This is a genomic window from Pseudomonas juntendi (assembly GCF_021560075.1).
GTDB classification, from domain to species: domain Bacteria; phylum Pseudomonadota; class Gammaproteobacteria; order Pseudomonadales; family Pseudomonadaceae; genus Aquipseudomonas; species Aquipseudomonas juntendi.
Genome location: NZ_CP091088.1, coordinates 4255748 through 4313418 on the forward strand (window position 1 = coordinate 4255748; position 57671 = coordinate 4313418).

Genomic DNA, 57671 nt, shown 5'->3' on the forward strand with positions numbered 1-57671 from the left:
AGGGGTGCGGCGCTACGCCCAGTCGACAGCGTTGCCAACATGAGCGAAACTCAACTCATTGCTTCGTTCACCCCATTCACACCCCGGAGTCAGCAGTGCTGGAGATCCGCCACCTGAAAACCCTTCATGCCTTGCGCGAGGCCGACAGCCTTGTGGAAGCCGCCGAGCGCCTGCATCTGACCCAGTCGGCGCTGTCTCACCAGTTCAAGGAGCTGGAAGAACGCCTGGGCCTGCCGCTGTTCGTACGCAAGAGCAAGCCGATACGCTTTACCAGCGCCGGGCTGCGCCTGCTGCAACTGGCCGATGCCACCCTGCCGTTGCTACGGGGTGCCGAACGCGACATCGCACGCCTGGCCGGCGGTACGGCCGGGCGCCTGCACATGGCAATCGAATGCCACAGCTGTTTCCAGTGGCTGATGCCGACCATCGACCAGTTCCGCGATGCCTGGCCGGAAGTCGAGCTGGACCTGGCCTCCGGCTTCGCCTTTGCACCCTTGCCAGCCCTGGCCCGTGGTGACCTTGACCTGGTGGTGACCTCCGACCCGGTGGACCTGGCCGGCATCACCTACGTGCCGCTGTTCACCTACGAAGCCATGCTGGCGGTCGCCAACCAGCATGCGCTGGCCAGCAAGCCGTATATCGTGCCCCAGGACCTGCTCGACCAGACCCTGATCACCTACCCGGTGGAGCGCGACCGCCTGGACATCTTCACCCGCTTCCTGGAGCCGGCCGACGTCGAGCCCGCCGCCGTGCGCACCTCGGAGCTGACCGTGATGATGATGCAGCTGGTCGCCAGCGGCCGGGGGGTGTGCGGCATGCCGCACTGGGCTTTGCATGAGTACAGCGCGCGGGGTTATGTGAAAGGCAAGCGCCTGGGCGAGAAAGGCCTGTTTGCCACGCTTTATGCCGCTGTGCGCACCGACATGCTCGATGCGCCGTACATGCGCGACTTTCTGCTGACCGCCAAGGACACCTCCTTCGCCACCCTCGACGGCGTCAGCGCGGTGCGTTGAGCAACTGGCGGTACAGCGGCAGGATCAGGTCGCGGGTCAAGGGCGCCAGTGGCTGGTCTGGCGCCTGATCTGCAGCCAGCCATACCACCTCCTCGATTTCTGCCGCCGGGACCACGGCAGCGGCGCTGTCGACTCGAAACAGCTCGGCTTGCACCTCGAAGCCGGGCTCATTGGCGGCCGTGGCACTGAACTGGCCCAGGTACACGGCCTGGGCCGGGTCGATGTGCAGGCCCAATTCCTCGTGCAGTTCGCGCACCAGTGCCTGCAGCGCCGTTTCACCCGCATCGATCTTGCCCCCCGGCTGCATGAAGGCTTCGGTGCCACGCTTGCGCACCAGCAAGGTGCGCCCCTGCGGGTCGAGCAACAGGGCGGCGGCGATGCGAATGGTATTGGGCATGGGCTGAACTCGCTGGCAACAATGGCCGGGGAGGATCCCACGGGCTCGCTTGGGCTGACAAGGCCATTGTCGGGTGTGCCGGCCAGACGAACGGCCCCTTGCCAAAGCGCCCGTGCCCCTCCATAACCAACCCATGAACCTGCCCGCCCAACAGCACCCGGTGCTCGAACTGTTCCACCCCGCCGTACGCACCTGGTTCGGCCGCCACTTCGCAACCGTTACCGATGCCCAGGCCCAGGCCTGGCCCTTGGTCCATGGCGGCCAGTCGATGCTGTTGGCCGCCCCCACCGGCTCGGGCAAGACCCTGAGCGCGTTCCTGGCCGTGCTCGATGAACTGTTCTGCCAGGGCCTGGCGCAGCAGGGTCAGCTGCCGGCGCAGACCCAGGTGGTCTATGTTTCGCCGCTCAAGGCGCTGTCCAATGACATCCGCGTCAACCTGCAAGCCCCGCTTGAGGGTATCAGCCAGGCCCTGGCAGAACAGGGCCTGGCTGCACCCCGCATCACTACCGCCGTGCGCACCGGCGATACCCCGCAAAAAGAACGCGCCGCCATGCGCAAGCTGGCACCGCACATTCTGGTCACGACCCCTGAATCCCTGTATGTACTGATGGGTTCGGCGTCTGGTCGTGAAGGCCTGCGCAACGTGCATACGGTAATCGTCGACGAGATCCACGCCTTGGCCGGCAACAAGCGCGGGGCGCATCTGGCACTGACCCTGGAACGTCTGCAGGCCTTGGCAGGCCGGCCCTTGCGCCGTATTGGCCTGTCTGCCACACAGCGCCCGGTGGCGCGGGTGGCGCAGTTTCTGGTCGGGAGCGGCCGGCCCTGCGCGGTTGTCGATGTTGGCCATGCCCGGCCACGCGACTTGGCCATCGAGCTGCCGCCGGTACCGTTGGCGGCGGTCATGGCCACCGATGTCTGGGGCTTGGTCTACGACCGCCTGGCAGCCCTGGCCCGCGAGCATCGCACCACCCTGGTATTCGTCAACACCCGGCGCCTGGCTGAGCGCATCACCCGCCACCTCAGCGACCGCCTGGGCAAGGATGCCGTGGCCGCGCACCATGGCAGCCTGGCCAAGGAGCTGCGCCTGAGCGCCGAGCAACGGCTCAAGCACGGCCAGTTGCAGGTACTGGTGGCCACCGCTTCACTGGAGCTGGGCATCGACATTGGCGACATCGACCTGGTCTGCCAGGTGGCCTCGCCGGGTTCGATTGCCGCCTTCCTGCAACGGGTTGGCCGCGCCAGCCACCAGGTCGATGGCGTGCCGAAAGGGCGCTTGTTCCCGACATCGCGTGACGACCTGATCGAGTGCGTGGCCCTGCTCGACTGCGTACGCCGGGGGGAACTTGAGGCGCTGCACATACCCCGGGCGCCCCTGGACGTGCTGGCCCAGCAGATCGTCGCCGAAGCCTGCAACCAGCCGTGGCACGAACAGGCGTTGTTCGACTGCCTGCGCCAGGCCACACCTTATGCCCACCTCGACCAGCAGCACTACCAGGCCCTGCTGCGCATGCTTGCCGAGGGCTACAACGGCCGCCAGGGCGTACGCAGTGCCTACCTGCACCGCGATGCGGTAAGCGGCACATTGCGGGGCCGCCGCGGCAGCCAGCTGACCGCGCTGACCAGCGGTGGCACCCTTCCGGACAACGCCGACTACAGCGTATTGCTGGAGCCGCAGGCGCTGAACATTGGCAGCGTCAATGAAGACTTCGCGGTGGAGAGCATCGCAGGCGACATCTTCCAGCTGGGCAATGCCTCGTACCGCATCCTGCGCGTCGAGTCGGGCCGGGTTCGGGTGGAGGATGCCCAAGGGCTGCCGCCCACCATTCCGTTCTGGCTCGGCGAGGCGCCTGGCCGCAGCGACGAACTGTCCGCGGCCGTGGCCAGGCTGCAGGCACAGCTTGACCAGCAGCTGACGCTGGCCGACGGCGATACCCGCGCGGTGTCGGCATGGTTGCAGGGTACGTTCGAGCTGGGCGAAGACTGCGCCGAGCAGTTGCTCGACTACCTGGCCCGTACCCGCGATGTGCTCGGTGCCCTGCCCTCGCAGGAAACGTTGGTGATGGAGCGCTTCTTCGATGCCTCCGGCGGCACCCAGCTGATCATCCATTCGCCCTACGGCAGCCGCATCAATCGAGCCTGGGGCCTGGCCTTGCGCAAACGCTTCTGTCGCACCTTCAATTTCGAACTGCAGGCGGCCGCCAGCGAGGACGCCATCGTGCTGTCGCTGTCCACCAGCCACAGTTTCGACCTCGACGAGGTCTGGCGTTACCTGAAAAGCGGCACCGCAGAAGCCCTCCTCATACAGGCCGTGCTCGAAGCGCCACTGTTCGGTGTGCGCTGGCGCTGGAACGCCAGTGTCGCCATGGCCCTGCCGCGCTTCGTGGGCGGGCGCAAAGTAGCGCCGCAAATCCAGCGCATGAAAAGCGAAGACCTGGTTGCCGCGGTATTTCCCGACCAGATCGCCTGCCTGGAAAATATCGCCGGCGAGCGGCAGATACCCGAGCACCCGCTGGTCGAGCAGACCCTCGACGACTGCCTGCACGAGGCCCTGGATTGCACGGGCTGGCTGGCCCTGTTGAGGCGCATGGAAAGCGGGGCAGTACGCCTGCTGTGCCGCGATCTGCCTGCGCCATCGCCGCTGGCGTCGGCCATTCTCAATGCCCGCCCTTATACATTCCTCGACGACGCACCGCTGGAAGAGCGGCGCACCCAGGCGGTGCTCAACCGGCGCTGGAACGAGGTGCACAGCAGTGACGACCTGGGCGCACTGGACGCCGACGCCATCGCTGCCGTGGCCGCCGAGGCCTGGCCGCAGCCGCGCAATAGCGACGAAATGCACGAAACCTTGATGAGCCTGGGCGCCATCAGCCAGGCGCAGGTCAGCGCCAACCCTGGTTGGAACCTGTTCCTCAGGCAACTGGCCAAGGCCGGCCGTGCCTTGCGCCTGCCCCGTGAGCAGTTGTGGCTGGCCCGCGAGCGCCTGAACCTGCTGCAGGCGATCTACCCGGCGACGCCCCTCGAACCGGCGCTGGAACAGTTGCCTGGCTTCGACCAGCCCATCGAGCCCGACAATGCCCTGGGTGAACTGCTGCGTGGCCGCCTGAGCGCCCATGGCCCGCAGACGCTGGTACAGATCGCCGCGCCGTTGGGCATGCCGCCACAGGCAGTCGAACAGGCCCTGGCCCGCCTGGAAGCCGAAGGTTATGTGCTGCGCGGCTACTTCAGCCCGGCCGCCAACGAGCTGCAATGGTGCGAACGCCATTTGCTGGCGCGCATCCACCGCTACACGGTCAAGCGCTTGCGTCGCGAAATCGAGCCGGTCAGCCTGCAGGACTTCATGCGTTTTCTGTTCGACTGGCAGCACCTGGCACCTGACACGCGGCTGCGTGGCCCGCAGGCTGTAGCCGAAGTGCTTGGGCAGTTGCAGGGCTTCCCCAGTGCAGCCGCAGCCTGGGAGGCCGAACTGCTGCCCGCACGCATCCACGACTACAGCCCCCACTGGCTCGATGATGCGTGCCGCAGCGGGCAATTCGCCTGGAGCCGGCTGGCCGCGAGCCGCTCAGGCAGCACCTTGTCGAGCACCCCGCTGGTGTTGCTGCCTCGGGAGCACCTAGGGCTGTGGCGCAGCCTGGCGCCCGCGCCTGCCGTACAGAGCCTTGGCGCACGGGCGCAGCGGGTACATGAGGTGCTGCAGGCTCAGGGGGCGTTGTTCTTCGACGAACTGACCCACGATGCCCGCCTGCTGCCCAGCGAACTGGAAACAGCGTTGCAGGAACTGGTGGGTGCCGGCCTGGTAGGTGCCGACAGCTTCACTGGCCTGCGCAGCCTGATCGCCCCGGCGGCGAAACGCGCTTCACGCACCCGCCGGCGCGGCCATGCACCGTTGTCCAGCAGCATGTCCCATGCCGGGCGCTGGGCATTGCTGCGCCAAGGCACGGCGGATGACAGCCAGCGCCTGGAGCACATCGCCCACGCCCTGCTAAGGCGCTATGGCGTGGTGTGCTGGCGGCTGCTGGAGCGCGAGAGCGATGTACTGCCACCGTGGCGGGAACTGCTGCGCTGCTACCACAGGCTGGAGGCACGCGGCGAGATCCGCGGGGGGCGCTTCATTGCCGGGTTGGCCGGTGAACAATTTGCCTTGCCGGAGGCGGTCGGGTTACTGCGCCAGGTACGCCGGCGCGAGGCGGACGGCGCACTGCAGGTGGTCAGTGCCAGTGACCCGCTGAACCTGATCGGCTCGTTGCTGCCGGGGGTGAAGGTGCCGGCGGTGAGCGGCAACCGCCTGCTGTACCGCGACGGCGTGCCAGTGGCCAAGCGCGTGGCCGGGCGCCCTGTGTACCTGAGCGAGGCGCCCGCGCACGAGCAGGAAAGCTGGCGACAGAAGCTGCTGCGCGGGGCACCGTAAACAGCCTGCCTTGCCGAGCATGGGCCAGGGCTGCTGAGGCTTGGCGTGGCGAGAATGATTTTCGCTACCCCGATTTTAATTTGCAGCGCCCGGCAACTTGGCTATGGTCGGGGTTTGCCCCCAGGCCCTGAGCCTGACCGCGCCATCGCAAGGACCCCGTATGAGCCTGTCACTTCTCAGCCGCTATGCCTTCTTCGCCGCCTGTGTCCTGTTCACCTTGGCGAGCCTGCCCTTCAGTCAGCATGAATGGCTGTGGCCCTTCACCCTGACCGCCGGCGTTCTCAGCCTGATCGGGCTGTTCGACCTGCTGCAGCAGCGCCACGCCGTGCGCCGCAACTACCCCATCCTGGGCAACATCCGCTACCTGGTAGAGGCCATCCGCCCGGAGATCCGCCAGTACCTGCTGGAGTCCGACAGCGACGCACTGCCGTTCTCCCGTGCGCAGCGCTCGCTGGTGTATGCCCGGGCCAAGAACGAAGCTTCCGACAAACCGTTCGGCACCTTGATCGATGTGTACCAGTCCGGATTCGAGTTCATTGGCCACTCCATGCGCCCGGCGCCGTTGGCCGACCCGGCCAGCTTCCGCATCATCATTGGTGGGCCGCAGTGCAGCCAGCCGTATTCGGCCTCGATTTTCAACATCTCGGCCATGAGCTTCGGCTCGCTCAGCGCCAACGCTATCCGCGCGCTCAACCAGGGCGCCAAACTGGGCAACTTCCACCATGACACTGGCGAAGGCAGCATCAGCCCGTACCACCGTGAACACGGTGGTGACCTGGTATGGGAACTGGGCAGCGGCTACTTTGGCTGCCGCACCGCGGACGGGCGTTTCGACCCTGAGCGCTTCGCCGCACAAGCCCGTAGCCCGCAGGTGCGCATGATCGAAGTGAAGATGAGCCAGGGCGCCAAGCCTGGCCATGGCGGCATCCTGCCCAAGCACAAGGTCACCCAGGAAATTGCCGAGACCCGTGGCGTGCTGATGGGCGAAGACTGCATTTCGCCGTCACGGCACAGCGCCTTTTCCACCCCCATCGAGATGATGCAGTTCATCGCCCAGCTACGCGAACTGTCCGGCGGCAAGCCGGTGGGTTTCAAGTTTTGCCTGGGCCACCCGTGGGAGTTCATGGGCATCGCCAAGGCCATGCTGGAGACCGGTATCCTGCCGGATTTCATCGTCGTCGATGGCAAGGAAGGCGGCACCGGCGCGGCGCCGGTGGAATTCACCGATCACATTGGCGTGCCCCTGCGTGAGGGGTTGCTGTTCGTGCACAACACCTTGGTCGGGCTGAACCTGCGCGACAAGATCAAGCTGGGCGCCAGCGGCAAGATCGTCAGCGCCTTCGACATCGCCAGTGTACTGGCCATTGGTGCCGACTGGGCCAATTCGGCGCGCGGCTTCATGTTCGCCATTGGCTGCATCCAGTCGCAAAGCTGCCACACCAACAAATGCCCCACTGGCGTGGCCACGCAAGACCCGCTGCGCCAACGCGCACTGGTAGTGCCGGACAAGGCCCAGCGGGTGTTGAACTTCCACCACAACACCCTGCGCGCGCTGGCAGAAATGCTGGCGGCGGCTGGCCTGGAACACCCTGCACAGCTGGAGGCCAAGCACTTGGTGCGCCGCATCTCGGCCACCGAGATCAAGCTGTTCTCGCAGATGCATGTGTTCCTCAAGCCGGGCGAGCTGCTCACCGGCGAGGTGGATGGCCAGTTCTACTCGCGCATGTGGCAGCTGGCCAGGGCCGACAGCTTCGAGCCGCACAGTGAGGTCGCGGCCTGACGCGCCGAGCGCCGCCCGCGCGGCGCATCGCGAGCTGCGCTCGCTCCTACGTTTGTTTCGGGCCAGTAACGCCTGTGACAGGCGCGCGCGGCCGCCTTGTTTGTACGGCGCGATATTGAGGCATGCACCAAGGCGTTCGCGCGCGAATCCCACAGGAATAATTGGCCCGAAACAAACGTAGGAGCGAGCGCAGCTCGCGATGCGCCGCGCGGGCGGCGCTCGCTCTAACAGGCGCTGCCATACCTTGTGGCAAACACCTGTCAGCCCTAAGGCGATCCCTGTGGGAGATTCTATGGTTTTAGGGAAGTTTTTTAAGCGGCTTTTGACCGATACTCGTCTCCGCTTTTCAGTAGGGCAAATACTACTCGCGCCAGTTTGCGTGCGAGCATGACAAGCGATGCTGTCGTGCTAAAACCACGCGCCAGGCGCTCTTCGTAGTACGACTTCCATGCTGCTGTGCGGGATGCTGACATAGCCGCGTTGTGAAGGAGGCGTCGAGCTTCGGGGTCTCCTCGCTTCGTGAGCTTGGATTGCCCTTTTTTCTGCCCCGACTGCGCAATCCTCAGATCCATACCCAAAAAGGCGATAAACGCATCACCCCCGCTGAAGTTGCCACGCTGAAACGTCGCTGTCAGGCGAGCAGCAGTTAGAAAACCCACCCCTTCGACCTTCATGCAGCGCTTTACCTGAGGCATCAGCCCGGCCTTTTCCAGCAGGCCCTTGATCATCTTCTCCACCAGCAGCTCAAGCCGCTGCATCGCACGCAGATGCGTCTTGAAGGCGGCTTTGAGTAGCGGTTCATTGGCCCACCCCTGAGTCAGGCTGGTTCGTGCCTGAACCAGTCCTGCACGTCGCCGGAACAAGCTCAGAAGCTGTCGATAGATAGCCGGTGGCGGTGCCCAAGGCGTTAGGTCCTGCCCTTCGTTCTTCAGATAGCGGGCCAACAGCTGGGCATCAATTGCATCAGTCTTAGCGCGTACGTTGACACCTTTACGGTAATGGCTCAGGGCGTACCCATCTACCACGTAAATCGTATGCCCGAACTCAAAGGCCAGATCCGTAAACAGGACGTGATAGATGTTGGTCGCTTCGATAGCGACGGACATCGCACCCGAGAGGCCTTTGAGCCATTTCTTGATAGCTGCTTTAGTATTGGGGATTGCTATGAGTTCTGCTGATTCATCGTCCCAAATGACCAATTCTGTTTTGGCCACATCCACGCCAATCAGCCGCTTTGAATCAGCAACCACCATTGCCATGAGCAACTCTCCTCGATAGTGTTGGAGTACTTGAAGGGTCACCCAGAGGCGCTGGCTTGTGTCTTTCGTCGGTCCGAGCCCGGAAGCATTCTTTATCGGCGCTTGGGTGAAAAGGGAGGAGGGGCGAGGTCTCCCACGGTCTGTACTGCGCTAACAGTCAGAAGCTGGCTTTGTCCCTCCTCCTCCCTTCAAGTCTAACCATACAAGCTGGCTTGCCGGCGATGGGCCGCAGCGCGGCCCCGGCCAACTCAGGTCAGGAAGCGGTACTGGCCGTACCCTGCACGTTTTTGGGTGCCAACCGGAACACGTGGTACAGCACGGTCAGCAGCACCAGAAATGCCGGGCCGATGTACAGCGCCACCCGGGTGTCCTCGAAGTACGCCATCAGGCCCACCACCAGCACCAGGAACGCCAATGCCAGGTAAGAGCTCAGCGGCCACAACCACATGCGGTACTTCAGCCCCTGGCGCTCGACAGGGGTAAGGCCGGCACGGAATTTCAACTGCGCCAGCAGGATCATCACCCAGGTCCAGATCGCGCCAAAGGTGGCAATCGACGTCACCCAGACGAAGACCTTCTCCGGCACCAGGTAGTTGGCCAGCACACCCAGCAGCAGCGCGCCGATGGACAGCAGCAGCGCATTGCGCGGTACCCCGTTGTTCGAGGTACGGGCGAAGGCAGCCGGGGCCTGGCCGTTCTGCGCCAGGCTATAGAGCATGCGCCCGGTGCTGAAGATGCCGCCATTGCATGAGGACAGCGCCGCAGTGATGACCACGAAGTTGATGATGCCCGCGGCGGTCTTGATGCCCAGGCGCTCGAAGGTCATGACGAACGGGCTGCCCTGGCTGCCAATTTCGTTCCACGGGTAGATCGACAGAATCACGAACAACGCACCGACATAGAACAGCAGAATGCGCCAGAACACCGAGCCGATGGCCTGCGGAATGGTTCTTTGCGGGTTACGGGCTTCACCGGCAGTCAAACCGATCATTTCCACGCCCAGGTAGGCGAACATCACCATCTGCAGCGACATCAGCACGCCGGTCACGCCATTGGGCATGAAGCCGCCGTTGCTCCACAGGTTGGCGATGCCCACTGCCACACCGTCATTGCCCAGGCCGAAGGCAATGATGCCGACGCCGCCCAGCACCATGGCGATGATGGTGACGATCTTGATCAGGGCGAACCAGAACTCGAATTCGCCGAAGGCCTTGACCGCTACCAGATTGACCGCCCCCATGCTGCCCAGCGCCGCCAGGGCCCAGATCCAGCGGGGCACGTCGGGGAACCAGATTCCCATGTAGATGGCTACCGCGGTAATTTCCGCAACACAGGTCACCAGCCACAGGAACCAGTAGTTCCAGCCAGTGAGAAAGCCCGCCAGCGGGCCGAGGTAGTCCTGTGCATAGCGGCTGAACGAGCCGGCGACAGGGTTGTGCACGGCCATTTCACCAAGGGCGCGCATGATCACCAGAATGGCCAGGCCACCGATGATGTAGGACAGCATGATGGCCGGGCCGGCCATTTCGATGGCCTTGGCCGAGCCTAGGAAAAGACCGACACCGATACAGGCGCCCAGCGCCATCAGACGGATATGCCGTTCGCCCAGTTCACGCTTGAGCGGGCCGCCTTGGGTGGGCTGGCCGTGGGCAGGGTGGTTGCCGACTGGCATAGCGATTCAACCTCATTTTGTTATTGGATTTGCCTTCGTGCAGCACCCGCCACGCCGATAGGCGTGGCCTTGGCTTGCCAAGCTGGCCTTTTGGGCCGGCCTGCGGGCCGGGTCAGCGCAACCCGGCAGGGCGAAGGGGCGAGCAGTATAGGAAGACCGCTGAAGGGGTTTTCGCTGTATATCCATGAATAATCAGCGAGTTCTCCGGAGCCCCCGGTACCTTGATCAGCGCCGACAAATGTTTCCGCATACCCGCTCACCGTCTAAGCTTCAGGCAAGCAAGACGAAAATACCTGGCCGGATTGAAGACTATGGGCGCACTGTGGCAATCGGAACCAAGCAGGACGGAAGCACCCGAGACACCGCCGGCCGAGACGCCACAACGCAAGACCCCCCGGCAGCGTCGGCTATGGTGGCGGCTGATCATCCTCATCGTGCTGGTGGCGCTGGTGGCTGTCGGCTTCGCCGCCTACGACGAATTTCGCACGTCCGAGTTGCAGTCGCGGGAATTCAGCAAGCTCGCCAGCACCCTCACCTACTCGCTGCAGCCCGGCCCCAGCGACGCCATCGTCTACCCCGGTGACGGGCCGTTCGACAAACGCCTGGGCTACAGTGCCCTGGGTGAATTTCTGCCGCGCCTGCTCAAGCGTGACTACCTGATCAGCGAACAGGTCAGGTTTTCCCCGGCGTTGATGAACTACGTCGAGCATGGGCTGTTCGTGCCCTATATCGAGAAGATCCAGGCGGGCCTGTCGATCACCGACTGCCGTGGCGACATGCTCTACCAGTATAACTACCCGCAGCACCTGTACCCTGACTTCGCTGCCATCCCGCCCGTGATGGTCAATAGCCTGCTGTTCATCGAGAACCGCGACCTGCTTGACACCCAAGACCCGCGCAACAACCCGGCCGTGGACTGGCCGCGCTTCGCCAAGGCCGCCTATAGCCAGGTGGCCAAGTACCTGGCGCTGCCCGGCCAGTCGGCGGGTGGCAGCACCCTGGCCACGCAACTGGAAAAGTATCGCCACTCCCCAGATGGCCTGACCGTGTCGGGGGCCGAGAAGATCCGCCAGATGATTTCGGCCAGCGTGCGCGCGTACCAGGGCGGCCCCGACACCACCGAGGCCCGCCAGCGCATCGTGCGTGACTACCTCAATAGCGTGCCACTGTCGGCCGTGCCTGGGCACGGCGAGGTGCACGGCATGGCCGAGGGGCTGCGGGTGTGGTACGGCGCCGATTTCGACCAGGTCAACCAGGCGCTGACGTCCACCGCCACTGACCCGCAAAGCATGGCGGCGCGTGGCCTGGCCCTGCGCCAGGTGCTGTCGCTGATGATCGCCCAGCGGCGGCCCTCGCATTACTTGTCCAAAGGCCGGGTGGAACTGGCCGAGCTGACCGACTCGCACATCCGCGTGCTGGCCGCCAACAAGGTCATCGAACAGCCACTGGCCGAGGCAGCGCTGGCCAGCAAGGCGGTGTACCGCGACTGGGTGGCGCAACCGACCATCGTGCCCATCGTCACCAACAAGGGTATCAGCCTGGCGCGCAACCGCCTGGCGGCCATGCTCAACCGCCCGCTGTACGACCTCGACCGCCTCGATGTATCGGCTACCAGCACCCTGCAGGCTGACCTGCAATTGCAGGTCAGCCAATACCTGAAAAACCTTGCCGACCCGGCTTTCGCTGCGCAGATCGGCCTGATCGGCGAGCGCCTGCTCACCGCCAAGACCACCGACCAGGTGAGCTACAGCTTCACCCTGTTCGAACGCACCGCCGATGGCTCGCGGGTCAGGGTGCAGACCGACAGTACCGACCAGCCATTCGACATCAACGAAGGCAGCAAGCTGGAGCTGGGCTCCACGGCGAAGTTGCGGGTACTGACGACCTACCTGGAGATCATTGCCGAACTGCACGACAAGTATGCCGGCAAGCCTGTCGCCGAGCTGAAAAAGGTCGACGTCGCCGAGCTTGACCGCATCACCCAATGGTCACTGGATTGGCTGGCGCAGAACAGCAAGAACCAGAGCCTGGATGCCATGCTCGACGCCGCCCTGGAGCGCAAGTACTCGGCCAGCACCGGCGAGGCGTTTTTCACCGGCGGCGGCATGCATGTGTTCAACAACTTCCGCAAGGAAGACAACAGCCGCAACCCCACGCTCAAGGATGCCCTGCGCGAGTCGATCAACTTGCCCTTCATCCGCCTGATGCGCGACCTGGTGCGCTATGTGACCTACCAGCAGCCCTACAACCGCGTACCGCTGCTCAAGGATGACGCCGACCCGCGTCGCCAGGAATACCTGGCGCGCTTTGCCGACAAGGAAGGCACCAACTACCTGATGCGCTTCTGGAAGAAATACCAGCGCAAGACCTCGCAACAGCGCCTGGATACCTTCCTCGACAGCATGCGCGTGACCCCGCAACGGTTGGCCGCCGTGCACCGCTACCTGTTCCCCGAAGCGGGCCAGCAAACGTTCAATGCCTTTGTCCGCGCCCACCTCAAGGGTGACAAGAGCGCCCTGGGCAAACTCAGCGATGGCCGCCTGGCCGAGATGTACGAAGCCTATGGCCCGGGCAAGTACGACCTGCCCGACCAGGGTTACATTGCCAAGGTCCACCCCTTGGACCTGTGGCTGCTCGGCTACCTGCTGAAGAACCCCAGTTCGAACTTGAGCGAGATGGTCAACGCCAGCCGCTTCGAGCGCCAGGAGGTCTACGGCTGGCTGTTCAAGAGCCGCCACCAGGGCGCTCGCGACAGCCGCATCCGCACCATGGTGGAAATCGAAGCGTTCCTCGACATCCACCAGCGCTGGAAGCGCGTGGGCTACCCGTTCGACCACCTGGTGCCGTCGCTGGCGACCGCCATCGGCAGCTCGGGCGACCGCCCTGCCGCCCTCTCGGAGCTGGTCGGGATCATCCAGAACGATGGCATCCGCCTGCCCACACTGCGCATCGACACCCTGCATTTTGCCGCCAACACCCCCTACGAGACCAAACTGATCAGCGACCCGGACCGGGGGGTGCGGATTCTGCAGGTCGAGGTGGCACGCGCCCTCAAAGGCGCCATGTCGCAGGTGGTCGATGCCGGCACCGCCCGGCGCATCTCCGGCAGTTTCAAGCTGCAGGACGGCACGCCCCTGGTCATGGGCGGCAAGACCGGTACCGGCGACAACCGCATCGAAAGCTTTGGCGCCGGCGGCCGGCTGATCGGCTCGCGGTCGCTCAACCGCACCGCCACCTTCGTGTTCTTCCTGGGTGAGAACCATTTCGGCACCTTGACCGCATTCGTGCCAGGGCGTTCGGCAGAGGCTTTCAAGTTCACCTCGGCGCTGCCGGTGCAGGTACTCAAGGGCATGGCACCGATCCTCATGCCATACCTGCAGCCGGGCAATCCGAACGCGTGCAAGCCGCCGGAAGTGGCCGCCAACTCGACCACGAAAGCGGACGAATCGAACAATTAGATGAGAATCATCAGCAACTGAGGGCTTGCCTTTAGATATATCTTGAGTAATATCTTACGATATATCGCAAAGAAGGAGCCCCTATTCCCATGCGTGAACATACCCCCCATGACCCCTTCGAACGGCGCCCCGGGCGCGGCGAACGCGGCCCCCGTGTATTTGCCCCCGGTGACCTCAAGTTGCTGATGCTCGACCTGCTCGCAAGCCAGCCCGGCCATGGCTACGACCTGATCCGCCAGATCGAGAACCTGTTCGAAGGCAGTTACAGCCCGAGCCCCGGAGTGATCTACCCCACGCTGAATTTTCTTGAAGAAGCCGAACTGATCACCGGCCAGGTGCAGGGCAGCAAGCGCCTGTACGCCATCACCGAGGCCGGCCGCCGTGCACTGGCGGACCAGGCGGTGGCGCTGGACGGCGTGCGCATGCGCATCGAAGTCAGCAAGCGCGCCTTGCGCGGCCACGACCGCCCGCCTGAAATTCACGAAGCGGTGGGCAACCTGCGCCACGCGCTGCACATGCACAGCGGCCGCTGGACACCTGAAGAAATCGATAGGGTTCGCGACCTGCTCAACCACACCGCCACGGCCATCGCTTCCGGGCCGGCCGACGCTGCTACGGAGACGCCCCATGACTAACAGCATTCACCGCGTCAACCACGAGATTCGCCAGCGCCGCCTGCAGGTGCTGCGGGTCACCGAGCTGACGCCGCGCATGCGCCGCATCACCCTCGGCGGTGCCGAACTGCAAGGCTTCACCAGCTTGGGCAGCGACGACCACATCAAGCTGCTGTTCGGCGAAACCCCTGAGCAGCAACAGGCCATCGAGGCCCGCAAGCTGGGCAAGGACAGTGGCGTACGGCCCACCATGCGTGAATACACGCCACGGCGCATAGACCTGATGGCCAACGAGTTGGACATCGACTTCGTCCTGCATGGCGACGGCCCTGCCTCCACGTGGGCGGCGCAGGCCGCGGTCGGGCAAACCCTGAATATCGCCGGGCCACGCGCTTCACTGGTGGTGCCGGATGTGTTCGACAGCTACTTGCTGATCGGCGATGAAACGGCCATCCCGGCAATCGGCAGGCGGCTTGAGGAGCTGCCCGCTGGCCGCCAGGTGCTGGCGGTGATCCAGATCGAGGATGAGCAGGAGCGCCAGCCGCTGCCGAGCAAAGCACAGGTCGAAGTGATCTGGGTACGCCGCCACGAGGAAGACCTGCTGGCATTGGTGCAGAACCTGACCATGCCGCAAGGCCGGTTGTACGCCTGGGTAGCGCTGGAAAAAACCCTGACCCGCCAGGCCAAGGCGCTGCTGCTGGAAAAAGGCGTGCCCGAGGATGCTTTGAAAGCCGCGGCTTACTGGCGGGCCGACGGGGCTGGGGACGACGAATAATCGGCGTCAGCCTGTTACGGCCTCTTCGCGGGCAAGCCCGCTCCCACAGGTACATCACCAGCCTTGGAGACGGTGGTACTCCTGTAGGAGCGGGCTTGCCCGCGAAGAGGCCGGCACAGGCTAAGCAAACTTTTGCGCCCCACGCCAACGATCCAGCCCCAGCAACACCAGCCCGATCCCCCAGAACCCCGCCAGCACGCCCAGGGCATTGAGCAGCACTTGCCCGTACCCCAGCCTCGCCACATCGATGAACGGGTAGGCGTACAGGCCAATCTCGCTACCCCGCCACAAGGCGTAGCCAAAGTATACGGCCGGGTAGAGTGCCCACAGCGCCAGGTGCCGCAGACGCAAATGGCCCTTGGGCACCTCACACCACCAGTACAAGGCATACAGCGCCGGCATCACATCGTGCAGCAACTCGTCGGCCAGCCATTGCCAGCCCTCTGGCTGCCACAAGTGGCGCAGCAACACGCTGTAGGCCAGCGCTACCAGCACAATGCTCGCGGCCACCGCGGAACTCACCGACGGCGACAGAAAAAAATGCCTGGCCCGGCCTTCGCGGCCAAACGCCGCATAACTGAGCACCGTGGCCACCAAGGTGTTGGTCAACACCGTGAAATAGCCAAACACGTTGATCAGGCCGCCGATCAGGCTGGCCTGCTCCTGCCAACGCGCCAGCAGTACCAGGTACACCTGCACGGTCAGGCCGAACCAGCCCAGCACCGCCATGCCGGTCAGCCAAGGTCGCCGCAGCACGTTCAGGCCTGACGCTGCAGCTTCACGTACAACTGCTCGACCTTTTCCCGCGCCCAAGGGGTTTTACGCAAGAAGGTCAGGCTCGACTTGATCGTCGGGTTGCTCTTGAAGCAACGCACGTCAATGCGTTCGGCCAAGCCCTGCCATTGGTAATGCACCACCAGCTCGGTAAGGATCTGTTCGAGGGTCTTGCCGTGCAGCGCGTTGTGTTGGGCCGTGCTCATGCTGTACTCCGTGGGAAAGATGCGCACCTTACACGAGTGTAGTGGCGGGTGGGATCCGGCGAGGCCGCAGAAAAACGCTGGCCAGGGAAGAAACCTCTATGCTGAAATAGTTATGTTATGTTGTAACATTATATGAGCATCTGCCAAGGAACGTCCCACTCTCATGTTGTCTGCACCGCTTCGCCTTTCCCCCCTTGCCGTCGCGCTCTGGCTGGCCGCTTCGCCCAGCCACGCGGTGGAACTTGAACCCCAGGTGATCACGGCCAACCCGCTGGGCAACCGCCAACTGGCCGCGCCCAGCACCGTGCTCGAAGGCGACAACCTGCTGCAACAGCAGCACGGCAGCCTCGGTGAAACCCTGAACAAGCAGCCCGGTGTCGCCTCGACCTGGTTCGGCCCTGGCGCCAGCCGCCCGGTCATTCGTGGCCTGGATGGCGATCGCATTCGCATCCTGCGCAACGGCGTAGGCGCCCTGGATGCCTCCTCGCTGTCCTACGACCATGCCGTGCCGCTGGACCCGGTGACCGTCGATCGTGTCGAAATCGTGCGCGGCCCTGCCGCACTGCTGTACGGCGGCAACGCCATTGGCGGCGTGGTCAACACCTTTGACAACCGCATCCCGGACGCCCCCATCGAGGGCATTCACGGCGCCGGTGAACTGCGATACGGCGGCGCCGACACCACCCGCAGCAGCGCCGGCAAGCTAGAAGCCGGCGATGGCACCTTCGCCCTGCACCTGGATGCCAACAGCCGTCAGTTCAATGACCTGCGCATCCCTGGCTACGCCCGTAGCGCGAAAGTGCGCGATGCCGAAGAGCCCGGCAGCAAGCACCGCCTGGAAAACAGCGATGGCCGCCAGGATGGCGGCGCCATCGGCGGTGCCTACCACTGGGACCACGGTTACGCCGGCCTGTCGTACAGCCGCTACGACAGCAACTACGGCTCGGTGGCCGAATCCGGCGTGCGCCTGGACATGAAACAGGACCACTACGCCTTCGCCTCCGAACTGCGCGACCTCGACGGCCCGTTCAGCTCAGTCAAGGTCGATGCCGGCTACACCGACTACGAACACAGCGAAATCGAGGAAGGCGAGGTTCACACCACGTTCAAGAACAAAGGCTACGAAGCGCGTATCGAAGCCCGCCACCAGCCGCTCGGGCCGGTAGAGGGCGTGATCGGTGCGCAAGTCAGCCGCAACGAATTCTCTGCCCTGGGCGAAGAGGCCTTCGTGCCGCACACCGATACCGACAGCCTGGCGTTGTTCATGCTCGAACAGTGGCAAGCGACCGAGCGCCTGAACCTGAGCCTGGGCGCACGCATGGAACACACCCGCGTGGACCCGGATGCCAAAGGCAACGAGAACTTCGTCGACGCCAACAGCACCAGCAGCTTCAATGCGTTCAGCCTGTCATCGGGCGCGGTGTACCAACTCGACCCGGTCTGGTCGCTGGCGGCCAACCTTGGCTATACCGAACGCGCCCCGACCTTTTACGAGCTGTATGCCAATGGCGCCCACGTCGCCACCGGTGCCTATGAAGTCGGTGATGCCAGCCTGAACAAGGAAAAGGCCATTTCCGCCGACCTGGCGTTACGCTTCGACAACGGTACGCACAAGGGCAGCGTCGGGCTGTTCTACAGCCACTTCCGCAATTACATCGGCCTGATCGGCACCGGCAACCTGCGCGAAGGCGGGCATGATCACGACCACGACGAAGCTGACCATGATCACGACGAAGGTTTCCCGGAGTACCAGTACCAAGGTGTGCGGGCACGCTTCTACGGCATCGAGGCCCAGGACCGCTGGCAGCTGGTCGAGAACCGTTATGGCAGCTTTGCCCTGGAATTGTCGGGTGACTACACCCGGGCCAAGAACCTTGACAGCGGCGAGCCGCTGCCCCGCATTGCTCCGCTACGCCTGAACAGTGGCCTGGTCTGGGAGCTGGACCGCTGGCAGGCCCGGGTGGACGTGCAGCACGCCGCCTCTCAGCACCGCAAGCCGGCCAACGAAAGCAGCACCGATGGCTATACCACCCTGGGGGCCAGCGTTGGCTACCGCTTCGACGTTGGCCAGAGCCAGTGGCTGGCGTTCGTGCGCGGTGAGAACCTGACCGACCAGACCGTGCGCTATGCCAGCTCGATTCTGCGCGATATCGCGCCAGCACCGGGGCGCAGTGTGGAAGTGGGCCTGCGTACCACCTTTTGAAATGGTGGGGGCGCATTGCGCCCCAATCGCCGGCAAGCCATTTCCTACACGTACTGCGCCATACCTGGGTAGGCGCAGGTATTGCGCAGAGCAGACCCCTAAGGGCATTATTACCAATTGAACAATAATGACCTGCGACAATTTGTCTTTTTTTCTGACGCCTTCCCCTATATCCTCCCCGCCGCAAGCTGAAACGCTTCACTGAACTCCCATGTTGCCACATCCATTGAAAGCCTGGCCTTTCGATGCGCTTGCCGTTTTTTCAATAATCAGAAGATAGCGCTATCTCATGCTCCAACTGCCCAAAACCTGTTACATAGGCGTCGCCCTTGCTGCCTTGGCGACCCCCACCTGCGCCAGCGAAATGTTCGCCAACGACTCCCCGTGGATGCTCGGCGACTGGGGCGGCACCCGCACCCGGTTGCTTGAACAAGGCTACGACTTCACCCTCGGCTACACCGGCGAGATGGGCAGCAACCTGCACGGTGGCTTCGACCATGACCGTACCGCGCGCTACAGCGACCAGTTCACCTTTGGCAGCCACCTGGACCTGGACAAGATCCTTGGCTGGCACGACACCGAAGTGCAACTGACCATCACTGAGCGCCACGGCGACAACATCAGCAACGACCGCATCAATGACCCACGCGTGGGTGGCTTTACCTCGGCCCAGGAAGTATGGGGCCGCGGTGAAACCTGGCGGCTGACGCAAATGTGGATCAAGCAGAAGTACTTCGACGGCGCACTGGACGTGAAATTCGGCCGTTTCGGCGAAGGCGAGGACTTCAACAGTTTCCCCTGTGACTTCCAGAACCTGGCCTTCTGCGGCTCGCAGGTGGGCAACTGGGTGGGTGGCATCTGGTACAACTGGCCGGTCAGCCAATGGGCCCTGCGCGTGCGCTACAACCTCAGCCCCACGTTGTACGCGCAGGTTGGCGTGTTCGAACAGAACCCGTCCAACCTCGAGTCAGGTAACGGCTTCAAGCTCAGTGGCAGCGGCACCCAAGGTGCGGTCATGCCAGTCGAACTGGTATGGAGCCCGCGCGTCAAAGGCCTGAAAGGGGAATATCGCGCCGGCTACTACTACAGTAATGCCAAGGCACACGATGTTCTCAAGGACAGCAACGGCCAGCCGGCAGCCCTGAGCGGCGGCGCCTACCGCAGCAGCTCGAGCAAGCATGGCGTGTGGCTCGGCGCCCAGCAGCAGGTGACTGCACTGGCCTCCGACCATTCGCGTGGCCTGAGCCTGTTCGCCAACGCAACGATGCACGACAAGAAAACCAATGTCATCGACAACTATGTTCAGGCAGGACTGGTATTCAAAGGGCCTTTCGATGCCCGCGCCAAGGACGACATCGGCTTCGCCCTCGCCCGCGTGCACGTCAACCCTGGCTACCGCAAGAACGCCCGCCTGGCCAACCAGGCAGCCGGCCTCGACGATTACGACAACCCCGGCTTCCTGCCTGTGCAAGACACGGAATACAGCGCCGAGCTGTACTACGGCATTCATGTGGCCAACTGGCTCACGGTCCGCCCGAACCTGCAGTACATCCGCCATCCCGGCGGCGTGTCGCAAGTTGATGGCGCCCTGGTCGGTGGCCTGAAGATCCAAAGCAGTTTCTGAATTTTTTTGACGTGACGGAGAACCTGAAATGAGCACTGAAGGTGCCAACACTGGAAGCCGCTGGCTACCGCGCCTGATTGGCGCGCTGCTGTTGCTGATGGGCCTGGCCCTGCTGGCCGGCGGCATCAAGTTGAGCCAGCTGGGCGGCTCGCTGTACTACCTTGTTGCCGGTATCGGCTTTGCCTTGTCGGGCATTCTGCTGCTGGCCCAACGGCGCATTGCCTTGGGCCTGTACGGCCTGGTGCTGCTAGGCAGCACGGTGTGGGCCTTGCTAGAAGTCGGCCTGGACTGGTGGCAACTGGTGCCGCGCCTGGCCATCTGGTTCGCCATCGGCGTGGTCCTGCTGCTGCCGTGGGCGCGCCGCCCGCTGATCGGCCCGGCCAGCACTGCCAACACGGCGCTGCTCAGCGTGGCCGTGGTGGCCGCAGGCGCCTGCGCCCTGGGCAGCCAGTTAACCCACCCGGGTGAGGTGTTTGGCGAACTGGGCCGCGACAGCAGCGAGATGGCCAGCGCCGCGCCGAGCATGCCGGACGGCGAATGGCAGGCTTATGGCCGTACCGAGCATGGCGACCGCTATTCGCCACTGCGCCAGATCACCCCGCAGAACGCCTACCGCCTGGAAGAAGCCTGGCGCATCCGCACCGGTGACCTGCCGACCGAGAACGACCCGGTCGAGCTGACCAACCAGAACACCCCGCTGAAAGTCAACGGCATGCTGTATGCCTGCACCGCGCATAGCCGCCTGCTGGCACTCGACCCGGACACCGGCGCGGAAATCTGGCGCTATGACCCGCAGGTGAAGAGCCCCACCGGCACCTTCAAAGGCTTTGCCCACATGACCTGCCGCGGGGTTTCGTATTATGACGAGAACCGCTACGTCAGCCGCGACGGCAGCCCGGCCCCGAAAATCAGCGACGCCGGCCAAGCCGTGGCGCAGGCTTGCCCGCGCCGCCTGTATCTGCCCACCGCAGATGCGCGCCTGATCGCCATCAACGCCGATAACGGCAAGGTCTGCGAAGGCTTCGCCAACCAGGGTGTGATCGACCTGACAACCGGCATCGGCCCGTTCACCGCCGGCGGCTATTACTCCACCTCGCCCGCGGCCATTACCCGCGACCTGGTGATCATCGGCGGCCATGTCACCGACAACGAGTCCACCAACGAGCCGTCTGGCGTTATCCGCGCCTATGACGTGCACGACGGCCACCTGGTGTGGAACTGGGACAGCAACAACCCGGAAGACACCAAGCCGTTGGCCCCCGGCAAGATGTACAGCCGCAACTCGGCCAACATGTGGTCGATCGCCAGTGTCGACGAAGACCTCGGCATGATCTACCTGCCGCTGGGTAACCAGACCCCAGACCAGTGGGGCGCTGACCGCACCCCAGGCGCCGAGAAGTACAGCGCTGGTGTGGTGGCCCTGGACCTTGCGACCGGCAAGGCTCGCTGGAACTACCAGTTCACCCACCACGACCTGTGGGACATGGACGTCGGCAGCCAGCCGACCCTGGTGCACCTGAAGACCGACGATGGCGTGAAACCGGCGATCATCGTGCCGACCAAGCAGGGTAGCCTGTATGTACTCGACCGCCGCGACGGTACGCCAATCGTGCCGATCCGTGAAATCCCCACGCCGCAAGGTGCGGTGAAAGGCGACCACACTTCGCCGACCCAGGCCCGTTCCGACCTCAACCTGCTGGGCCCGGACCTGACCGAACAAGCCATGTGGGGCGCCACCCCGTTCGACCAGATGCTGTGCCGCATCCAGTTCCGCGAACTGCGCTACGAGGGCCAGTACACCCCACCGTCCGAGCAGGGCTCGCTGGTCTACCCAGGCAACGTAGGCGTGTTCAACTGGGGCAGCGTATCGGTCGACCCGGTGCGCCAGTTGCTGTTCACCTCGCCCAACTACATGGCATTCGTGTCGAAGATGGTGCCGCGTGAACAGGTTGCCGAGGGCAGCAAGCGCGAAAGCGAAACCAGCGGCGTGCAGCCGAACACCGGTGCCCCGTATGCCGTGACCATGCACCCGTTCATGTCGCCCCTGGGCGTGCCGTGCCAGGCCCCGGCCTGGGGCTACGTGGCCGCCATCGACCTGTTCACCAACAAAGTCGTGTGGAAGCACAAGAACGGCACCACCCGTGACAGCACACCCGTGCCGATCGGCCTGCCGGTTGGCGTGCCCAGCATGGGCGGCTCGATCGTGACCGCAGGCGGCGTCGGTTTCCTCAGCGGGACCCTCGACCAGTACCTGCGCGCCTACGACGTGAACAACGGCAAGGAACTGTGGAAAGCCCGCCTGCCAGCGGGTGGCCAAGCCACCCCGATGACCTACACCGGCAAGGACGGCAAGCAATATGTGCTGGTGACCGCGGGCGGGCATGGCTCGCTGGGTACGCGGATGGGCGATTACATCATCGCTTACAAACTGGCTGAATAAGCTGCAAGTCACAAGCTACAAGCTGCAAGTCACAAGCTACAAGCTGCAAGTACAAGCGGGGCCAATGCGGTCCCGCTTTTTTCTTGTAGCTTGTAGCTTGTAGCTTGTAGCTTGTAGCTTGTAGCTTGTAGCTTGCAGCTTGCACCTTGCACCTTGCAGCTTGAAACTTGAAACCCAATCCCCTGCGCCCCATCTAAGCACCATAGTCATTCACGCAGGTGCCCCATGAGCGACCAGCAGGATTTCCCGGAACACCCCGACGAACACAGCGAAGTCGAACACACCACCCCCCAGGCCCAAGCCGGCCACGCCCTCGCCCTGCCCGGCCAACAACTGCCGGACAAGGTCTATGTGATTCCGATCCACAACCGCCCGTTCTTCCCGGCCCAGGTACTGCCTGTGATCGTCAACGAAGAGCCCTGGGCGGAAACCCTTGATCTGGTCGCCAAGTCCCCTGACCACTGCCTGGCCCTTTTCTTCATGGACACGCCGGCAGAAGACCACCGCCACTTCGATACCTCGGCTTTGCCGCAGTACGGCACGCTGGTCAAGGTGCACCATGCCAGCCGTGAAAACGGCAAGCTGCAGTTCGTGGCCCAAGGCCTGACCCGGGTGCGTATCCGTACCTGGCTCAAGCATCACCGCCCGCCCTATCTGGTCGAAGTGGAATACCCGCGCCAGCCCGCCGAGCCTACCGACGAGGTCAAGGCCTACGGTATGGCGCTGATCAACGCGATCAAGGAACTGCTGCCGCTCAACCCGCTTTACAGCGAAGAGCTGAAGAACTACCTCAACCGCTTCAGCCCTAACGACCCGTCGCCGCTCACCGACTTCGCCGCCGCGCTGACCTCGGCTACCGGCGGCCAGTTGCAGGAAGTGCTGGACTGCGTGCCCATGCTCAAGCGCATGGAAAAAGTGCTGCCCATGTTGCGCAAGGAGGTCGAAGTCGCCCGCCTGCAAAACGAGATTTCGGCCGAGGTGAACCGCCAGATTGGCGAGCATCAGCGCGAGTTCTTCCTCAAGGAACAGCTCAAGGTCATTCAGCAGGAGCTGGGCCTGACCAAGGACGACCGCAGTGCCGACCTGGAGCAGTTCGAGCAGCGCCTGGAAGGCAAGACCCTGCCCGAGCAGGCGCGCAAACGCATCGATGAAGAAATGGGCAAACTGGCCATTCTGGAAACCGGTTCGCCCGAATACGCCGTTACCCGCAACTACCTGGAATGGGCCACTGCCCTGCCATGGGGCATCCACGGCAAGGACAAGCTCGACCTCAAGCACGCGCGCAAGGTACTCGACCAGCACCATGCAGGCCTCGACGACATCAAGGAACGCATCCTCGAGTTCCTCGCCGTTGGCGCCTGGAAGGGCGAGATCAGCGGCTCGATCGTGCTGCTGGTAGGCCCGCCCGGCGTGGGCAAGACCAGTATCGGCAAGTCGATTGCCGAGTCGCTCGGCCGGCCGTTCTACCGCTTCAGCGTCGGCGGCATGCGCGACGAGGCCGAGATCAAGGGCCACCGCCGCACCTACATCGGCGCCCAACCCGGCAAGCTGGTGCAGGCGTTGAAGGATGTCGAAGTGATGAACCCGGTCATCATGCTCGACGAGATCGACAAGATGGGCCAGAGCTACCAGGGCGACCCGGCCTCGGCGCTGCTGGAAACCCTCGACCCGGAACAGAACGTCGACTTCCTCGACCACTACCTGGACCTGCGCCTGGACCTGTCGAAAGTGCTCTTCGTATGTACCGCCAACACCCTGGACTCGATCCCCGGCCCGTTGCTGGACCGCATGGAAGTGATCCGCCTGTCCGGCTATATCACCGAAGAAAAACTGGCCATCGCCAAGCGCCATCTGTGGCCCAAGCAGTTGCAAAAGGCCGGGGTGGCCAAGGCCAGCCTGAGCATCAGCGACAGCGCGCTGCGCATGGTGATCGAGGGCTACGCCCGAGAGGCCGGGGTGCGCCAGCTGGAAAAGCAATTGGGCAAGCTGGTGCGCAAGGCGGTGGTCAAGCTGCTGGAAAACCCGGACGCCAAGCTGAAAATCGGCACCAAGGACCTGGAGGCCGCACTCGGCATGCCGGTGTTCCGCAGCGAGCAAGTACTGGCGGGCAAAGGTGTGATCACTGGCCTGGCCTGGACCAGCATGGGCGGCGCGACCTTGCCGATCGAGGCAACCCGCATCCACACCCTCAACCGCGGCTTCAAGCTGACTGGCAAGCTGGGCGATGTGATGAAGGAATCGGCCGAGATCGCCTACAGCTACGTCAGCTCCAACCTCAAGCAGTTCGGGGGTGACCCCGGTTTCTTCAACGAAGCCTTCATTCACCTGCATGTGCCTGAAGGGGCCACCCCCAAGGACGGGCCGAGCGCTGGCATCACCATGGCCAGTGCCCTGCTGTCGCTGGCCCGCAACCAGGCACCGAAGAAAGGGGTGGCCATGACCGGCGAACTTACCCTCACCGGCCAGGTGCTGCCCATTGGCGGGGTGCGCGAGAAAGTGATCGCGGCACGGCGGCAGAAGATCTTCGAATTGATCTTGCCAGAGCCTAACCGCGGCGACTTCGAGGAACTGCCGGACTACCTGCGCGAAGGTTTGACAGTGCATTTTGCCAAACGCTTTGCCGACGTGGCGAAAGTACTGTTCTGACAGGCCCTGGGCTGCTTTGCAGCCCATCGATGGCAAGCCAGCGCCCAGCCTGTGGGAGCCCGGCTTGCCGGCGATGGGCCGCACAGCGGCCCCAACCGCTTGGCTGACCGGCATCAGGCACAAGCCCCACAAATTTCCTTGATCATCGGTTATCCTCAGGCCATCGCCAGCCTCCGGAGCCAACATGGCCGCCCCTCGTCTGCTCGTTCCCCTGAGCTTCGCCCTGCTGGGCGCCTGCGCCCAGCAACCCACTCAACCCGTCGAACTGGACGCCGAAAGCGAGTGCCCCATCCGCCTGCAGGTTGGCCAGAACCTCACGCTGAGCCTGCCCAGCAACCCCTCTACCGGCTACCGTTGGCGTGTGCAGGACCCGGCAGCCGGTGTACTGCACAGCCTTGGCCCCGAGGTCTACAGCGCGCCAGACGACACAGGCATGGTCGGCAGCTCGGGTTTGTCCACCTGGCGCTACCAGGCCCACGCCCGGGGTGAAGGCAAGCTGGTGCTGGTCTACCAGCAGCCTTGGGCCACCGACGTCGCGCCCGTGCAAACCTTCGATTGCGCCCTTCGGGTCAACTGAGCTGCAGCGCCGGTCAGCCAATCATGCATCCAGGCCGCGGTTTGGCTAGAATGCCGCCCTTGCCTACCACCCGCAGCCTGGATCCGCCGTGAGCAAACAACCCGACCGCCTTTTTGCCCAACCCCTGGAGCAAGTGCCCGACTTCGTCTTCAACGAGGACGTGGTGCGCGTGTTCCCAGACATGATCAAGCGCTCGGTGCCGGGGTATCCAACCATCGTGGAAAACCTCGGTGTGCTGGCCGCACGCTTTGCCCAGCCGCATACCGCCCTTTACGACCTGGGCGCATCGCTGGGTGCGGTCACCCAGTCGCTGCGCCGGCATGTGCGCAGCGATGGTTGCCGGGTGATCGCGGTCGACAACTCCGCCGCCATGGTCGAGCGCTGCCGCCAGTACCTCACCGCCCAGGACTCGATGTTCCAGGAGCTGTTGCCGGTACAGGTGCTCGAAGCCGATATCCTCGCCCTCCCCTTCGAGCCCGCCTCGGTGGTGGCGATGAACTTCACCCTGCAATTCATCGCCCCCGACCAACGCCTGGCACTGCTTGCCCGCATCCGCCAGGCACTGCTGCCCGGCGGTGCGTTGATACTGTCGGAAAAACTGCGCTTCGCCGATGAGCGAGCCCAGGACCTGCTCAATGAGCTGCATCTGGACTTCAAGCGGGCCAACGGTTACAGCGAACTCGAAATCGCCCAGAAACGCAGCGCCATTGAAAATGTGATGCGCCCCGATACCCTCGAAACCCACCAGGAGCGCCTGCTTGCCGCCGGCTTCTCGAAAGTGGTGCCGTGGTTCCAATGCCTTAACTTCGCCTCGTTGATAGCCCTGCCATGATCGATCTGTCTTCCCTGGTCCGCCGCCTGGCGGGTACCCCCCTGGCTTCCTGGTCGCAAGGCCTGCAAGCGCAACTGCAAGCCAAGCTGGAAAAGGGCCACGGTGACCTGGACCGCTGGCGCGGTGCGCTGGAAGCCTTGCCCGCCGTGCAACCGAGTGAAGTCGACCTGGTCAACGGCCTGCGCCTGAACTGCGACTGCGACGCGGCCACCCGTGCACAGATGCGCCAGGCCTTGATGGGCCTGTCACCTTGGCGCAAAGGCCCGTTCGACCTGTTCGGCGTGCACGTCGACACCGAATGGCGTTCCGACTGGAAGTGGTCTCGCGTGGCCCCTCACCTGGATCTCAAGGGCAAACGTGTGCTCGATGTCGGTTGTGGCAACGGCTACTACCAGTGGCGCATGCTCGGTGCGGGCGCCGACATGGTGATCGGCGTCGACCCCAACTGGCTGTTTTTCTGCCAGTTCCAGGCGGTGCAGCAATACCTGCCGGAACTGCCCGCCTGGCACCTGCCTTTCGCGCTCGAAGAACTGCCGGCCAACCTGGAAGGGTTCGATACGGTGTTTTCCATGGGCGTGTTCTACCACCGCCGCTCGCCCATCGAGCACCTGCTGGCGCTGAAGGACTGCCTGGTCAAAGGGGGGGAGCTGGTACTGGAAACCCTGGTGGTCGAGGGTGATGAAAACCAGGTGCTGGTGCCCGAAGACCGCTACGCACAAATGCGCAATGTCTGGTACCTGCCTTCGGTACCGGCGTTGGCGCGCTGGTTGCGCCGTGCCGGCTTCAGCGACGTACGCTGCGTCGACGTGAGTGTGACCAGCATTGAAGAGCAGCGCAGCACCGACTGGATGCGTTACCAGTCCTTGGCTGACTTCCTCGACCCGAACGACCACAGCAAGACCATCGAAGGCCTGCCCGCACCACGCCGGGCCACCCTGTTGGCGCGCAAATAAAAAAAGCGCCCATGGGGGTAATGCCAGTCAGTTAAGCGATTTGGGGCCGCTTTGCGACCCTTCGCGGGCACGCCCGCTTGTATGGTTAGACTTGAAGGGAGGAGGAGGGACAAAGCCAGCTTCTGACTGTTAGCGCAGTACAGACCGTGGGAGACCTCGCCCCTCCTCCCTTTTCACCCAAGCGCCGATAAAGAATGCTTCCGGGCTCGGACCGACGAAAGACACAAGCCAGCGCCTCTGGGTGACCCTTCAAGTACTCCAACACTATCGAGGAGAGTTGCTCATGGCAATGGTGGTTGCTGATTCAAAGCGGCTGATTGGCGTGGATGTGGCCAAAACAGAATTGGTCATTTGGGACGATGAATCAGCAGAACTCATAGCAATCCCCAATACTAAAGCAGCTATCAAGAAATGGCTCAAAGGCCTCTCGGGTGCGATGTCCGTCGCTATCGAAGCGACCAACATCTATCACGTCCTGTTTACGGATCTGGCCTTTGAGTTCGGGCATACGATTTACGTGGTAGATGGGTACGCCCTGAGCCATTACCGTAAAGGTGTCAACGTACGCGCTAAGACTGATGCAATTGATGCCCAGCTGTTGGCCCGCTATCTGAAGAACGAAGGGCAGGACCTAACGCCCTGGGCGCCGCCACCGGCTATCTATCGACAGCTTCTGAGCTTGTTCCGGCGACGTGCAGGACTGGTCCAGGCACGAACCAGCCTGACTCAGGGGTGGGCCAATGAACCGCTACTCAAAGCCGCCTTCAAGACGCATCTGCGTGCGATGCAGCGGCTTGAGCTGCTGGTGGAGAAGATGATCAAGGGCCTGCTGGAAAAGGCCGGGCTGATGCCTCAGGTAAAGCGCTGCATGAAGGTCGAAGGGGTGGGTTTTCTAACTGCTGCTCGCCTGACAGCGACGTTTCAGCGTGGCAACTTCAGCGGGGGTGATGCGTTTATCGCCTTTTTGGGTATGGATCTGAGGATTGCGCAGTCGGGGCAGAAAAAAGGGCAATCCAAGCTCACGAAGCGAGGAGACCCCGAAGCTCGACGCCTCCTTCACAACGCGGCTATGTCAGCATCCCGCACAGCAGCATGGAAGTCGTACTACGAAGAGCGCCTGGCGCGTGGTTTTAGCACGACAGCATCGCTTGTCATGCTCGCACGCAAACTGGCGCGAGTAGTATTTGCCCTACTGAAAAGCGGAGACGAGTATCGGTCAAAAGCCGCTTAAAAAACTTCCCTAAAACCATAGAATCTCCCACAGGGGATCGCGCATTTATTGAGTTCAGCGCCAAACGTGTGGGAGCGGGCGTGCCCGCGAAGGGCTGCAAAGCAGCCCCATTAACGCTTAACTGACAGGCATTACCCATGCGGGCGCCTGAAGACAGCAACGCCGGGGAGCAGTGCCGGCGCCGCTGCTGCGACTCAATCCTTGGCCACCTCACGGGCCTTCTCTTGCGCCTTGCGCTCGCGCTCGGCCACGGCCTGCTGCTTGTCGCCGTGCAGGCGCTGCTGGTCTTCGCGGAACGCTTGCCAGAACTGCCTGGAGCGCTCCGCACCGCCCTCGGCGTAGACACTGGCGCTGCCCAGGGCAAGGGTGGCCAACAGTAGGTATTTGGTCAGGTTCATCGGGGTTGCCTCGTGGTAGCCGATCAGTCAGGCCATGGTCGCAGGGGCTGGCTAACAGCAAGGTGAGGCGCGGATTACAGTCCTGCAATGTGCCGGCGCAATCGCCATGCCGGCGCCGCAACGGACAGCCAGATAACACCCGCATTACAAATCCGTTATCTACGCCTCGGCCGCTAACGCATGCCGTAACATCCTGCGCCTTGACCCTGATGTCACTACAGGGTCGAGAATCGCCCCCTTTTCACCACACCGAGCCAACCCATGCGCCTACTGATCATCGAGGACGAGCTGCGTACCGCCGATTACCTGCAGCAAGGGCTGCGCGAAAACGGCTATGTGGTCGACTGCGCCCATACCGGCACCGACGGCCTGCACCTGGCACGCCAGCACCCGTACGACCTGGTCATCCTCGACGTCAACCTGCCCGAGCTCAATGGCTGGACCGTGCTTCAGCGCCTGCGTGCCGAATCGACCACGCGCATCATGATGCTGACCGCCCATGGCCGCCTGGCCGACCGGGTAAAGGGCCTGGACCTGGGCGCCGATGACTACCTGCTCAAACCCTTTGAATTCCCTGAACTGCTGGCGCGCATTCGCAGCCTGCTGCGCCGCAACGACCAGCAACTGCAACCCAGTACCCTGCGGGTCGCCGACCTTGAGCTGGACCCGGGCCGCCACCGCGCCTATCGCGCCGGGCAACGCATCGACCTGACCGCCAAGGAGTTCGCCCTGCTCCACCTGCTGATGCGCCAGACCGGTGAAGTGCTGTCGCGCACGCAGATCATCTCACTGGTGTGGGACATGAATTTCGATTGCGACACCAATGTGGTGGAGGTCTCGATCCGGCGCCTGCGCGCCAAGATCGACGACCCGTTCGACACCAAACTGATCCATACCCTGCGCGGTGTCGGCTACGTGCTGGAGGCGCGTTTTTGAAGACTACCAGCCTCTCTTTGCGCCTGGGCCTTAGCGTTACGCTGATGGGCGCTGCGCTGGTGTTGTTGCTGGCCTGCCTGGCCGTGTTCGCCCTGGATCACGAGCTGGACAGCCGCGCACGCAAGGACCTGGCGCGCAAGATGCTGCAGGTCGAGCACAACCTGCGCGTCGATCTGCGCAGCGAGGACCTGGGCACCAGGGCCCACCCCCTGCTCGACCTGGTGATGGGCCACGACAACCTCAGCCTCAGCGTACTGGCGCAGGAAAGCCGCCACCCGCACCTGCTCAGCCTGGGGCCGGCACTGGACTCGCGCGTCGCTGAGCTGCCCACCGACGAACGCCTGGCCTTTCACGCCTGGCGCGACAGCAGCGGCAACCAGATCCTGACCGTCAGCCGGTTGATGCGCCTGCGTGACAACACCCCGGTCAAGGTGCTGATGTCGCTCAACCGCGCCGACGATAACGCCCTGTTGCAGGCGTACCTGCACTCAACCCTGCTGGCGCTCCCGCTGCTGCTGCTGCTGATTGGCGCGGGTGCCTGGTGGCTGATGCAGCGCGGCCTCCAGCCCCTGCGACATTTTCGGCGCATCGCTGGCCAGGTTTCGGCCCAGGACCTGCAGCATCGCCTGCCCGCCAGCGGCCTGCCACTGGAACTGGCTGAACTCGCGCGCAGCATCAACGTGATGCTCGACCGCCTTGACCAGGGTGTCAGCCAGCTCGCGCAGTTCTCCGACGACTTGGCGCACGAACTGCGTACCCCCTTGAGCAACCTGATGGGCAAGGCCCAGGTGACCCTGGCGCGCGAACGGGAGAACGCCAACTACCGGGAGGTGCTGGAAGACAGTATCGAGGAGCTGACCCGGCTCAACCGCATCATCAATGACATGCTGTTTCTTGCCCAGGTCAGCCAACCGCAAACCCAGGTGGCGCTCAAGCCCTTGGCGTTGGCCGACGAGACTGCCCGGGTAGTCGAGCTGTTCGCCTACAGTGCCGAGCTCAAAGGCGTAGCGCTGCGGGTGCAGGGTTGGGGCACGGCGTTGGGCGACCGGTTGATGGTTCAACGGGCGCTGTCGAACCTGTTGAGCAATGCCATACGGCACAGCCCTGAGGGTGAACCGGTCGACTTGCATATCCAGCGTACAGGCAACGAAATACGGCTATCTGTGCAGAACCGTGGCCCAGGCATCGCTGCGGCTGAGCAGCCACAGCTGTTCGAACGCTTTTACCGGGTAGGTTCGGGGCGCTCGCGGTTGGAGGGCGGGACCGGCTTGGGGCTGGCGATCGTCAAATCGATCATGCAACTGCACGGGGGGCGGGTTGAGGTGAGCAGCAGCCCCTTGGGGCCGACCCGCTTCACGCTGGTGTTTCCTGCCGAGTGATCGGCCGCCTGTACCCGCGAATAGGCCGGTACAGGCAACTGACAGATCAGCGCGAAGCCGCGACGATCAACGCCTTCATCTCGGCCACTGCAGCCTTGAAGCCCACGAACAGGGCATGCGCCACCAATGCGTGGCCAATGTTCAGCTCATTGATACCCTTGATCGCCGCCACAGCCTCGACGTTGTGGTAATGCAGGCCATGGCCGGCATTGACGATCAGCCCCTGACCCACGCCAAACGCCACACCGTCGACAATGCGCCGCAGCTCATCGGCCACCTCGGCTGGGGTTTGCGCGTCGGCATAGCGCCCGGTGTGCAGCTCGATGGCGGGGGCGCCGACCCGGCGTGAGGCCTCGATCTGCCGCTCGTCAGCATCGATGAACAGCGACACTTCGGCGCCAGTGCGTGCCAGGCGTTCGACCGCCGCCTTGATCCGTGCCTCCTGCCCGGCCACGTCCAGGCCACCTTCGGTGGTCAGCTCCTGACGGGTTTCAGGCACCAGGCAAATGTGCGCCGGGCGAATTTTCTCGGCAAAGGCCATCATCTCTTCGGTGACGCCCATTTCGAAGTTCATGCGCGTCTGCAGCACGTCCTTGAGCAGCAACACGTCGCGCTCCTGAATGTGCCGGCGATCTTCGCGCAGGTGCACGGTAATGCCATCGGCGCCTGCTTCCTCGGCATCCAGGGCAGCCTTGACCGGGTCAGGGTAACGCGTGCCGCGGGCCTGGCGCAGGGTTGCCACGTGGTCGATGTTGACGCCAAGAAGCATGCGGTTGCTGTGAGTCACGAAAGGCTCTCCTGAAGATTGAGGCCCACAGCATACGTCGTGATCAGCGCTTGCGAAACAGTTCCCGGCTGACCAGTGGCTTGCCGCCCAGGTGAACGGCCAGGGCCTGGCGCATCAGGCGCTTGGCAGCGAGCAAGGCACCGTCCGCGCTCCAATCGGCTTGCGCCAGGGCCAGCACCTCGGTGCCGCGGAACAAGCCGGGTTGCACCAGCTCGACCCGTTCCAGGCCTGCGTCCACGCGCAAGCGGTACAGGCCATCGGCGGCAATGGGGTATTCGTTGACGTCCTGGCTCAGGGAAAACGCGTAACCAAGCTCATCGAGCAGCCGCCATTCGAACGAACGCAGCAGCGGCTCCAGCGGGCGCCCCTCGGCCAAGGCCTGCAGGGTGAGTGCGTAGTGCTCGAAAAGGGCCACGAATGGCGCCTCGGCAGGCAGCAGGCGCATCAGCAACTCGTTGAGGTACAGCCCGCTGAACAGTGCATCGCCATGCAACCAGGCGGCGATGCCGGCGCTGTCCATGCGCCCGACATTCTTCAGCTCGCCACGCCCGCGCAGTTCGAGCTCCAGCGGCACGAACGGCCGTACCAGGCTGCCACCCTTGCCGCGCGCACGGCGCAGTACCGCGCGCATGCGGCCCTGCGGGGTAAAAAAGTCCACCAGCGCACTGGTTTCCTTGTAGGCGCGGCTGTGCAGCACATAGGCTGGCTGGCCGACAGGTTGTTCCATGGGAGATCACTCGTTCCCTGTAGCCAGGAAAACCGCACAGTGGGGCGGCTGTGCAGCCCATCGCCGGCAAGCCACACACCGACCGCATCGCACCCAGGGCTTGTGCAGCACCTGTGGCAACTGGCTTGCCGGCGATGGGCCGCACCGCGGCCCCAACAGTATGGCTTACAGGTCGCCGTAACCCAGCGAACGCAACGCGCGCTCATCGTCGGACCAGCCACCTTTCACCTTGACCCACAGGTTGAGCATGACCTTGGAGTCGAACAGCACTTCCATGTCTTTGCGCGCCTCGGAGCCGATGCGCTTGATGCGCTCGCCCTTGTCGCCAATGATGATCTTTTTCTGGCCATCGCGCTCAACCAGGATCAGCGCGTGGATGTGCAGTACGTGCCCCTGCTGCTTGAATTCCTCGATCTCCACGGTGATCTGGTAAGGCAACTCGGCCCCCAGCTGGCGCATGATCTTCTCGCGCACCAGTTCGGCCGCCAGGAAACGGCTGCTGCGGTCGGTGATCTGGTCTTCCGGGAAGAAGTGGTCATTTTCCGGCAGGTGCTTGGCGATCTGCGCTTCCAGCGCCTCGAGGTTATGGCCCTGCTGCGCAGAAATCGGCATCACCTCGGCGTTCGGCAATTGCTCCTGCAGCCATTGCAGGTGCGGAATCAGCTCGGCCTTCTCTTCCATGCGGTCGGTCTTGTTGACCGCGATGATCAGCGGCCCGGTCACGTACTGCACGCGCTCCAGCACCAGTTGGTCCTCGTCGGTCCACTTGGTACGGTCGACCACGAAGATCACCACATCGACGTCTTTCAAGGCCGCCGAAGCATTGCGGTTCATGTAGCGGTTCAGGGCCTTGTCGTTGGCCTTGTGCATGCCAGGGGTATCGACGTAGATCGCCTGCACATCACCTTCGGTCTTGATGCCGAGCATGTTGTGGCGGGTGGTCTGCGGCTTGCGCGAGGTAATCGCCAGCTTCTGGCCGAGGATGTGGTTGAGCAGGGTCGACTTGCCCACGTTCGGGCGGCCGACAATGGCTACATAGCCGCAGCGGGTCGGGTTGCTATCAGTCATTGCCATTCTCCACGCCCAGGGCGATCAGTGCAGACGCAGCGGCAACTTGCTCGGCAATACGCCGGCTAACGCCTTGGCCACGGCTCTTGTTGTTCAGCAGCACCACTTCGCATTCGACGAAAAAGGTGCGGCAGTGCGGCTCGCCCTGGATATCCACCACTTCGTAGCGCGGCAGCTCGCAGCTGCGCGACTGCAGGAACTCTTGCAGGCGGGTTTTCGGGTCCTTGTTGGTGTCGACCAGGGTCAGGCCCTCGAACTCATTGGCCAGCCAGGCCAGCACGCGCTCGCGGGCGGTTTCCATGTCGGCGTCTAGGTAAATGGCGCCAATCAGTGCTTCCAGCGCATCGGCAAGGATCGACTCGCGGCGAAAACCACCGCTCTTGAGCTCGCCGGACCCCAGGCGCAGGTACTCACCAAGGTCGAAGCCACGGGCCAGGCGGGCCAGGGTTTCGCCCTTGACCAGCCGCGCCCGCAGGCGCGACAGCTGGCCTTCGCGGGCCTGCGGAAAACGCTCGAACAGCGCTTCACCGGCGACGAAGTTGAGAATGGCGTCACCCAGGAACTCCAGGCGCTCGTTGTTGCGCCCGGCGTAACTGCGATGGGTCAGCGCCAGGAGCATCTGGTCCTGGTTCTTGAAGGTGTAGCCGAGCTTTCGCTCCAGACGGGCAAGGGAAGCACTCATGCGGCCACCCGTTGGTTATTTAACGCGTTGTTCAAATCAACATCCTGAAAGACTGTTTGGCTGTGGCCCGCCGCGCGATGTGCGGCGAATCTCCCGATCCCTGAGAACACAGCCTATGTCAGAAATGCATTCGGCGCTGTCTGCTGGACAGCGCCGATGGGTATCAATGGATCAAACCGACCCGCGACAGGTTGGGCAGGTGGCTGAGCTTGGGTTCCGGCCAGCTCATCCATACCGCGAAGGCCTTGCCGACGATGTTCCGGTCCGGAACCATGCCGTGCAGCTCCTTGGGAATGTTCGGGTCATCCCAGAAACGGCTGTCGTTGGAGTTGTCGCGGTTGTCGCCCATCATGAAGTAGTGGCCTGCCGGCACGGTCCATTGCTGGTCCGGCGGCATGCGATAGCGGCTCATTTCCTTGCGGATCAGGTGTTCGGTCTCGCCCAGCTTTTCCTTGTACAGCGTGGCGCTGCCCAAGGTGCCCGGCTCGCTACCTACCAGCTGTTCGGCAACCGGCTGGCCGTTGACGAACAGGCGCTTGTCGTTGGTATAACGCACCACATCGCCTGGCAGGCCGACCACCCGCTTGATGTAGTTGACGTTCGGGTCGCTCGGGTAACGGAACACCATGACGTCGCCGCGCTGCGGGTCACCCACTTCGATGACCTTCTTGTCGATCACCGGCAGGCGAATGCCATAGGAGAACTTGTTCACCAGGATGAAATCGCCCACTTCCAGAGTGGGTTTCATCGACCCCGAAGGGATCTGGAACGGCTCGACCAGGAACGAGCGCAGTACCAGTACGATGAACAGCACCGGGAAGAACGACTTGCCGTACTCGACCAGCAACGGTTCCTTGTTCAGGCGCTCGACCACCGCCATTTCAGGCTGGCTTACGCTGCCCTGATAGTTGGCAATTGCCGCACGCCGGCGCGGGGCCAGGAACAGCAAGTCGATCAAGCCCAGCAAACCGCAGACGAATACGGCAATGACCAGCAACAGCGGGAAATTTAGCGACATAGGACCTAGCTATCCAACCTGAGCACGGCGAGGAAGGCTTCCTGTGGAATTTCCACGTTGCCCACCTGTTTCATGCGTTTCTTACCGGCCTTCTGCTTCTCCAGCAGTTTCTTCTTACGGCTGACGTCACCACCGTAGCACTTGGCCAGTACGTTCTTTCTGAGCGCCTTGACGGTTGTCCGGGCAATGATCTGGCCGCCAATGGCTGCCTGGATCGCCACGTCGAACATCTGCCGAGGGATCAGTTCCTTCATCTTCTCGGTCAACGCACGGCCTTTGTAGGCCGCGTTGTCGCGGTGCACGATCAATGCCAGGGCATCGACCTTGTCGCCGTTGATCAGCACGTCCAGCTTGACCAGGTTGGCCGACTGGTAGCGATCAAAATGGTAATCCAGCGAAGCATAGCCGCGGCTGGTGGATTTGAGGCGGTCGAAGAAGTCCAGCACCACTTCGTTCATCGGCATGTCATAGCGCACCTGCACCTGGCTGCCGAGGAACTGCATGTCGCGCTGCACACCACGCTTCTCGATGCACAAGGTGATCACGTTACCCAGGTGCTCCTGCGGCACCAGAATGGTCGCGGTCACGATAGGCTCGCGGAAGTCGGCCACGGCTGAAACATCCGGGAGCTTGGACGGGTTGTCGACGACAATAGTTTCGCCGGTTTTCAACTCCAGCTCGTAGATCACGCTGGGTGCGGTGGTGATCAGGTCCAGGTCGTACTCGCGCTCCAGGCGCTCCTGGATGATCTCCATGTGCAGCATGCCGAGGAAGCCGCAACGGAAACCGAAGCCCAGTGCATCGGAGCTTTCCGGCATGTACTGCAGCGACGAATCGTTCAGGGTGAGCTTCTGCAGGGCATCGCGGAAGTCTTCGAAGTCGTCGGAGCTGACCGGGAACAGGCCTGCGTAGACCTGCGGCTGGATTTTCTTGAAGCCTGGCAGCACTTCGACCTCGGGGGTCGAGGACAAGGTCAGGGTGTCGCCTACCGGGGCACCGTGAATGTCCTTGATGCTGGCGATGATGAAGCCCACTTCACCGGCTTTCAGGTCGGCGGTCTGGGTGTGTTTCGGGGTGAACACCCCCACGCTGTCGACCAGGTGCACCTTGCCGGTGGACTTGACCAGGATCTTGTCGCCCTTCTTGACGCGCCCCTGGCGCACGCGCACCAGCGAGACCACGCCCAGGTAGTTGTCGAACCAGGAGTCGATGATCAGCGCTTGCAGCGGCGCATCGATTTCGCCCACGGGTGCCGGGATCGAGTGCACCAGGCGCTCGAGCACCTCGTCCACGCCCATGCCGCTCTTGGCACTGCAGGCCACGGCGTCAGTGGCGTCGATACCGATGATTTTCTCGATTTCGTCCTTGACGCGGTCCGGGTCGGCCTGGGGCAGGTCCATCTTGTTGAGGACCGGCATGACCTCCAGGCCCTGCTCGATGGCGGTGTAGCAGTTGGCAACCGACTGGGCCTCTACACCCTGGCCGGCGTCGACCACCAGCAGTGCGCCTTCACAGGCTGCCAGCGAGCGCGAGACTTCGTAGGTGAAGTCGACGTGGCCGGGGGTGTCGATGAAGTTCAGCTGGTAGATCTTGCCGTCCTGCGCCTTGTAGTGCAGCGTGACGCTGTGGGCCTTGATGGTAATACCGCGTTCGCGCTCCAGGTCCATGGAGTCCAGTACCTGGGCTTCCATTTCGCGAGCCGTCAGGCCACCGCACATCTGGATGAAACGGTCGGCCAGCGTCGACTTGCCATGGTCGATGTGGGCGATGATGGAGAAATTGCGGATATGACTCAAATCACTCACGGGTCAACACTCGAAAAGGCTGCGAGCCGGACGCCCGCCGAAAAATAGCCGGGCATTGTACCTTAAGCTGTTCGCAGATGGGAGATTCCTCTGCCCGACTGTACACAACTACCCGCCAGCCAATTGTGAATATTCATGAAAAAGGGCAGCCGAAGCTGCCCTTTTCGCCCCACCTGGCCGCTTATTCAGCGAGCTTGAAGGTGATGAAGCTGGCACGGCCCTGACGCAGCACGCGCATCGACACCGAGCGGTTCTTCGGCAGTTCCTTGGCGATTTCGGTGAATTCCTTGGCCGAGCCGATGGCCTGGTTGTTCAGGTGGCTGATGACGTCACCCGGGCGCAGGCCGATGAGCGCTGCCGGACCATCCTGGACTTCCTTGATCACCACGCCGCCCTTGAGCTCGAGGGATTTTTTCTGCTCGGCGGTCAGGTCGGCGACCGCGACACCCAGGCGGTTGCTGCTGCGCTCGGTGCTGCCGTCGGCACCGGCGGTGATGTCGGCGTCGTCGTCCGGCATGGCGCCCACGGCCACGTCCAGGGTCTGGCGCTTGCCGTTGCGGATGATTTCCAGCTTGGCTTTTTCGCCATCCTTGAGGCTGCCGACCAGGTGCGGCAGGTCGGCCGACATGACGATCGGCTGGCCGTTCATGCTCAGGATCACGTCACCCACCTGCAAGCCACCCTTGGCGGCCGGGCCGTTTTCCAGCACCTGGGCTACCAGGGCGCCGGCCGGCTTGTCGAGGCCGAAGGATTCGGCCAGGTCCTTGTTGACCTCCTGAATCACCACGCCCAGCCAGCCGCGGCTGACTTTGCCGTCTTTCTTCAACTGGTTGGAAACGTCGAGCGCCACATCGATCGGGATGGCGAACGACAGGCCCATGAAGCCGCCCGAACGGGTGAAGATCTGCGAGTTGATACCCACCACTTCGCCCTTCATGTTGAACAGCGGACCACCGGAGTTACCCGGGTTGATGGCCACGTCGGTCTGGATGAACGGCACATAGGTATCGTTGGGCAGGGTGCGACCCTTGGCGCTGACGATGCCCTTGGTCACCGAGTGGTCGAAGCCGAACGGCGAACCGATGGCCAATACCCACTCGCCCACCTTGAGCTTCTCGGAGTCACCCAGTTTCACGGTGGGCAGGTTCTTGCCATCAACCTTGAGCAAGGCCACGTCGGTACGGGGATCGGTGCCGATCAGCTTGGCCTGCAGCTCACTGCGGTCCGACAGGCGGACGATGATCTCGTCGGCATCGGCGACCACATGGTTGTTGGTCAACACATAGCCATCGCTGGAAATGATGAAGCCAGAGCCCAGCGACATGGCCTCACGCTGGCGATCGCCACGGGGCGAGCGCGGCTGTTGCGGCATGTTGCGCTCGAAGAATTCGCGGAACATCGGCGGCAGGCCTTCCAGGTCCGGCATCTGGCCCTGGGCCACGCGGCGGTCCGGCAGCTTCTGCTTGGTGCTGATGTTGACCACCGCGGGCGAGGCCTGCTCGACCAGCGTGGTGAAGTCCGGCAGGGCTTCGTCGGCCTGGGCGGTGAGCGCCTGGCCGAGCATCAGCACGGTGGCGACCATCATTAGGTAGGATTTCAAGCGTGGTATTGACATACGGCTCCCGTCACAACGAGCGGTAGTTAGAAAGGCCCCTGCACAAAACAGGAAAGGCCAGGCTCCTGAAAGCCTGACCTATAGAAAATTTGCCGCCGGATTGCAAATGACAATGCTTTAATTTCATTTCAGGCGTATGCCCGGCTGCCTTTGGCACGGCCCGCAAACGGGCGCCATTACTGGCGTACCTGGGCATCCTGAGGTCGCATGGACAGGGCAACACGCTCTGCCGTACCCAGGGGGATTTCACCGACGACCGTCACCATGACCTTGCCCTTGGGCGTATTCAGGCGACGTGAAACCGCCGACGTCGGCCCAAGCTGGGTGCGCACATCGTTACCACCGTCATCCTTGACCGGCTCGAGGAACACCGAGAAGCGCGCCAGGCCATCGTCGTACATCAGGCTACTGACCGAGCTGCCAAGCTTGGGGTCGCGGTGCACGGTGCTGTTGACCAGTTCGAAGCCCGGCGGCAACCAGTCCGAACGCCAGGCGGCGATGTTGTCATTGCTGACCGAGGCCACATGCTGCACAGGCTTGCAGGCGGCGCTTGGTTGCAGGTCGCTGTCGCTGGGCAGGTCATCGGTATCGAGACGGGTCATCTGGAAGCGTTCCAGCAACTGCCCCTTGTCGTTGAGCATCAAGGAGCGCAGCGGCAGGCCGGTCTTGCGGTCCAGGTGCAATTCGAAGGCATAGCGGTGCTGGTCGCGCGGCGTGAGCGTCACAATCACCGCGTCACGCCCGGCCACGCGTGACTTGCCCGCCACGCTCAGGTCGTACCAACCCATGAGCTTCAGGGGATCAAGCACACGCGGTGCAGTATCTGGAGGGCTGGTAACCCCGCTGGCCAAGGCGCCGCTGACACACGCCACCTTGCCATCAACGCGCACGATTTCCTCGGCTGCGCCATCGAGCTGCAATAGCCGCTCGCTGACCTTGCCGCCCTCTACCCTGTGCCAGATATCGTGTGAAGAAAAACTACCGTTGCGTTCGTAGACGAAAGCGCCTTGGTAGCTCTGTTTTTGCTCGGCCTGTGCCAGCTTGTTCAGCCATTCACTCGCCTCGGGCGAAGAATTGGCTGCCAACGCTGGCACCGTCATGCAGCTGCCAACCAGCAGCGTCAGGAGAGGTAGCGCGCGCATGAGCCTCCTTACTTAACGGTTTTCCAGGCTGGCAGCGCGGGCATACGGCAGTGCAGTTTCAGTACCCTTGAGCGCAGACTCCTGAGCATGCTGGCGCAGGTAACCTGGCAGACGCTGGTCCCAGCCGGCCTGGTTCTGCAGCACACCGTTGGCCATTGGCCCGGTCGGTTGCTCGCTGCTCTCGGTATAACCTGCCAATACTGCAGGGCCCTGTGCTTGTGGCACGCTCACGCCCTGCTGGACCGGCTGCTGGGCAGCCAGCTCGGCACCGGTGATCTCGTCCTGGTTGTACATGCGCACACCCGCCAGCACGGCCACGGTGACCGAAGCAGCCACAGCCAGGCGGCCGATGCTGCGCCACGGGCCCTTGTTGACCTTGGCCGGCACGGCTTCATCGGCCAGCGCCGCAGACACCGCCGAGGCGATATCCAGGTTGGGCAGCAGCAACTCCTTGTGCATGGCTGCGCGGGCTACCTGGTAACGGGACCAGGTGGCACGGGTTTCGGCTTCGTCGACGGCGTTCAACACCCGACGCAATTCCAGTTCGTCCGCTTCGTTATCCATTACCGCGGACAGCGATTCCTGCAAAGCTTCACGACTCATGGCGGTTCCTCTCTTGGCTGTCGCCGCTGTCTCAGGTTTCCTGCAACAACGGTTGCAGGGCTTTGTCTATGGCCTCCCGAGCGCGGAAGATTCGAGAGCGCACGGTACCCACCGGACATTGCATGACACTGGCAATGTCTTCGTAACTCAGGCCATCGAACTCACGCAGGGTAAGCGCCGTGCGCAGGTCTTCGGGCAGTTGCTGGATGGTGCGATGGACGGTGCCTTCGATCTCATCCCGCAACAACGAGCGCTCTGGAGACTCAAGATCCTTGAGGCCATGATCGCCGTCGTAAAACTCCGCATCCTCGGAGCTGACATCGCTGTCTGGCGGCCGTCTTCCACGGGACACCAGGTAGTTCTTCGCCGTGTTGATGGCGATGCGGTACAGCCACGTGTAAAACGCACTGTCGCCGCGGAAATTGCCAAGTGCACGGTAGGCCTTGATAAAGGCTTCCTGCGCAACATCCTGGGCCTCGTGGGTATCGTGAACGAACCGCACGATCAACCCGAGAATCTTGTGCTGATACTTCAGCACCAACAGATCGAACGCTCGCCTGTCGCCGCGCTGCACGCGCTCGACAAGTTGCTGATCCTCTTCCTGGGTTAGCATGAACACTCCTCAGTGAACTCGAAGGAGCGTTGCAACAGCCATCGCTCAGGCTTGCAACCATAGACTCGGGCTTTTCGCAAAAGTTCTCCCCTCCAAGCAAGTTTCCTGCAGCCCTTGGTCGGCTTGCACGGAAGACGAGGCACGGTCATCGCCGGCTTCGTCGATAATCAGGTTACGTGTACGCAGGGACAGCCGGGACAGGCCTGCCGCCCTGCGTCGCCGCGGCAATTTGTGGCGTGCGGGCAACCTTCATAGGATTTCCGGCCATGTCGGAAAGTTCCCACAAAGGTTGGCCACGCTGGCAGCTGGCATGGAAATTGGCCACCGGGGGCTGCTATAAAGGCAGCCCGGTCGAGCGAACAATAGTTTCACTATGCCACCTGCGCGTGGCTATTGTGCCGCGCCCCCTCCAAAGATTACTAGTGTCCCGACATGAGCCAACAATTCCAACATGATGTCCTGGTGATCGGCAGCGGTGCCGCCGGTCTCAGCCTGGCACTCAACCTCCCCAGCCACCTGCGCATCGCCGTGCTGAGCAAGGGCGACCTGGCCAATGGCTCGACCTTCTGGGCCCAGGGCGGTGTCGCTGCGGTGCTGGACAATACCGACACAGTGCAGTCGCATGTGGAGGATACCCTCAATGCCGGCGGCGGCCTGTGCCATGAAGACGCCGTACGCTTCACTGTCGAACACAGCCGCGAAGCCATACAGTGGCTGATCGAACAAGGCGTACCGTTTACCCGCGACGAGCACTACAGCGTCGACGATGGCGGCTTCGAGTTCCACCTTACCCGCGAGGGCGGCCATAGCCACCGGCGGATCATCCACGCCGCCGATGCGACCGGTGCCGCCATTTTCACCACGCTGCTCAAGCAGGCCCGCTCGCGCCCGAATATCGAGCTGCTTGAACAGCGCGTGGCAGTCGACCTGATCACCGAGCGGCGCCTGGGCCTGCCCGGCGAGCGCTGCCTGGGCGCCTATGTGCTCAACCGCAACAGTGGTGAGGTCGACACCTTCGGGGCACGCTTCACCGTGCTGGCCACTGGCGGCGCGGCCAAGGTCTACCTCTACACCAGCAACCCCGACGGCGCGTGTGGCGACGGCATTGCCATGGCCTGGCGGGCCGGTTGCCGGGTGGCGAACCTGGAGTTCAACCAGTTCCACCCGACCTGCCTGTATCACCCGCAGGCCAAGAGCTTCCTGATCACCGAGGCCCTGCGTGGCGAGGGCGCCCTGCTGCGCCTGCCCAATGGCGAGCGTTTCATGCCACGTTTCGACCCGCGCGAGGAACTGGCGCCCCGCGATATCGTCGCCCGCGCCATCGACCACGAAATGAAGCGCCTGGGTGTGGACTGCGTGTACCTGGACATCACCCACAAGCCAGCCGAGTTCATCAAGGGCCACTTCCCCACCGTGTACGAGCGGTGCCTGGCGTTTGGCATCGACATCACCCGCCAGCCGATTCCGGTGGTGCCTGCCGCGCACTACACCTGCGGCGGGGTAATGGTCGACGACCGCGGCCACACCGATGTGCCGGGTTTGTACGCGATTGGCGAAACCAGTTTCACGGGCCTGCATGGCGCCAACCGCATGGCCAGCAACTCACTGCTGGAGTGTTTTGTGTATGGCCGCGCCGCGGCTGCCGACATCGAGGCCAACCTGCAGCAGGTGAGCATGCCAAGGGCTCTGCCGGGTTGGGATGCCAGCCAGGTGACCGATTCGGACGAGGACGTGATCATCGCGCACAACTGGGACGAGTTGCGGCGGTTCATGTGGGACTACGTGGGTATCGTGCGCACCAGCAAGCGCCTGCAGCGGGCGCAGCACCGCATTCGGCTGCTGCTGGATGAAATCGACGAGTTCTACAGTAACTACAAGGTCAGCCGCGACCTGATCGAACTGCGCAACCTGGCGCAGGTGGCCGAGCTGATGATCCTGTCGGCGATGCAGCGCAAAGAGAGCCGCGGCTTGCATTACACCCTGGACTACCCGGGCATGCTGGACGAAGCAAAGGACACGGTGCTCAGCCCGACCTGAGCGCTGCAGCGCCCCAGCGCCGCCGGCTGAATTTCAACCGCACCCGCAACCGCCGATGCTCGTCCGCGCCCAGGGCATCCGGCGGTACACACTGGCTTTGCCCCAACCAGCGCCCGGCGCGCTCAAAGCGCACCACCACCAACTCAGGCAGGGCCATGCTGTCCCGGCACAGCCGCACCGGCTGCCAGCCACCACCACGGGTGTACACCTGCCAGCCGCGCACATCACGGCGCAAGCCGGTAACGGCCTGTTCATGGGTCAAGAGAATACGGCGGGGAAGCGCCCAGGCAGCGTGGGCAAGGCAGGCAATGATGAGGGTAAACGCCAGCCAGGCTGGCAGCGCGCTTGCCCACGCGGCAAGCCAGGCTACCCCCTGGCATGCCAGGTAGACCGCCAGCAGCCGGCGCGAGCCCTGCCAGCGGCACTCATAACACTCACTTGGGCTGGACACGGTCCAGAATGATGCGAACCATGCGCTGCAGCTCCGGGTCTTCAGACTCGGTGCGCTCCATGAACCAGCCGAACATGTCCTGATCCTCGCAGCTCAACAGGCGCACGTACAGTTCGCGGTCGGCCTCGTTGAGGGTGGGGTAGACTTCCTGGGTGAAAGGCACCAGCAGCACGTCCAGTTCCAGCATGCCGCGGCGGCTGTGCCAGAACAGCCGGTTGAGTTCAGTTTGTTCGACCATGGGGCCCTCCTCGAATGGCCCGCCAGTATACAGCCAGGCGAGCGCAGCGGCACCGGGCGTTGGTCTACTCACCTACCTATTTTGTTACCGGCGTTCTATGATGGCCGCCAGTCTTTAGCCACCGCGATGACCCATGGCCGATTCCGCTTTCTTCTGCCCCCTGTCCCACGAGGGCATCCTCGCCGTCCGCGGCTCCGATGCAGGCAAGTTCCTGCAAGGCCAGCTGACCTGCAACATCAACTATCTCAGCCAGGAACATGCCGGCCTCGGCGCCCGCTGCATGGTCAAGGGGCGCATGCAGTCGAGCTTCCGTATCCTGCCCGAAGGCAACGGCTACCTGCTGGCCATGGCCAGCGAGCTGCTCGAGGCGCAATTGGCCGACCTGAAGAAGTACGCCGTGTTTTCAAAGGCCACGCTCACCGATGAGAGCAGCGCCTGGGCACGCTTCGGCCTGCAAGGGGGCGAGGCGGCACTGCAAGCACTGGGGATCGACCTGCCCAGCGCCGCGGGCAGCACCGTGCGCCAGGCCGGGCTGATCGCGGTCACCGTGTCCGCCGGCCGCGTAGAGCTGTGGGTAGCGGCGGACAACGCCGAGCCCGTGCGCCAGGCCCTCGCCGCCGCCCTGCCCGAAGGCAGCCTCAACGACTGGCTGCTCGGCCAGGTCCGCGCCGGCATCGGTCAGGTCATGGGGCCGACCCGCGAGCTGTTCATTCCCCAGATGATCAACTTGCAAGCTGTCGATGGCGTCAGCTTCAAGAAGGGCTGCTACACCGGCCAGGAGATCGTCGCGCGCATGCAGTACCTGGGCAAGCTCAAGCGCCGTCAGTACCGCCTGGCGCTGGACCAGGCCGCCGTTCCGGCGCCGGGGGCGGAAATCTTCTCGCCCACCCACGGCTCGTCGGTCGGTGAAGTGGTGCTGGCCGCCAGCAACGGTGCCGGCTGCGAATTGCTCGCCGTGCTGAGTGCCGAGGCGGTAGAGGACGACAACCTGCACCTGGGCAGCCTGGAAGGCCCGCGCCTGCAGGTGCTGACCCTGCCTTACGAACTGGACCGCGACCGGGAAATCCAGCGCTGACCAGCCTGCCCCGCCCGCGTGGCGGGGCCGCACCACCACTGCGGTAGACACGCCCATGAACAAGCTGGCCGAGATGGTTCAAGCACAGTTGCTCGATGCCATCGAAAAGGATGACCTGGTCCTGCCGACCCTGCCCGAAGTTGCCTTGAGCATCCGTGAGGCGGCAGAAGACAGCGAGATCAGCGTAGCGGCCCTGAGCAAGGTGATCGGCCGTGATGCGGCGCTTTCGGCGCGCCTGATCAAGGTCGTCAACAGCCCGCTGCTGCGCGCGGCGGTAGAAGTGACCGACCTGCACACCGCCATCACGCGGCTGGGCATCAACTACAGCTGCAACCTCGCCATCGGCCTGGTCATCGAGCAGATTTTCCACGCCCGCTCGTCGGCCGTGGAGCAAAAATTGCGTGAAATCTGGGCCAACAGCCTGGAAGTGGCGGGCATCAGTTACGAAATCACGCGCCGCTACACCCAGCTCAAACCTGAGCAGGCGACCCTGGGTGGGCTGGTCAACCAGATTGGCGCGCTGCCCGTGCTGATCTACGCCGAAGAGCACAACGAACTGCTGTCCGACCCGGTGTGCCTGCATTATGTGATCGAGCAGATCCAGCCGGCGCTGGGTGACAAGATTCTCAAGGCGTGGGAGTTTCCGGAGCAATTGGTCAACCTGCCCTCGCAGGTTCAGGACCTGGACCGCCAGACTGACAAGGTCGACTACATCGACATCGTGCAGATCGCGCGTTGCATCAGCCAACGTGGGCGCCAGCGGCCGTTGGCGGCGCTGCCGGCGTACCGCCACCTGGGCTTGCCGTTCGGTACCGAACTTGAGGTGGAAGAGTTGCTTGAGGCGCGGAGCATGTTGCGCTGACCCGCTCAAACCTGCGCTGGCCGGCGGTGGGCCAGCACAGGCACCGCGTCAGTCCGCGATAAAACTCACCCGTACCCGCAACCCGCCCTTCGCGCCATCATGCAGGCTCACCTGCGCCAGGTGCGCCCGGCAGATCTCGCCCACGATGGCCAGCCCCAACCCGCTGCCCTGCGCACTGCGCCGGTAGAACCGCTCGAAGACCCGCTCGCGCTCAGCCTCGGGAATGCCAGGCCCGTCGTCTTCCACTTCCAGCACGGCCGGGGCCAGCACGCGAATGATCACATTGCCGCCCTGCGGTGTATGCGCCAGGGCATTGTCCACCAGGTTGCTCAACAGCTCGTTGAGCAACGTCGGCTCGCCCTTCAGCCAGACCGGCGCCTCGGCCTCCAGCGCCAGCGCAACGCCGCGCTTGTGCGCCAGGGGCGCCATGGCCATGCCCAGCTCCCGGGCCAGTTGGCTCAAGTCCAGGCGCTGCGCACCGCCCTCGGCAATCGCCCGCGCGCCGTTCTCCACCCGTGCCAATGACAGCAGCTGGTTGGCCAGGTGGGTCAACCTGTCGGTGCCCTGGGCGGCAGACTCCAACGTTTCCCGCCACGCCTGCGGCTCTGGCGAACGCAGTCCCAACTCGACGCGCGCCTTCAAGGCCGCCAGCGGCGTGCGCAGTTCGTGCGCGGCATCGGCAATGAACTGCGCCTGGCGCTCGAACTGGCCACGCAGGCGTTCAGTGAAGTGGTTCAAGGCACGCACCAATGGGCCCAACTCACGCTGCACCTGCACCACCGGCAGCGCCCGCAGGTCGTCGGGCTGGCGCTCCTCCACCGCTGTGCGCAGGCGCTCCAGCGGCCGCAGCGCCGCACTGACGGCGAACCACACCATCACCAGCGCCGCCAGCGCCAGCATGCCCAGGCGCAGCAAGGTATCGGCCATCAAGCCGCGGGCCATGCTCACCCGCGCCTCCTCGGTCTCGGCCACCCGGATTTCCGCCATGCCATTCATGTTCGGCTCGCTCACCGCCTTGAGCAAACTGACCACGCGCACGTCCTGGCCCAGGTAGGTGGCGTTGTAGAACCGCGCCAGCGCCGGGTAATCGTCGGTGCGGGGCGTGCCTGGCGGCGGTGGCGGCAGGTTCTCGTAACCGGAAATCAGCCGCTGCTGGATATCGAGCACGGTGTAGTAAATGCGCCCGGCGCTGTCGTAGGCGAAGGTGTCCAGCGCCACGTAAGGCACGTCGGCGCTCAGCGAGCCATCGCGCTGCGACAGCCCCGCGGCGATGGTCCGTGCCGAGGCCAGCAGGGTACGGTCGTAGGCTGTATCGGCAGCCTCGCGACCATTCCAGTAGGCGCTCAGGCCGCTGGCCAGCATCAGCACCACCAGCAGCAACGCCAGATTGCCCATCAAGCGCCCGCGCAGGCTGCCATTGTCACGCATCGCGGTGCTCTAGCAGGTAGCCCAGGCCGCGGAAGGTGACGATGGCTACCGGCTGGCCGTCGAGCTTCTTGCGCAAGCGGTGGATGTAGATTTCGATGGCATCGGGGCTGGCCTCCTCGTCCAGGCCGAAGACCTGGGCGGCCAGCTGCTCCTTGCTCATCACCCGGCCCGGGCGGGCGATCAGCGCCTCCAGCACACTCTGCTCACGGGAGGTCAGGGTCAGGTTGTCGTCGCCAAGGGCAAAACGCCGGGTATCGAGGTCGTACACCAACGGCCCGCAGCGCTGCTGGCGCTCCCCACCGAGCACGCTGCGCCGCAGCAGGGCTTTGACCCGGGCTTCCAGCTCGGTCAGCTCGAACGGCTTGGCCAGGTAGTCATCGGCCCCCAGGTTCAGGCCGTGGACCCGGTCCTTGACGTCGCTGCGGGCGGTCAGCATCAACACCGGCAGGGTCTTGCCGCGCCCACGCAAACGCGCCAGCACTTCAAAGCCATCCATGCGCGGCAAGCCGACATCCAGCACGGCCACTGCGTATTCTTCGCTGGCCAGGGCCAGGTCGGCGGCCACGCCGTCGTGCAGCACATCCACGGTCAGGCCCAGGCTTTTCAAGGCCAAGGCCACGCTTTCGGCCAGTTGCAGGTGGTCTTCGACCAGCAGCACACGCATCGGTTTCTCCCTCTCGGCTGGGGCAATGGCGCGGAGTGTACCGCTGTCGCCGGGCCTGTGAAGCCCCTTGAGGCAACCTTTCAGGTTGAAAGGTTAGCGAAAGGTTCGTTGCCTAGCATCGCCCTACGGTCGCGCCTCGCACCGAAAAAAGCACCAGCAAGGTGCAACGAATAAGAACAAAAACGGAGTCACCGACGATGCTGTCAGCACAGCCGCAGGCGTTTGCGCCTACCCGTTCCTTTGCCTCACGCCCCAGCACCCTCGCCAGCGCCCTGGCGCTCGCCGGTGTCGCCCCGCTGAGCCAGGCCGCCTTCTTCGAAGACAGCACGGCCACCTTCGAAACCCGCAACATGTACTTCAACCGCGATTTCCGCGACGGCACCAGCGCGCAACAATCCAAGCGCGATGAATGGGCCCAGGGCTTCATGCTCAACTTCGAGTCCGGCTACACCGATGGCACCGTAGGCTTCGGCGTGGACGCGCTGGGCATGCTCGGTATCAAGCTCGACTCCAGCCCGGACCGCACCGATACCGGCCTGCTGCCGACCCACGATGACGGCAAGGCTGCCGACGAATATTCCAAGCTGGGCCTGACCGGCAAGGTCAAGGTCTCCCAGACCGAACTGAAGATCGGCACGCTGATCCCCGAGCTGCCGACCCTGCAACCGAACGACGGCCGGATCCTGCCGCAAACCTTCGAAGGCGGCCTGCTCACCTCGAAGGAAATAAAGGGCCTGACGTTCACTGGCGGGCGCCTGGACAAAGCCAAGGACCGGAACGACACCAATTGGGAAGACCTGGCCCTGAACAACAAGAATGGCCGCTTCGGTGGTTCGTTCAGCGCCGATCACCTGGCCCTGGGTGGGCTCGACTACCAGTTCACCGACCGTATCACCGGCAGCTATCACTTCGCCCAGCTCGACGATATCTACCGCCAGCACTTCATCGGCATGGTCGCCACCCAGCCGTGGGGCCCAGGCACCCTCGGTGCCGACCTGCGCCTGGCCATCAGCGACGACGCCGGTGCCGCCAAGGCCGGCAACATCGACAACACCACGTTCAACGGCATGCTCAGCTACGCCCTGGGTGGGCACAAGGTCAGTGGCGCGTGGCAGCAATTGTCGGGCGACAGCGCGTTCCCTTATGTGGATGGCGCCGACCCCTACCTGGTCAATTTCGTGCAGATCAACGACTTCGCAGGCAAGGACGAGCGTTCCTGGCAGGCACGCTACGACTACAACTTCGCCGCCCTGGGCGTGCCCGGCCTGACCTTCATGACCCGCTACATCAGCGGCGATAATGTCAGCCGCGCCGCCGGTGGCGAAGGCAAAGAGTGGGAACGCGACACCGAAATGAAGTACGTCGTACAAAGCGGCCCGTTGAAGAACGTGGCCGTGCGTTTGCGCAACGCCACATTCCGCTCCAACCTCGCCCGCGATGCCGACGAAGTGCGGCTGCTGGTGAGCTACAGCGTGGCGCTGTGGTAAGCCGCTAGCCTAACCCGATAACAACAACATTCACGGAGATCGACGATGACCTTTTCACTGCGCCGCCTCGTCCTCGCTACCGGCTGCCTGCTGTTGGCCGGCAACGCCCTCGCTGCCGAACCGAAACGCCCCGAATGTATCGCCCCCGCCTCGCCGGGCGGCGGTTTCGACCTGACCTGCAAGCTGGTGCAAAGCGCCCTGGTGCAGGAAAATATCCTCAGCAAACCCATGCGCGTCACCTACATGCCCGGCGGTGTCGGCGCGGTGGCGTACAACGCCGTGGTCGCCCAACGCCCGGCTGACGCCGGCACACTGGTGGCCTGGTCCAGCGGTTCGTTGCTGAACCTGGCCCAGGGCAAGTTCGGCCGCTTCGACGAAAACGCCGTGAAATGGCTGGCCGCGGTCGGCACCAGTTACGGCGCCATCGCGGTGAAGAGCGACTCGCCCTACAAGACCCTCGACGACCTGGTCGCAGCACTGAAAAAAGACCCGAGCAAAGTGGTGATCGGCTCTGGCGGCACCGTCGGCAGCCAGGACTGGATGCAGACCGCCCTGATCGCCAAGGCCGCCGGGATCAACCCGCGCGACCTGCGTTACGTGGCCCTGGAAGGCGGCGGCGAAATTGCCACGGCCCTGCTGGGCGGCCACATCCAGGTGGGCTCGACCGACATTTCAGACTCCATGCCGCACATTCAGAGCGGCAACATGCGCATCCTCGCGGTGTTCTCGGAAAACCGCCTGGACGAGCCGGAGATGAAAGACATCCCGACTGCCAAGGAGCAGGGTTATGACATCGTCTGGCCAGTGGTGCGCGGTTTCTACCTCGGGCCAAAGGTCAGCGACGAGGATTACGCCTGGTGGAAGCAGTCGTTCGACACGATGCTGGCTTCGGAAGACTTCGCCAAACTGCGTGACCAGCGCGAGCTGTTCCCGTTCGCCATGACCGGCGAAGAACTGGACGGCTATGTGAAGAAGCAAGTGGCTGACTACAAGACGCTGGCCAAGGAATTTGGCCTGATCCAGTAAGCCTGCCGGATCCACCACCATCCCTGTGTAGGAGCGGCCTTGCGTCGCGATCGGGCCGCAAAGCGGCCCCTGGAACAGCCGTGCGATGCTTCAGACAGATCGCAGAGGCTGGCTTTGCGGCCGCTTCGCGGCCGATCGCGACACAAGGCCGCTCCTACAGCGATCCCAACGAGGATTCCTTCATGATCCTGCAACGCCTCTTCGCCCTGGTCTTGCTGGCGGTGTGCGCCGTGCTTGCCGTAATGGCCTGGCCCTACCAGGCGGCGTTTTCCTATGAGCCGGTGGGCCCGCGTGCCTACCCACTGCTGATGCTCGGCCTGATGGGCCTGGGCCTGCTGTACCTGGCTATCCGCCCGACCCCGATCGTGCGCAAGGACGACGAACCAGAACTGGACCGCGCAACCCTGATCAAGATCGCCGCGTGCGTCGGCCTGCTGCTGGTTTTCGCCGCCACCTTCGAACCCCTGGGCTTCATTCTCAGTGCCAGCCTGGTGGGCCTGCCCATGGCGCGCCTGTACGGCGGCCGCTGGCTGCACAGCGCCATCGTGGTGGTGGGCATGAGCATCTTCCTCTACTGGCTGTTCGACCGCGTGATGGACGTGCCACTGCCCCTTGGCCTGCTGAGCGTACTGGAGAACTGACACATGGATACCTTGAGCTACCTGGGCCAGGGCTTCGGCGTTGCCCTGTCCCCCTATAACCTGGTCACCGCCCTGTCCGGCACCTTGATCGGCACCGTGGTCGGCCTGCTGCCGGGCCTGGGCCCGATCAACGGCGTGGCCCTGCTGATCCCGATTGCCTTCGCCCTCGGCCTGCCGCCAGAATCGGCGCTGATCCTGCTGGCAGCGGTGTACCTGGGCTGCGAGTACGGCGGGCGTATCAGCTCGATTCTGCTGAACATCCCGGGCGAGGCTTCGACCGTGATGACCACCCTCGACGGTTACCCGATGGCCCGCCAGGGCCTGGCTGGCGTTGCCCTGTCGCTGTCGGCCTGGAGTTCGTTCATCGGTGCGCTCATCGCCACCTGCGGCATGGTGCTGTTCGCCCCCCTGCTGGCCAAATGGGCGATTGCCTTCGGCCCGGCCGAGTACTTCGTGCTGATGGTGTTCGCCATCGTCTGCCTGGGCGGCATGGCCGGTGACAAACCGCTGAAAACCTTCATTGCCGCATTGATCGGGCTGTTCCTGTCGGCGGTCGGTATCGACGCCAACAGCGGCGTCTACCGCTTCACCGGCGACAGCGTGCACCTGGCCGATGGCATCCAGTTCGTGGTGTTGGTACTGGGCCTGTTCTCGATCAGCGAAATCCTCCTGCTGCTGGAAAAGACCCACCATGGCCACCAGGCGGTCAAGGCCACCGGGCGCATGCTGTTCAACTTCAAGGAAGCGGCTTCGGTGTTCGTTGTGAATATCCGCTGCGGCCTGCTCGGTTTCATCATGGGCGTGCTGCCGGGCGCTGGCGCCACGCTGGCCAGCGCCGTGGCCTACATGACCGAAAAACGCCTCGCCGGCACCAGCGGCAAGTTCGGCAAGGGCGACGCCCGTGGCCTGGCGGCACCCGAAACCGCCATTGGTGCTTCCTGCTGTGGCGCCCTGGTGCCCATGCTGACGCTGGGCGTACCGGGCTCCGGTACCACCGCGGTGATGATCGGTGCACTGACCCTGTACAACATCACCCCAGGCCCCCTGCTGTTCGAGCAGCAGCCAGACATCGTCTGGGGCCTGATCGCCTCGCTGTTCATCGCCAACATCATGCTGGTGATCCTCAACATCCCGATGATCCGCATCTTCACCCGCATCCTGGCCGTACCAAACTGGGCGCTGGTGCCGGTGATCGCCATCATCACCGCAATCGGCGTGTACGCCGTGCACGCCACCACCTTCGACCTGTTCCTGATGGTCGGCATCGGTATCATGGGCTACATCCTGCGCAAGCTGGACTTCCCGCTGTCGCCGATCCTGCTGGGCTTCATCCTCGGCGGCCTGATGGAACAGAACCTGCGCCGCGCGCTGTCGATTTCCAACGGTGAACTGGGCATCCTCTGGTCAAGCCCCATCAGCCTGTCGGTATGGGTGCTGACCCTGTGCATGCTGACCCTGCCGCTGCTGCGCATCTGGCGCAAACGTGCGAAGCAGCGTCGGGCCATGGCCGATGCCTGACCGGTCACTGCCGCTGTACGTTGCAACCGGGCTGGTCGGCCTTGCTGGGGGTTTTGCCGCCAGCAAGGTCGGCTGGCCTTTGCCGTGGATGATCGGCTCGCTGCTGGCGATCATCCTGGTGCGCTGCCTGACGCCCTGGCAATTGCCGGAAATACCCAATGGCCGCAAATGCGGGCAGTGGGTCATCGGCATCGGCATTGGCCTGCACTTCACCCCGGCGGTGATCGAGCAGGTCGCCAGCCACTTCGTCCTGATTTTCTTCAGCGCGGTGTTCACTACCGTGACCAGCGTGATCAGCGTGTGGCTGCTCAGGCGCAGCGGCGAGGACCGCGCCACTGCGTTCTTCGCCAGCATGCCCGGCGGTTCGGGAGAGATGGTCAACCTTGGCGCGCGCAACGGCGCGGTGCTCAGCCAGGTGGCGGCCGCGCAGAGCCTGCGGGTGCTGGCTGTGGTGTTGTGCGTACCGGCAATATTCAAGTACCTGCTGGGCGACGGCGTCGCGCTCAACCACGCAGGCAGCGTAAGTTGGAGCTGGTTGGCCCTGATTGCCCCGCTGGGCATTGCCGTGGCCCTGCTGTGGCAGCGCTTGCGCCAGCCCAACCCATGGCTGTTCGGGCCACTGCTGGTGGCGGCCTCGGTGAGCCTGGCCACCAACCTGCAGATCGCCCTGCCCAACGGCGCCAGCCAGATCGGCCAATGGTTGATTGGCAGCGCCCTGGCCTGCCACTTCAACCGCGAATTCTTCCGCCGCGCCCCATCGTTTCTCGCCCGCACCCTGCTGGCCACGGCATTTTGCATGGCCATTGCCGCCCTGGCCGCCTGGGCACTGAGCGTCCTGACGGCACTGGACTTGCGCTCGCTGACACTGGGCATGATGCCAGGCGGGATTGCCGAAATGAGCCTGACCGCAGAGACACTGCAGCTGTCGGTGCCGCTGGTGACGGCTCTGCAGGTGATGCGGCTGCTGCTGGTGCTGTTCCTGGCCGAGCCATTGTTCCGCGCGTGGAACGCCAGGCCTTGATGAACGCAGCGCCCGGCGAGCGGTGAACCCGCTGGCCAGGCGCTGCGCCATTCCACATGACTACAACGGCGGCAACGCCCAGTTGATCGGCGCCAACCCGCGCTGCTCGAGGAAGCTGTTGGTGCGGCTGAAGTGCCCGCAGCCGAGAAAGCCGCGGTAAGCCGACAACGGTGACGGGTGCACCGACTTCAGCACCAGGTGCTTGGTGCCATCGATCAGCTTCTGCTTGCTCTGCGCATGGGCGCCCCACAGCAGAAACACCACGTGCGGGCACTGCTCGCTGACGACCTGGATGATCCGGTCGGTAAAGTGCTCCCAGCCTTTCTTGGCATGCGAGGCCGCATTCGCGCGCTCGACCGTCATGGTGGTGTTGAGCAGCAGCACGCCTTGCTCGGCCCAGCTTTGCAGGTAGCCGTGGCTGGCGATCGGGATGTTCAGGTCCCGCTGCAACTCTTTGTAGATATTGACCAGCGACGGCGGCGTGGCCACCCCAGGTTGCACCGAGAAGCACAAGCCGTGCGCCTGGCCAGGCCCGTGGTAAGGGTCCTGGCCGAGGATCACCACTTTCACCTGTTGCAGCGGTGTCGAGTTGAGCGCGTTGAAGATCAGCGGCCCTGGCGGGTAGATCTGCTTGCCGGCAGCGTACTCGCTACGCAGGAACTCGCGCAACTGATGCATGTAGGGCTGGTCGAACTCACCGCGCAACGCGGCCTTCCAGCTGGGTTCGAGTTTGATACGGTCGTCGTCAGTCATGGGGCCTTCCATAAACAATGGCGCGACACTAGGTAAGCCCTACCCGCTTGTCAAACGATCCGACCGACGACCGGCATGATTGGCCAGGCAAGCCATACTTGGGCCATGACTTGCGCGAGGTAGTCCATGACCATTCATTGCGAGGTGCTTACTGGCGCCGATGGCGCCCGCATGGGCATCGCCACCCTCGATGCGCCCATGGCGCTCAATGCCCTGACCCTGCCGATGATCGAGGCGCTGGGCGACCAGCTGCAGGCGTGGGCGCGCGACCCCGGGGTGGTCTGCGTGCTGTTGCGTGGCAGCGGCGCCAAGGCATTCTGCGCGGGGGGTGATGTGCGCGCGCTGGCCCAGGCTTGCCGCGATCAACCTGGCAGCGTGCCACCGCTGGCCGCCACCTTCTTCGCCGCCGAATACCGCCTGGACTACAGCCTGCACACCTACCCCAAACCTTTGCTGTGCTGGGGGCATGGCCATGTTCTGGGCGGCGGCATGGGGTTACTGCAAGGCGCCAACGTGCGCATTGTCACACCCAGCAGCCGTTTGGCCATGCCAGAGGTCAGCATCGGCTTGTACCCGGACGTGGGCGCCAGCTGGTTCCTGGCCCGGCTGCCAGGCAAACTGGGGCTGTTCCTTGGCCTGACCGGCGCCCCGCTCAACGCCCGCGATGCCCTGGACCTGGGTTTGGCCGACCGCTTCCTGGGTGAGCACCAGCAAGAAACCCTGGTCGATGAGCTGCTGCAACTGAACTGGCAGGAACACACCGCGTTGCAGCTCAACAGCCTGCTCAAGGCCGAACAGCACCGCGTGTGTGCCGAATTACCGGCCGCTCAATGGTTGCCGCGCCGGGCAGTGATCGACGCGTTGCTCGATGTTGCCGATGCGGCTGCCGCATGGCGCGCGCTGGAAAACCTGAAGCACCATGACGACCCATTGCTGGCCGACGCCGGCCAACGACTGCAGCAAGGCTGCCCGCTGACCGCCCATCTGGTTTGGGAGCAGATTCGCCGGGCGCGGCACCTGTCACTGGCGCAAGTGTTGCAGATGGAGTACTGCATGAGCCTGAACTGCTGCCGCCACCCGGAGTTCAGTGAAGGGGTACGCGCCCGCCTGCTGGACAAGGACAACCAGCCGCGCTGGCACTGGCCGGATGTGGCGCAGGTGCCGGCAGCGGTGGTTGAGGCTCACTTCGCCAAGGTGTGGGAGGGCAGTCACCCGCTGGCGGACCTGGGTTAGTGCAGTGGCTGCCTAGCGCTGCCATTGCCCCTGCCGGCGCGGCCCATCACCTGGCCCACCGCCATTGCCTGGCCCATTGGATTGCCAGCCGCCCCGCCGGTAGCGCTGGCTGCCATCGCGGTAGTCGTGCCGGTCCCGGTCACCCCGGTAGTCATCACGCTGGCGGTTGCCATAGTCATGGCGCGGGTTGCCGTGCCACTGGGTCACCGGCGGGCGTGGCTGCGGCCGGTAGTTGGGTGCGGGCTGATAGCGGTAACGCGGGGCGGGCTGGTAGTAGTAGCGTGGTGCCGGCTGGTAGTAGTAGCGTGGCTGTGGCGCCACGTAGTAACGGTCATAACGATAGTACCCGGGCGCTGCATAGCGGTCGCTGGTGTAATAGTCGGAGCGGTAGTAGCTGCCACTCTCGTAGTAAGGCGCGCAGGCGGAAGTCATCGACCCCAGCAGGGCGATCAACAGGATTCGATAGGACATGGCGGCCTCCTGGACCGCTGGAGTGCCCGCACAGCGGCGCTGTCGGGCGTCGATGCGAAATGTGTTCATCGACATTGAATAAGACACCGGGAACAAGGTGCAGTGCCATTCCTGCAATAATTTGATACAGCTGCCCGGGCACCGAATAACTTGCAGTCATTTCAGGGCTACCTCACTAGAATGGGCGGCTCGGCACACATCATGGGAAGATCATGCCTTTACGTTACACCCTGTTTTCGCAGCGTTCGCTGATCTTCACCCTCCTGTTGCTGCTGGCCTGCGGCTTTCTCGCCACCTCGCTGCTCAGTTACTTCGCTTCGCGCAGCGCTATCCGTGACGGCATCATCAACACCGAATTGCCGCTGACCTCCGACACGGTCTACTCGGAGATCCAGAAAGACCTGATTCGCCCGGTACTGATCGCCTCGATGATGGCCCAGGACACCTTCCTGCGCGACTGGGTGCTGTCCGGCGAGCAGGACACCGCCCGCATGACCCGCTACCTGGGCGAGGTCATGGGCAAGCAGGACACCTTCACCTCATTTTTCGTGTCCGACCGCACCCTGACCTACTACCAGGCCAAGGGGGTGCTCAAGCATGTCGACCCTGGTGCCTGGCGCGACGCCTGGTACTTCCGCCTGCGTGACCTCAAGGCACCTTATGAGATCAACGTCGACTTCGACATGGCCAACCATGACAGCCTGACCGTATTCATCAACTATCAGGTGCATGACTATCAGCAACGCTTCATCGGCGCCGCCGGTGTCGGCCTGAGCGTATCGTCGGTGGTCAAGCTGATCGACCGCTACCAACAACGCTACCAGCGCGCGGTACTATTCACCGACGCCAAGGGCAAGGTGCTGCTGACCGGCTCGGCAGGCGGCCCGCATGGCCTACAGGTGGGCCAGCGGCTCAGTGCCAACCCCGAACTGCAAAACCTGCTGGCCGAACGGCCGGTACCCAGCGAAGGCAGCCACGAGTACCGTGACAGCGACCAGCACAGCCACTTCCTCAACGTGCGCCAGTTGCCTGAACTGGACTGGTACCTGCTGGTGGACAAACGGGAAACCGGCGCGCTCGATCGCATCCGTCACTCGCTGTACCTGAACCTGGCAATCTGCACCATGATCA

General features: G+C 63.6%; 48 protein-coding genes (1 of these 48 cut by a window edge). 26 read left to right on the forward strand and 22 right to left on the reverse strand.

Annotated features, from left to right (window positions below; genetic code table 11):
* The first annotated feature begins 95 nt into the window (after positions 1-95).
* Positions 96-1013, forward strand: coding sequence for a transcriptional regulator MetR (metR, locus tag L1P09_RS19805; protein WP_009684539.1), 918 nt, complete (start codon positions 96-98; stop codon positions 1011-1013).
* On the opposite strand, the gene L1P09_RS19810 is transcribed toward metR, so the two are convergent.
* Positions 997-1410: an NUDIX hydrolase gene (locus L1P09_RS19810; RefSeq protein WP_161891671.1), complete on the reverse strand. Its 414-nt coding sequence runs from the start codon at positions 1408-1410 to the stop codon at positions 997-999. The genes metR and L1P09_RS19810 overlap by 17 nt on opposite strands.
* A gap of 133 nt (positions 1411-1543) precedes the next feature.
* Here L1P09_RS19810 and L1P09_RS19815 point away from each other — a divergent pair, with 133 nt between their 5' ends.
* Both L1P09_RS19815 and L1P09_RS19820 read left to right on the forward strand, forming a co-directional pair.
* A complete protein-coding gene (locus tag L1P09_RS19815) occupies positions 1544-5818 on the forward strand; it encodes a DEAD/DEAH box helicase (RefSeq protein ID WP_054904043.1) in 4275 nt (1424 codons plus the stop codon).
* A gap of 160 nt (positions 5819-5978) precedes the next feature.
* Positions 5979-7598, forward strand: a complete 1620-nt coding sequence (locus L1P09_RS19820; RefSeq protein WP_054904042.1) for an FMN-binding glutamate synthase family protein — start codon at positions 5979-5981, stop codon at positions 7596-7598.
* Between the two features lie 311 nt (positions 7599-7909).
* Here L1P09_RS19820 and L1P09_RS19825 read toward each other — a convergent pair whose 3' ends face one another.
* Positions 7910-8857 (reverse strand): IS110 family transposase, encoded by a 948-nt coding sequence (locus tag L1P09_RS19825; RefSeq protein WP_029886225.1) that lies wholly within the window; start codon positions 8855-8857, stop codon positions 7910-7912.
* 253 nt (positions 8858-9110) lie between these two features.
* A complete protein-coding gene (locus L1P09_RS19830) occupies positions 9111-10529 on the reverse strand; it encodes an amino acid permease (protein WP_054905129.1) in 1419 nt (472 codons plus the stop codon).
* A gap of 311 nt (positions 10530-10840) precedes the next feature.
* On the opposite strand from L1P09_RS19830, the gene L1P09_RS19835 reads away from it, so the two are divergent.
* The 3 genes from L1P09_RS19835 to L1P09_RS19845 all read left to right on the forward strand — a co-directional run bounded on the left by L1P09_RS19835 (position 10841) and on the right by L1P09_RS19845 (position 15376).
* The gene (locus tag L1P09_RS19835; RefSeq protein WP_235768028.1) at positions 10841-13987 is read left to right on the forward strand and encodes a transglycosylase domain-containing protein; all 3147 of its coding nucleotides are present in this window, start codon (positions 10841-10843) and stop codon (positions 13985-13987) included.
* 89 nt (positions 13988-14076) lie between these two features.
* The gene (locus L1P09_RS19840) at positions 14077-14622 is read left to right on the forward strand and encodes a PadR family transcriptional regulator (protein WP_192440834.1); all 546 of its coding nucleotides are present in this window, start codon (positions 14077-14079) and stop codon (positions 14620-14622) included.
* A complete protein-coding gene (locus L1P09_RS19845) occupies positions 14615-15376 on the forward strand; it encodes a siderophore-interacting protein (RefSeq protein ID WP_192440836.1) in 762 nt (253 codons plus the stop codon). Before L1P09_RS19840 ends, L1P09_RS19845 begins: the two co-directional genes overlap by 8 nt.
* 120 nt (positions 15377-15496) lie before the next feature.
* Here L1P09_RS19845 and L1P09_RS19850 read toward each other — a convergent pair whose 3' ends face one another.
* Both L1P09_RS19850 and L1P09_RS19855 read right to left on the reverse strand, forming a co-directional pair.
* The gene (locus L1P09_RS19850) at positions 15497-16132 is read right to left on the reverse strand and encodes a Pr6Pr family membrane protein (protein WP_029887722.1); all 636 of its coding nucleotides are present in this window, start codon (positions 16130-16132) and stop codon (positions 15497-15499) included.
* 2 nt (positions 16133-16134) lie between these two features.
* Positions 16135-16356, reverse strand: coding sequence for a VF530 family protein (locus L1P09_RS19855; protein ID WP_009681956.1), 222 nt, complete (start codon positions 16354-16356; stop codon positions 16135-16137).
* A gap of 163 nt (positions 16357-16519) precedes the next feature.
* On the opposite strand from L1P09_RS19855, the gene L1P09_RS19860 reads away from it, so the two are divergent.
* The 8 genes from L1P09_RS19860 to L1P09_RS19895 all read left to right on the forward strand — a co-directional run bounded on the left by L1P09_RS19860 (position 16520) and on the right by L1P09_RS19895 (position 28862).
* The gene (locus L1P09_RS19860) at positions 16520-18559 is read left to right on the forward strand and encodes a TonB-dependent receptor (protein WP_154211089.1); all 2040 of its coding nucleotides are present in this window, start codon (positions 16520-16522) and stop codon (positions 18557-18559) included.
* A 289-nt stretch (positions 18560-18848) separates the two neighbouring features.
* A complete protein-coding gene (locus L1P09_RS19865; RefSeq protein WP_192440839.1) occupies positions 18849-20183 on the forward strand; it encodes a carbohydrate porin in 1335 nt (444 codons plus the stop codon).
* 28 nt (positions 20184-20211) lie between these two features.
* Complete coding sequence (locus tag L1P09_RS19870) at positions 20212-22623, forward strand: glucose/quinate/shikimate family membrane-bound PQQ-dependent dehydrogenase (protein ID WP_235768029.1); 2412 nt, start codon at positions 20212-20214, stop codon at positions 22621-22623.
* A 225-nt stretch (positions 22624-22848) separates the two neighbouring features.
* Positions 22849-25269, forward strand: coding sequence for an endopeptidase La (lon, locus tag L1P09_RS19875; RefSeq protein ID WP_115294650.1), 2421 nt, complete (start codon positions 22849-22851; stop codon positions 25267-25269).
* 184 nt (positions 25270-25453) lie between these two features.
* Positions 25454-25846 carry a protease inhibitor I42 family protein gene (locus tag L1P09_RS19880; protein WP_054905121.1) on the forward strand — a complete coding sequence of 131 codons (393 nt, stop codon included), beginning with the start codon at positions 25454-25456 and terminating at the stop codon, positions 25844-25846.
* A gap of 88 nt (positions 25847-25934) precedes the next feature.
* A complete protein-coding gene (gene cmoA / locus L1P09_RS19885; RefSeq protein WP_054905120.1) occupies positions 25935-26678 on the forward strand; it encodes a carboxy-S-adenosyl-L-methionine synthase CmoA in 744 nt (247 codons plus the stop codon).
* Entirely contained in the window at positions 26675-27631 is a 957-nt protein-coding gene (cmoB, locus tag L1P09_RS19890; protein WP_235768030.1) for a tRNA 5-methoxyuridine(34)/uridine 5-oxyacetic acid(34) synthase CmoB, read from the forward strand. The genes cmoA and cmoB overlap by 4 nt, the downstream gene beginning before the upstream one ends.
* A gap of 283 nt (positions 27632-27914) precedes the next feature.
* On the forward strand, positions 27915-28862 hold the full coding sequence (locus L1P09_RS19895) for an IS110 family transposase (RefSeq protein ID WP_029886225.1): 948 nt from the start codon (positions 27915-27917) through the stop codon (positions 28860-28862).
* A gap of 194 nt (positions 28863-29056) precedes the next feature.
* Here L1P09_RS19895 and L1P09_RS19900 read toward each other — a convergent pair whose 3' ends face one another.
* A complete protein-coding gene (locus L1P09_RS19900) occupies positions 29057-29260 on the reverse strand; it encodes a hypothetical protein (RefSeq protein WP_009684756.1) in 204 nt (67 codons plus the stop codon).
* Positions 29261-29521: 261 nt separating this feature from the next.
* Here L1P09_RS19900 and L1P09_RS19905 point away from each other — a divergent pair, with 261 nt between their 5' ends.
* Positions 29522-30196, forward strand: coding sequence for a heavy metal response regulator transcription factor (locus L1P09_RS19905; RefSeq protein ID WP_232892442.1), 675 nt, complete (start codon positions 29522-29524; stop codon positions 30194-30196).
* Positions 30193-31575, forward strand: a complete 1383-nt coding sequence (locus L1P09_RS19910; protein ID WP_235768031.1) for a heavy metal sensor histidine kinase — start codon at positions 30193-30195, stop codon at positions 31573-31575. The genes L1P09_RS19905 and L1P09_RS19910 overlap by 4 nt, the downstream gene beginning before the upstream one ends.
* A gap of 46 nt (positions 31576-31621) precedes the next feature.
* On the opposite strand, the gene pdxJ is transcribed toward L1P09_RS19910, so the two are convergent.
* The 10 genes from pdxJ to rpoE form a co-directional block, all read right to left on the reverse strand.
* Entirely contained in the window at positions 31622-32344 is a 723-nt protein-coding gene (gene pdxJ / locus L1P09_RS19915) for a pyridoxine 5'-phosphate synthase (protein WP_290129289.1), read from the reverse strand.
* Positions 32345-32405: 61 nt separating this feature from the next.
* The gene (gene recO / locus L1P09_RS19920; protein WP_235768032.1) at positions 32406-33089 is read right to left on the reverse strand and encodes a DNA repair protein RecO; all 684 of its coding nucleotides are present in this window, start codon (positions 33087-33089) and stop codon (positions 32406-32408) included.
* Between the two features lie 165 nt (positions 33090-33254).
* Complete coding sequence (gene era, locus L1P09_RS19925; protein ID WP_003252061.1) at positions 33255-34157, reverse strand: GTPase Era; 903 nt, start codon at positions 34155-34157, stop codon at positions 33255-33257.
* Positions 34150-34839, reverse strand: coding sequence for a ribonuclease III (gene rnc, locus L1P09_RS19930; RefSeq protein ID WP_009684761.1), 690 nt, complete (start codon positions 34837-34839; stop codon positions 34150-34152). The genes era and rnc overlap by 8 nt, the downstream gene beginning before the upstream one ends.
* A 163-nt stretch (positions 34840-35002) precedes the next feature.
* Positions 35003-35857 (reverse strand): signal peptidase I, encoded by an 855-nt coding sequence (gene lepB, locus L1P09_RS19935; protein WP_009684762.1) that lies wholly within the window; start codon positions 35855-35857, stop codon positions 35003-35005.
* Positions 35858-35862: 5 nt separating this feature from the next.
* Entirely contained in the window at positions 35863-37662 is a 1800-nt protein-coding gene (gene lepA, locus L1P09_RS19940) for a translation elongation factor 4 (RefSeq protein WP_029886108.1), read from the reverse strand.
* Positions 37663-37843: 181 nt separating this feature from the next.
* Positions 37844-39277 (reverse strand): DegQ family serine endoprotease, encoded by a 1434-nt coding sequence (locus L1P09_RS19945; RefSeq protein ID WP_029886109.1) that lies wholly within the window; start codon positions 39275-39277, stop codon positions 37844-37846.
* Between the two features lie 176 nt (positions 39278-39453).
* The gene (locus L1P09_RS19950; protein ID WP_054905114.1) at positions 39454-40419 is read right to left on the reverse strand and encodes a MucB/RseB C-terminal domain-containing protein; all 966 of its coding nucleotides are present in this window, start codon (positions 40417-40419) and stop codon (positions 39454-39456) included.
* Positions 40420-40431: 12 nt separating this feature from the next.
* Positions 40432-41022 carry a sigma-E factor negative regulatory protein gene (locus L1P09_RS19955; protein ID WP_029886111.1) on the reverse strand — a complete coding sequence of 197 codons (591 nt, stop codon included), beginning with the start codon at positions 41020-41022 and terminating at the stop codon, positions 40432-40434.
* 31 nt (positions 41023-41053) lie between these two features.
* Positions 41054-41635, reverse strand: coding sequence for an RNA polymerase sigma factor RpoE (rpoE, locus tag L1P09_RS19960; RefSeq protein WP_003252049.1), 582 nt, complete (start codon positions 41633-41635; stop codon positions 41054-41056).
* A gap of 432 nt (positions 41636-42067) precedes the next feature.
* Between rpoE and nadB the strand changes: the two genes are divergently transcribed.
* On the forward strand, positions 42068-43672 hold the full coding sequence (nadB, locus tag L1P09_RS19965) for an L-aspartate oxidase (protein WP_054905113.1): 1605 nt from the start codon (positions 42068-42070) through the stop codon (positions 43670-43672).
* Here nadB and L1P09_RS19970 read toward each other — a convergent pair.
* Positions 43659-44123 carry a protein YgfX gene (locus L1P09_RS19970; RefSeq protein ID WP_054905112.1) on the reverse strand — a complete coding sequence of 155 codons (465 nt, stop codon included), beginning with the start codon at positions 44121-44123 and terminating at the stop codon, positions 43659-43661. The two genes, nadB and L1P09_RS19970, sit on opposite strands and share 14 nt — an antisense overlap.
* The gene (locus L1P09_RS19975) at positions 44107-44361 is read right to left on the reverse strand and encodes an FAD assembly factor SdhE (protein ID WP_009684770.1); all 255 of its coding nucleotides are present in this window, start codon (positions 44359-44361) and stop codon (positions 44107-44109) included. Before L1P09_RS19975 ends, L1P09_RS19970 begins: the two co-directional genes overlap by 17 nt.
* Before the next feature lie 133 nt (positions 44362-44494).
* Between L1P09_RS19975 and ygfZ the strand changes: the two genes are divergently transcribed.
* Both ygfZ and L1P09_RS19985 read left to right on the forward strand, forming a co-directional pair.
* On the forward strand, positions 44495-45436 hold the full coding sequence (gene ygfZ, locus L1P09_RS19980) for a CAF17-like 4Fe-4S cluster assembly/insertion protein YgfZ (RefSeq protein ID WP_009684771.1): 942 nt from the start codon (positions 44495-44497) through the stop codon (positions 45434-45436).
* 55 nt (positions 45437-45491) lie between these two features.
* Complete coding sequence (locus L1P09_RS19985) at positions 45492-46298, forward strand: HDOD domain-containing protein (RefSeq protein WP_009684772.1); 807 nt, start codon at positions 45492-45494, stop codon at positions 46296-46298.
* A gap of 48 nt (positions 46299-46346) precedes the next feature.
* Here L1P09_RS19985 and L1P09_RS19990 read toward each other — a convergent pair whose 3' ends face one another.
* The gene (locus tag L1P09_RS19990; protein ID WP_009684773.1) at positions 46347-47726 is read right to left on the reverse strand and encodes a sensor histidine kinase; all 1380 of its coding nucleotides are present in this window, start codon (positions 47724-47726) and stop codon (positions 46347-46349) included.
* Positions 47719-48390, reverse strand: a complete 672-nt coding sequence (locus L1P09_RS19995; RefSeq protein ID WP_009684774.1) for a response regulator — start codon at positions 48388-48390, stop codon at positions 47719-47721. Before L1P09_RS19995 ends, L1P09_RS19990 begins: the two co-directional genes overlap by 8 nt.
* Positions 48391-48587: 197 nt before the next feature.
* Between L1P09_RS19995 and L1P09_RS20000 the strand changes: the two genes are divergently transcribed.
* From L1P09_RS20000 to L1P09_RS20020, 5 genes are all read left to right on the forward strand, one after another.
* A complete protein-coding gene (locus tag L1P09_RS20000; protein WP_009684775.1) occupies positions 48588-49877 on the forward strand; it encodes an OprD family porin in 1290 nt (429 codons plus the stop codon).
* Between the two features lie 45 nt (positions 49878-49922).
* Positions 49923-50903: a Bug family tripartite tricarboxylate transporter substrate binding protein gene (locus L1P09_RS20005; RefSeq protein WP_235768033.1), complete on the forward strand. Its 981-nt coding sequence runs from the start codon at positions 49923-49925 to the stop codon at positions 50901-50903.
* Positions 50904-51085: 182 nt separating this feature from the next.
* Positions 51086-51544, forward strand: a complete 459-nt coding sequence (locus L1P09_RS20010) for a tripartite tricarboxylate transporter TctB family protein (RefSeq protein WP_054905110.1) — start codon at positions 51086-51088, stop codon at positions 51542-51544.
* A 3-nt stretch (positions 51545-51547) separates the two neighbouring features.
* Positions 51548-53062, forward strand: coding sequence for a tripartite tricarboxylate transporter permease (locus tag L1P09_RS20015; RefSeq protein WP_054905109.1), 1515 nt, complete (start codon positions 51548-51550; stop codon positions 53060-53062).
* Positions 53055-54083, forward strand: coding sequence for an AbrB family transcriptional regulator (locus tag L1P09_RS20020; protein WP_054905108.1), 1029 nt, complete (start codon positions 53055-53057; stop codon positions 54081-54083). Before L1P09_RS20015 ends, L1P09_RS20020 begins: the two co-directional genes overlap by 8 nt.
* Positions 54084-54143: 60 nt before the next feature.
* Here the strand turns inward: L1P09_RS20020 and ung are convergent, their stop codons facing one another.
* The gene (ung, locus tag L1P09_RS20025) at positions 54144-54836 is read right to left on the reverse strand and encodes a uracil-DNA glycosylase (protein WP_009683066.1); all 693 of its coding nucleotides are present in this window, start codon (positions 54834-54836) and stop codon (positions 54144-54146) included.
* A 126-nt stretch (positions 54837-54962) separates the two neighbouring features.
* On the opposite strand from ung, the gene L1P09_RS20030 reads away from it, so the two are divergent.
* Positions 54963-56069, forward strand: coding sequence for an enoyl-CoA hydratase/isomerase family protein (locus tag L1P09_RS20030; protein WP_029886128.1), 1107 nt, complete (start codon positions 54963-54965; stop codon positions 56067-56069).
* Between the two features lie 12 nt (positions 56070-56081).
* On the opposite strand, the gene L1P09_RS20035 is transcribed toward L1P09_RS20030, so the two are convergent.
* The gene (locus L1P09_RS20035; RefSeq protein ID WP_054905107.1) at positions 56082-56540 is read right to left on the reverse strand and encodes a hypothetical protein; all 459 of its coding nucleotides are present in this window, start codon (positions 56538-56540) and stop codon (positions 56082-56084) included.
* Positions 56541-56752: 212 nt separating this feature from the next.
* Between L1P09_RS20035 and L1P09_RS20040 the strand changes: the two genes are divergently transcribed.
* Positions 56753-57671, forward strand: the 5' portion of a protein-coding gene (locus tag L1P09_RS20040) for a sensor domain-containing diguanylate cyclase (protein WP_235768034.1). Its footprint extends 557 nt past the window's final position; the window shows 919 of its 1476 coding nt (coding positions 1-919); it begins with the start codon at positions 56753-56755; its stop codon lies beyond the right edge, outside the window.

Coding starts and splice junctions, on each gene's coding strand:
- L1P09_RS19810 (WP_161891671.1), bottom strand. CDS start 1,410: ATGCCCAATACCATTCGCATCGCCGCCGCCCTGTTGCTCGACCCGCAG.
- L1P09_RS19815 (WP_054904043.1), top strand. CDS start 1,544: ATGAACCTGCCCGCCCAACAGCACCCGGTGCTCGAACTGTTCCACCCC.
- L1P09_RS19820 (WP_054904042.1), top strand. CDS start 5,979: ATGAGCCTGTCACTTCTCAGCCGCTATGCCTTCTTCGCCGCCTGTGTC.
- L1P09_RS19825 (WP_029886225.1), bottom strand. CDS start 8,857: ATGGCAATGGTGGTTGCTGATTCAAAGCGGCTGATTGGCGTGGATGTG.
- L1P09_RS19830 (WP_054905129.1), bottom strand. CDS start 10,529: ATGCCAGTCGGCAACCACCCTGCCCACGGCCAGCCCACCCAAGGCGGC.
- L1P09_RS19835 (WP_235768028.1), top strand. CDS start 10,841: ATGGGCGCACTGTGGCAATCGGAACCAAGCAGGACGGAAGCACCCGAG.
- L1P09_RS19840 (WP_192440834.1), top strand. CDS start 14,077: ATGCGTGAACATACCCCCCATGACCCCTTCGAACGGCGCCCCGGGCGC.
- L1P09_RS19845 (WP_192440836.1), top strand. CDS start 14,615: ATGACTAACAGCATTCACCGCGTCAACCACGAGATTCGCCAGCGCCGC.
- L1P09_RS19855 (WP_009681956.1), bottom strand. CDS start 16,356: ATGAGCACGGCCCAACACAACGCGCTGCACGGCAAGACCCTCGAACAG.
- L1P09_RS19860 (WP_154211089.1), top strand. CDS start 16,520: ATGTTGTCTGCACCGCTTCGCCTTTCCCCCCTTGCCGTCGCGCTCTGG.
- L1P09_RS19865 (WP_192440839.1), top strand. CDS start 18,849: ATGCTCCAACTGCCCAAAACCTGTTACATAGGCGTCGCCCTTGCTGCC.
- L1P09_RS19870 (WP_235768029.1), top strand. CDS start 20,212: ATGAGCACTGAAGGTGCCAACACTGGAAGCCGCTGGCTACCGCGCCTG.
- lon (WP_115294650.1), top strand. CDS start 22,849: ATGAGCGACCAGCAGGATTTCCCGGAACACCCCGACGAACACAGCGAA.
- L1P09_RS19880 (WP_054905121.1), top strand. CDS start 25,454: ATGGCCGCCCCTCGTCTGCTCGTTCCCCTGAGCTTCGCCCTGCTGGGC.
- cmoB (WP_235768030.1), top strand. CDS start 26,675: ATGATCGATCTGTCTTCCCTGGTCCGCCGCCTGGCGGGTACCCCCCTG.
- L1P09_RS19895 (WP_029886225.1), top strand. CDS start 27,915: ATGGCAATGGTGGTTGCTGATTCAAAGCGGCTGATTGGCGTGGATGTG.
- L1P09_RS19900 (WP_009684756.1), bottom strand. CDS start 29,260: ATGAACCTGACCAAATACCTACTGTTGGCCACCCTTGCCCTGGGCAGC.
- L1P09_RS19905 (WP_232892442.1), top strand. CDS start 29,522: ATGCGCCTACTGATCATCGAGGACGAGCTGCGTACCGCCGATTACCTG.
- pdxJ (WP_290129289.1), bottom strand. CDS start 32,344: ATGCTTCTTGGCGTCAACATCGACCACGTGGCAACCCTGCGCCAGGCC.
- recO (WP_235768032.1), bottom strand. CDS start 33,089: ATGGAACAACCTGTCGGCCAGCCAGCCTATGTGCTGCACAGCCGCGCC.
- era (WP_003252061.1), bottom strand. CDS start 34,157: ATGACTGATAGCAACCCGACCCGCTGCGGCTATGTAGCCATTGTCGGC.
- rnc (WP_009684761.1), bottom strand. CDS start 34,839: ATGAGTGCTTCCCTTGCCCGTCTGGAGCGAAAGCTCGGCTACACCTTC.
- lepB (WP_009684762.1), bottom strand. CDS start 35,857: ATGTCGCTAAATTTCCCGCTGTTGCTGGTCATTGCCGTATTCGTCTGC.
- L1P09_RS19945 (WP_029886109.1), bottom strand. CDS start 39,277: ATGTCAATACCACGCTTGAAATCCTACCTAATGATGGTCGCCACCGTG.
- L1P09_RS19950 (WP_054905114.1), bottom strand. CDS start 40,419: ATGCGCGCGCTACCTCTCCTGACGCTGCTGGTTGGCAGCTGCATGACG.
- L1P09_RS19955 (WP_029886111.1), bottom strand. CDS start 41,022: ATGAGTCGTGAAGCTTTGCAGGAATCGCTGTCCGCGGTAATGGATAAC.
- rpoE (WP_003252049.1), bottom strand. CDS start 41,635: ATGCTAACCCAGGAAGAGGATCAGCAACTTGTCGAGCGCGTGCAGCGC.
- nadB (WP_054905113.1), top strand. CDS start 42,068: ATGAGCCAACAATTCCAACATGATGTCCTGGTGATCGGCAGCGGTGCC.
- L1P09_RS19975 (WP_009684770.1), bottom strand. CDS start 44,361: ATGGTCGAACAAACTGAACTCAACCGGCTGTTCTGGCACAGCCGCCGC.
- ygfZ (WP_009684771.1), top strand. CDS start 44,495: ATGGCCGATTCCGCTTTCTTCTGCCCCCTGTCCCACGAGGGCATCCTC.
- L1P09_RS19985 (WP_009684772.1), top strand. CDS start 45,492: ATGAACAAGCTGGCCGAGATGGTTCAAGCACAGTTGCTCGATGCCATC.
- L1P09_RS19990 (WP_009684773.1), bottom strand. CDS start 47,726: ATGCGTGACAATGGCAGCCTGCGCGGGCGCTTGATGGGCAATCTGGCG.
- L1P09_RS19995 (WP_009684774.1), bottom strand. CDS start 48,390: ATGCGTGTGCTGCTGGTCGAAGACCACCTGCAACTGGCCGAAAGCGTG.
- L1P09_RS20000 (WP_009684775.1), top strand. CDS start 48,588: ATGCTGTCAGCACAGCCGCAGGCGTTTGCGCCTACCCGTTCCTTTGCC.
- L1P09_RS20005 (WP_235768033.1), top strand. CDS start 49,923: ATGACCTTTTCACTGCGCCGCCTCGTCCTCGCTACCGGCTGCCTGCTG.
- L1P09_RS20010 (WP_054905110.1), top strand. CDS start 51,086: ATGATCCTGCAACGCCTCTTCGCCCTGGTCTTGCTGGCGGTGTGCGCC.
- L1P09_RS20015 (WP_054905109.1), top strand. CDS start 51,548: ATGGATACCTTGAGCTACCTGGGCCAGGGCTTCGGCGTTGCCCTGTCC.
- L1P09_RS20020 (WP_054905108.1), top strand. CDS start 53,055: ATGCCTGACCGGTCACTGCCGCTGTACGTTGCAACCGGGCTGGTCGGC.
- ung (WP_009683066.1), bottom strand. CDS start 54,836: ATGACTGACGACGACCGTATCAAACTCGAACCCAGCTGGAAGGCCGCG.
- L1P09_RS20030 (WP_029886128.1), top strand. CDS start 54,963: ATGACCATTCATTGCGAGGTGCTTACTGGCGCCGATGGCGCCCGCATG.
- L1P09_RS20035 (WP_054905107.1), bottom strand. CDS start 56,540: ATGTCCTATCGAATCCTGTTGATCGCCCTGCTGGGGTCGATGACTTCC.